General features: G+C 64.6%; 25 protein-coding genes and 1 pseudogene. 14 read left to right on the top strand and 12 right to left on the bottom strand.

What is annotated here, in order from left to right; all coding sequences use genetic code 11:
* Positions 1–68: 68 nt before the first annotated feature.
* Positions 69–10,577, top strand: a complete 10,509-nt coding sequence (locus Q0Y42_RS07655; RefSeq protein ID WP_297801945.1) for an autotransporter outer membrane beta-barrel domain-containing protein — start codon at positions 69–71, stop codon at positions 10,575–10,577.
* A gap of 80 nt (positions 10,578–10,657) precedes the next feature.
* Here the strand turns inward: Q0Y42_RS07655 and Q0Y42_RS07650 are convergent, their stop codons facing one another.
* From Q0Y42_RS07650 to Q0Y42_RS07635, 4 genes are all read right to left on the bottom strand, one after another.
* Complete coding sequence (locus tag Q0Y42_RS07650; RefSeq protein WP_297801943.1) at positions 10,658–11,731, bottom strand: serine hydrolase domain-containing protein; 1,074 nt, start codon at positions 11,729–11,731, stop codon at positions 10,658–10,660.
* Positions 11,728–12,207 carry a nuclear transport factor 2 family protein gene (locus tag Q0Y42_RS07645; protein WP_297801941.1) on the bottom strand — a complete coding sequence of 160 codons (480 nt, stop codon included), beginning with the start codon at positions 12,205–12,207 and terminating at the stop codon, positions 11,728–11,730. Before Q0Y42_RS07645 ends, Q0Y42_RS07650 begins: the two co-directional genes overlap by 4 nt.
* A complete protein-coding gene (locus tag Q0Y42_RS07640; protein WP_297801939.1) occupies positions 12,207–13,094 on the bottom strand; it encodes a GNAT family N-acetyltransferase in 888 nt (295 codons plus the stop codon). The genes Q0Y42_RS07645 and Q0Y42_RS07640 overlap by 1 nt, the downstream gene beginning before the upstream one ends.
* Before the next feature lie 300 nt (positions 13,095–13,394).
* The gene (locus Q0Y42_RS07635; RefSeq protein ID WP_297801937.1) at positions 13,395–14,249 is read right to left on the bottom strand and encodes a LysR family transcriptional regulator; all 855 of its coding nucleotides are present in this window, start codon (positions 14,247–14,249) and stop codon (positions 13,395–13,397) included.
* 108 nt (positions 14,250–14,357) lie between these two features.
* Between Q0Y42_RS07635 and Q0Y42_RS07630 the strand changes: the two genes are divergently transcribed.
* The 7 genes from Q0Y42_RS07630 to Q0Y42_RS07600 all read left to right on the top strand — a co-directional run bounded on the left by Q0Y42_RS07630 (position 14,358) and on the right by Q0Y42_RS07600 (position 21,293).
* A complete protein-coding gene (locus Q0Y42_RS07630; protein ID WP_297801935.1) occupies positions 14,358–15,518 on the top strand; it encodes an isovaleryl-CoA dehydrogenase in 1,161 nt (386 codons plus the stop codon).
* Between the two features lie 10 nt (positions 15,519–15,528).
* Positions 15,529–17,130 carry a carboxyl transferase domain-containing protein gene (locus Q0Y42_RS07625; protein ID WP_297801933.1) on the top strand — a complete coding sequence of 534 codons (1,602 nt, stop codon included), beginning with the start codon at positions 15,529–15,531 and terminating at the stop codon, positions 17,128–17,130.
* A gap of 4 nt (positions 17,131–17,134) precedes the next feature.
* A complete protein-coding gene (locus Q0Y42_RS07620) occupies positions 17,135–18,991 on the top strand; it encodes an acetyl/propionyl/methylcrotonyl-CoA carboxylase subunit alpha (protein WP_297801931.1) in 1,857 nt (618 codons plus the stop codon).
* A gap of 208 nt (positions 18,992–19,199) precedes the next feature.
* The gene (locus Q0Y42_RS07615) at positions 19,200–19,709 is read left to right on the top strand and encodes a protein activator of alkane oxidation PraB (RefSeq protein WP_297801929.1); all 510 of its coding nucleotides are present in this window, start codon (positions 19,200–19,202) and stop codon (positions 19,707–19,709) included.
* Between the two features lie 41 nt (positions 19,710–19,750).
* Positions 19,751–20,428, top strand: coding sequence for an ABC transporter ATP-binding protein (locus Q0Y42_RS07610; protein WP_297801927.1), 678 nt, complete (start codon positions 19,751–19,753; stop codon positions 20,426–20,428).
* Between the two features lie 44 nt (positions 20,429–20,472).
* Positions 20,473–21,030: an ABC transporter permease gene (locus Q0Y42_RS07605; RefSeq protein ID WP_297801925.1), complete on the top strand. Its 558-nt coding sequence runs from the start codon at positions 20,473–20,475 to the stop codon at positions 21,028–21,030.
* A gap of 44 nt (positions 21,031–21,074) precedes the next feature.
* Positions 21,075–21,293: a hypothetical protein gene (locus Q0Y42_RS07600; RefSeq protein ID WP_297801923.1), complete on the top strand. Its 219-nt coding sequence runs from the start codon at positions 21,075–21,077 to the stop codon at positions 21,291–21,293.
* On the opposite strand, the gene Q0Y42_RS07595 is transcribed toward Q0Y42_RS07600, so the two are convergent.
* From Q0Y42_RS07595 to Q0Y42_RS07565, 7 genes are all read right to left on the bottom strand, one after another.
* Positions 21,285–22,400 (bottom strand): P1 family peptidase, encoded by a 1,116-nt coding sequence (locus Q0Y42_RS07595; protein WP_297801921.1) that lies wholly within the window; start codon positions 22,398–22,400, stop codon positions 21,285–21,287. The genes Q0Y42_RS07600 and Q0Y42_RS07595 overlap by 9 nt on opposite strands.
* Positions 22,397–23,992, bottom strand: coding sequence for an ABC transporter ATP-binding protein (locus Q0Y42_RS07590; protein WP_297801919.1), 1,596 nt, complete (start codon positions 23,990–23,992; stop codon positions 22,397–22,399). Before Q0Y42_RS07590 ends, Q0Y42_RS07595 begins: the two co-directional genes overlap by 4 nt.
* Positions 23,993–23,994: 2 nt before the next feature.
* Positions 23,995–24,840 (bottom strand): ABC transporter permease, encoded by an 846-nt coding sequence (locus Q0Y42_RS07585; protein WP_297801917.1) that lies wholly within the window; start codon positions 24,838–24,840, stop codon positions 23,995–23,997.
* On the bottom strand, positions 24,837–27,347 hold the full coding sequence (locus Q0Y42_RS07580) for an ABC transporter substrate-binding protein (RefSeq protein ID WP_297801915.1): 2,511 nt from the start codon (positions 27,345–27,347) through the stop codon (positions 24,837–24,839). The genes Q0Y42_RS07585 and Q0Y42_RS07580 overlap by 4 nt, the downstream gene beginning before the upstream one ends.
* A 119-nt stretch (positions 27,348–27,466) precedes the next feature.
* The gene (locus Q0Y42_RS07575) at positions 27,467–28,054 is read right to left on the bottom strand and encodes a hypothetical protein (RefSeq protein WP_297801913.1); all 588 of its coding nucleotides are present in this window, start codon (positions 28,052–28,054) and stop codon (positions 27,467–27,469) included.
* A 48-nt stretch (positions 28,055–28,102) separates the two neighbouring features.
* The gene (locus Q0Y42_RS07570; RefSeq protein WP_297801911.1) at positions 28,103–30,319 is read right to left on the bottom strand and encodes a TonB-dependent receptor; all 2,217 of its coding nucleotides are present in this window, start codon (positions 30,317–30,319) and stop codon (positions 28,103–28,105) included.
* A gap of 232 nt (positions 30,320–30,551) precedes the next feature.
* Positions 30,552–31,955, bottom strand: a complete 1,404-nt coding sequence (locus Q0Y42_RS07565) for a short-chain fatty acyl-CoA regulator family protein (RefSeq protein WP_297801908.1) — start codon at positions 31,953–31,955, stop codon at positions 30,552–30,554.
* 133 nt (positions 31,956–32,088) lie between these two features.
* Here Q0Y42_RS07565 and Q0Y42_RS07560 point away from each other — a divergent pair, with 133 nt between their 5' ends.
* The 6 genes from Q0Y42_RS07560 to mce are packed head-to-tail and all read left to right on the top strand — an operon-like array spanning position 32,089 to position 40,041.
* Positions 32,089–33,624, top strand: a complete 1,536-nt coding sequence (locus tag Q0Y42_RS07560; protein WP_297801906.1) for an acyl-CoA carboxylase subunit beta — start codon at positions 32,089–32,091, stop codon at positions 33,622–33,624.
* Position 33,625: 1 nt separating this feature from the next.
* The gene (locus tag Q0Y42_RS07555; protein ID WP_297801904.1) at positions 33,626–34,102 is read left to right on the top strand and encodes a hypothetical protein; all 477 of its coding nucleotides are present in this window, start codon (positions 33,626–33,628) and stop codon (positions 34,100–34,102) included.
* A 2-nt stretch (positions 34,103–34,104) separates the two neighbouring features.
* Positions 34,105–36,081 (top strand): acetyl/propionyl/methylcrotonyl-CoA carboxylase subunit alpha, encoded by a 1,977-nt coding sequence (locus tag Q0Y42_RS07550; RefSeq protein WP_297801902.1) that lies wholly within the window; start codon positions 34,105–34,107, stop codon positions 36,079–36,081.
* A gap of 5 nt (positions 36,082–36,086) precedes the next feature.
* Positions 36,087–37,466, top strand: a complete 1,380-nt coding sequence (locus tag Q0Y42_RS07545) for a methylmalonyl-CoA mutase family protein (protein ID WP_297801900.1) — start codon at positions 36,087–36,089, stop codon at positions 37,464–37,466.
* Positions 37,463–39,616 carry a methylmalonyl-CoA mutase gene (scpA, locus tag Q0Y42_RS07540; RefSeq protein ID WP_297801898.1) on the top strand — a complete coding sequence of 718 codons (2,154 nt, stop codon included), beginning with the start codon at positions 37,463–37,465 and terminating at the stop codon, positions 39,614–39,616. Before Q0Y42_RS07545 ends, scpA begins: the two co-directional genes overlap by 4 nt.
* Positions 39,616–40,041, top strand: a complete 426-nt coding sequence (gene mce, locus Q0Y42_RS07535) for a methylmalonyl-CoA epimerase (RefSeq protein WP_297801896.1) — start codon at positions 39,616–39,618, stop codon at positions 40,039–40,041. The genes scpA and mce overlap by 1 nt, the downstream gene beginning before the upstream one ends.
* Positions 40,042–40,127: 86 nt before the next feature.
* On the opposite strand, the pseudogene Q0Y42_RS07530 reads toward mce, so the two are convergent.
* Positions 40,128–40,719, bottom strand: a pseudogene (locus Q0Y42_RS07530) (TonB-dependent receptor); the annotation flags it as partial.

The following is a 40,719-nucleotide window of genomic DNA, read 5'->3' as shown; positions in this document are numbered from 1 at the left end:
ATACCCAAGGCGACCGCTCTACGGGCGTCTTTGCCCAATCCATCGGCGGCGGCGGTAACGGCGGTGCCGTGATCAGCTCTGCTGTCATGGCGGGCATCGGCGGCGCGGTTTCGGTCACCATCGGTGGTGACGGCGGCCAAGGCGGCGCGGGCGGCACGGTCGATATCGACTATACCGGCGACATTGAAACCGCAGGCCTCGGCTCGTCCGGCGTGATCCTGCAATCGGTCGGTGGCGGCGGCGGTGCCGGTGGCTACAGCATCGGTAACTCTGTCGGTGCCATCGGCGTCGTCGGCGTCACCGTGGGTCTGGGCGGCGAGGGCGCTGTCGGCGGTGACGGTGGCATGGTTACCGGCGTCCACACCGGCAATATTCTCACCGATGGTCAACAGTCCAACGCCTATGTGGCCCAGTCCATTGGCGGCGGCGGCGGCTCGGGCGGCTTCTCTGTCGCGACCTCCATTTCGGGCGGTCTGGGAGGTTCGGCCAACTCCATCGGTATCGGTGGCGCCGGCGCGGGCGGCGGTGCGGGTGGCGACGTCTCGGCGACCGTCAACGGCAATATCGAAACCCGTCAGTCGCAATCGGCGGGCATCATCGCCCAGTCGGTCGGCGGTGGCGGCGGCTCGGGCGGCTATAACGTCTCGGGCGGCATCTCGGGCGGTCTGGGCGCGCTGTCGGTCTCGGTGGGCCTTGGCGCATCGGGCGGCGCAGGTGGTGTCGGTGGCGCGGTCGAAGCCGTCGCTAACGGCCAGATCATCACGCGCGGCAACCAATCGACGGCTGTTCTGGCCCAGTCGGTTGGCGGCGGCGGTGGCTCGGGCGGCTTTGTCGTCTCCGGCTCGATTGCGGGCGGCGTCGGAGCCGGTTCGGTCGCGGTCGGTATCGGTGGCACGGGCGGTAACGGCGGCGACGGCGGTACCGTCGACATCGACGCTACGGGCAAGATCTTTACCTATGGGGCCAACTCTTCGGGTCTGGTGGCCCAGTCCATCGGTGGCGGCGGCGGTGACGGCGGCTTTAGCGTCGCAGCCGGTATCGCGGGCGGCGTGGGTGCGGGCACCGTTAGCTTCAGCATGGGCGGCACCGGCGGACAGGGCGGCGACGGCAACACTGTCACCCTGACCAATGCCGAGCAGATCTATACCGAAGGCACCTTCTCGGCGGGCATCGTGGCCCAGTCGGTTGGCGGCGGTGGCGGCAACGGCGGCTTTAGCGTGTCGGCTGGCGGTGTCGGTGGCGTCGGGGCCGGGGCGGTCTCGGTCGGCATGGGCGGCACCGGTGGCATGGGCGGTAACGCCGGCCACGTGGATACGACCTCTGACGGCAATATCATCACCAAGGGCGACTTCTCGAACGCCTATGTGGCGCAGTCCATCGGTGGCGGCGGCGGTAACGGCGGCTTCAATGTCGCAGGCGGTATCGCGGGCGGCGTCGGTGCGGGCGCTATCAATGTGGGCCTGGGCGGTACCGGCGGCGCTGGCGGCCAAGGCAGCACCGTGGACGCGACGTCCAACGGCCTGATCTATACCTCGGGTGACTTCTCCTTCGGCATGATCGCCCAGTCGATCGGCGGCGGCGGTGGTGCCGGCGGCTTTAACGTCGCGGGCGGCATTTCGGGCGGCGTCGGCGCTGGCTCGATCTCGGTCGGCCTCGGCGGCAATGGCGGCTCGGCTGGCGACGGAGCCAAGGTGATCGCCAAGGCAGCCGGTATCCAGACGGATGGCGACTATTCCACCGCCTTTGTGGCGCAATCCATCGGTGGTGCCGGTGGTGCGGGCGGTTTCAGCGTCGCAGGTGCGATTTCCGGCGGCGTCGGTGCGGGGGCCATCTCGGTCGGCCTCGGCGGCAATGGCGCTGGCGGCGGTGATGGCGGGGAGATCGATGCCGATATCACGGGCGATATCCTGACGCAGGGCAACTATTCCGAAGCCGTGGTCGCACAGTCCATCGGCGGCGGCGGCGGTAACGGCGGCTTCAACGTCGCGTTCGACGGTGCCGGTGGCGGCGTCGGCGCGGGCGGTCTGGCCATCGGTCTGGGCGGCTCGGGCGGCTCGGGCGGTGATGCCGACTATGTCGATCTGGACATCACCGGCAATGTCGAGACGCGCGGCGACTACTCCAACGCGGTCGTGGCCCAGTCGCTGGGCGGCGGCGGCGGTGCCGGTGGCTTCAACGTCTCGGGCAGCCTTGTCGGCGCAGGGACAGGCTCCGGCGCACTCAGCTTCGGCATGGGCGGCTCGGGCGGCGGCGGCGGCGACGCTGGCAATGTCGATGTGGACATCACCGGTCTGGTCAAGGCTGGCGGCGATGAATCGCGCGGCGTGATCGCCCAGTCGCTGGGTGGCGGCGGCGGTGCCGGTGGCTTCAATGTCTCGGGCAGCATGACCATCGCAGGCACGGGGTCTGGCTCGCTGAACATCGGCCTTGGCGGCGCGGGCGGTGACGGCGGCGATGCAGGCGACGTCAATGTCATCCTGAACGGCGCCCAGCCGACCGAAGGCCTCTATGCCGTGATCACCGAGGGCGTCGGTGCCGTCGGTGTCACTGCCCAGTCGATTGGCGGCGGCGGCGGTGCCGGTGGCTTCAACGCCACGGGCGGCATGTCGGTATCCGGTTCGGGCGCCGGCAATGCGGCCATCGGTATCGGCGGCTCGGGCGGCGGCGGTGGTGACGCTGGTGACGTGCTGGCCGACATCACGGGTAATATCCAGACCAACGGTCTCGGCTCGACGGGCGTTCTGGCCCAGTCGGTCGGCGGCGGCGGTGGCTCGGGCGGCCTGAATGTGACGGGCGCGGTCTCGGCGGCCAACAGCGGCTCGGGCGGCGTTTCGGTCGGCCTCGGCGGCGCAGGCGGCGACGGCGGCGACGCCGGTGACGTCACGGTCAATGTCGAGGGCAATATCTCGACCTTCGAGGGCCAATCGCACGCTGTGCTGGCCCAGTCGGTCGGTGGCGGCGGTGGTGCCGGTGGCATCAACATCACCGGCAGCCTCAGCGCGTCTGGCAATGCCAGCGGTGGCGCGGCCATCGGTATCGGTGGTTTCGGCGGCGGCGGCGGCGATGCCGGTGACGTCGGCGGCAAGATCCGTGGCGATATCCGCACGGCCGAGGACGACAGCGCGGGCCTGATCTATCAGTCCATCGGTGGTGGCGGCGGCGCTGGCGGCATGAACGTCAGCGGCGTGGTCAGCCTGGCCTCCAACTCGTCGGGCGCTCTGGGCTTTGGCCTTGGCGGCTTTGGCGGTGACGGCGGCGATGCAGGCGACATCGATGTCGATTTTGCAGGCAGCATCTATACCCGTGGTGACGGTGCCTATGGCTCCCTGCTGCAGTCGGTCGGCGGCGGCGGCGGTGCCGGTGGCATGAACGTGACGGCGGTTGTCGCAGGCTCCAGCCAGACGGCAGGCAGCGTGGCTATCGGTCTGGGCGGCTTCGGCGGCGCGGGCGGTCAGGCGGGCGATGTCATCGGCAAGCTGGACGGCGATGTGCAGACCGACGGCGACAACGCCTGGGGCGCACTGCTGCAATCGCTTGGCGGTTCGGGCGGTGCTGGCGGCATGAACGTCAGCGGCTCGGTCGCCCTGACCAGCGGCAATACCGGTGGCTCCTTGGCGGTCGGCATCGGCGGCTTTGGCGGCGGGGGCGGTGACGCGGGCGATGTCCGCGGCACCGTGAATGGCGACTATCTGACCAAGGGCGGCAACTCGGCAGGCATTATTGCCCAGTCGATTGGCGGCGGCGGCGGTAACGGTGGCCTGAATGTCGCCGGGGCTCTGACCGTGTCCCAAGGCACCAGCGCGTCGGCTTCGCTCGGCCTCGGCGGCTTTGGCGGTGACGGCGGTCTTGCGGGTGAGGTGGTCTTCAACCGTGAAGGCGACACCATGACCGAGGGTGCCTATTCCAACGGCATCCTGCTGCAGTCGGTCGGCGGATCGGGCGGTGCAGGGGCCATCAATGTGGTTGGCGCACTGTCCTTCACCAACTCTGCGACCTCGACGGCGGTCACGCTGGGCGTGGGCGGTTTCGGCGGCGGCGGCGGTGACGCAGGGTCCGTCACGGCGACCATCGACGGCAGCGTCTGGGCCAAGGGCGTGTCCCGCGACTACACCACCGGTTTCACCACCGATGAAGGCCTGCCCTATTACGTCCGTCACCGCGAAGGCGGCTCGAACGGTGTCGTGGCCCAGTCCATCGGTGGCGGCGGTGGTGCCGGTGGCATCAACGTCTCGGCAGGTATTTCGCTGGCTCCGCCGCAATCGGCGGACACGCGCGCAGCCACCTTCGGCATCGGCGGCTTCGGCGGTTCGGGCGGTCACGCCAATACCGTGGATCTGACCGTCGGTCTGTTCGGCAAGGACCGCGTTCAGGTTCAGGCCAATGGCGACAACAGCTCGGCCATCATCGCCCAGTCGATTGGCGGCGGTGGCGGCACCGGCGGCCTGAACGTCTCGGGCAGCGTCACTCTGGACGGCCAGCTGACCATCGGTATCGGCGGCTTTGGCGGTTCGGGCGGTGACGGCGACGATGTCACGCTGAAATCAAACGCCGACGTCTTTGCGGCGGGCAACTATTCGCGCGGCCTGCTGGTCCAGTCGATTGGTGGCGGCGGCGGTGCCGGTGCTATCAACGTGGCGGGCGGCTTCTCCATCGACACCTACACCAAGGAGCCGACCGTCGTGTTCGGCCTCGGCGGCTTCGGCGGCGGTGGCGGTGCGTCGGGTGATGTGACCGTCAACCACGCAGGCAACATCCTGATCGAGGGTCTGAACTCGGTCGGTGCCATGATCCAGTCCATCGCCGGTGGCGGTGGTTCGGGCGGCCTTAACGTCTCGGCGGCAGCCAATGTCGGCGAAAAGGATGCCTTCGCCATCTCTGCAGGCATCGGCGGCAGCGGCGGCGCAGGCGATGATGCGGGCGATGTGGACTACACCAGCCTTGGCAACATCTTCGTCGGCGGCGAGTTCAAGACCATCGACGGCGAGCTGAACTTCGTCTCGCTGGCCGATGACGCGATCGGCGGTGGTGCGGGCATTATCGCCCAGTCCATCGGCGGCGGTGGCGGCACCGGCGGCATCAATGCCGCCGGCGTCTTCAGCCTCAAGGGTTCGATCATCGCCATGGGCGTGGGCGGCTCGGGCGGGACCGGCGGCCACGGCGGCGAGGTCTCGATCACGCGCGGCTATGACAGCAGCACGGGCACGGAAGTGGCCGCAGGCGGTGTCATCAACACCTTCGGCAATGGCACGACGGGCCTGATCGCCCAGTCCATCGGCGGCGGCGGCGGTAATGCCGGCTACAACTTCGTGCTGGGCGTCAAGCCGACTGGCTCGGGCAAGGAAGGCAGCGAAATCGGTGCCCAGCTTGTCGTTGGCGGTTCGGGCGCGGGCGCAGGCTCGGGCGATGCGGTGGATGTCCGCCACAACGGCACCATCCTGACCCACGGCAACAGCGCCGACGGCCTGTTGGCGCAATCCATCGGCGGTGGCGGCGGTAACGCCAGCTACAACATCGGTCTGGGTGTCTATCGCGGCGCGGCGGCGGGTGTGAACCTGACGCTGGGCGGTGGCACGGGTGCGGCCGGTCGCGGTGACACGGTTGATGTGGACCACAAGGGCGACATCGTTACCCTCGGCCATAACTCGCGCGGCATCGTGGCCCAGTCCATCGGTGGCGGTGGCGGTAACGTCGGCACCGATGTCGTCATCGGTGCGCTGGCCAACAGTTCGCTTAGCGTATCCATCGGCCGTAAGGGCGGCAGCGGTGGCGAAGGCGGCGCAGTCAACGTCAAGGCCGATGGCCGCATCTATACCTCGGGCATTCAGGCCGACGGTATTGTGGCCCAGTCCATCGGTGGTGGCGGCGGTATCTCCAGCGCCATCTCCGTAAGCGCGGGCACCAAGAACGAGCAGGAAGAGTCGGTCGGCGGCAGCCTGTCGGTCGGTATCGAGGGCGGCGTCGGTGCAACCGCTGACGTCGTGCGCGTGGCCTTCGACGGTGAACTGGTCACGGCGGGCGATGACTCGCGCGGTATTCTGGCCCAGTCCATCGGCGGCGGGGGCGGTGTTGGCGGTGCAGCCAGCAATACGCTGTTCTTCGCGGGGACCAGCGGCAATATCGCTGTCGGCGCAGCTGGCGGTCAGGGCGCAAGCTCTAGCAATGTCTATGTCGACAACCTTGGCCTGATCCAGACCTCGGGCCAAGGCTCCGACGGTATTCTGGCCCAATCCATCGGTGGAGGTGGTGGCCTCGGCGGTGCCGTGCGGACGCTCGGCATTCAGGTGCTGGGCTCCAAGGGCGGTGCCCAGAACACCGCCACCATGGGCATTGGCGGCAGTGGCGGTGAGGGCGCGACGGCTGCGGCTGTTTTGGCTACCAATGCCGGTCGCATCCTGACCTCGGGCGACAATGCCTTCGGTATCCGCGCCCAGTCCATCGGCGGCGGCGGCGGTATCGGCGGTGCGGCCTATGCTGTGACGATCCAAGGTCCGGCAGACAACAACGCGCTGGAAATCAACGTCGGCGGTTCGGGCGGCACCGGCGGTGCGGCTGATCTGGTCAGCGTGACCAACACCGGCCTGATCTACACCAAGGGCGACAACGCCTCGGGTATCAGTGCCAACAGCATCGGCGGCGGCGGCGGTGACGCCGGCACGGTGCTGAGCCTGCTGATCAATGCCACGGGCGGTTCGACCTCGAACCGTCTGGTCACCAACGTCGGTGGCATGGGCGGCGAGGGCGGCACCGGCGGCAATGTCCGTGTGAAGAACCTTGCCGTCGATGGCGAGGAATATTCGGGCGTCATCCTGACCGAAGGCGACAACAGCCACGGCATCCTCGCCCAGTCTCTGGGCGGCGGCGGCGGCAATGGCTCGTCGGTGGTCAATCTGCAGGTCGGCGTTGTGGGGGGCAACTCTGTCGTCGGCGGCCTGTCTGTCGGCGGTATGGGCGGCACCGGCAATGTCGCCGGTACGGTCGATGTCGAGAACACCGGCACCATCTATACGCAAGGTGCCGGCTCGCACGGTATTCTGGCGCAATCGATCGGCGGCGGGGGCGGCAACGGCGGCCTGGCTGTCACCGGCAATCTACGTTTCGACACTTCTACAGCGGCTCCGGCAGCCAGCCTCGGCGGCTTTGGCGGTGACGGCGGCAATGGTGCCAAGGTTCACGTCATCAACAGCGGCTCCATCCTGACCACGGGTGCCAATGCCCACGGTATCGTGGCCCAGTCCATCGGTGGCGGTGGCGGTAATGCCAATGTCGGCCTCGCGGCGGGCAACGGATATGCGTCCGCGATCACCTCGACCGCGCTCAGCTTCGCCTTGGGCAATATTGGCGGCGGTGTCGGCGGGATCGGCGGCGAAGTGATCGTCGACCATACCGGCGACATCACTGTAACCGGCGAAGGCTCGGTGGGTATCAAGGCCGAGAGCATCAACGGCGGTGGCGGCACTCTGGTGCTGGACATCACCAACCTCGTCGGCCTGACGGGCATGCCTTATGTCGACAAGGTCGGGATTACCCATCCGGGTGAACCGATGATCATCGCCCGTCTGGGTGCCGAGAGCGCCACGACGATGAACACCGGCAAGGTGACGGTTAACACCACCGGCACCATCAATGCTGGCGGCGAGCGCTCGGTCCTCGATCTGGCCCAGTCCATCGCCGGTGGCGGTGGTACGTTGGACCTCAAGACCGTCGTGGCCAGCCATGCGGGCATGATCGACGCACAGGACACCGGCTTCAACCTGATGCTGGGTGGTGTGTCGGGTCTCAACAATGCTGCGGCGGATATCGAGGCCGAGCATACCGGTGCCATGCTGTCGCTGGGTGATCTGTCAACCGGTATCCTGGCGCAGGCCATCGGTGGCGGCGGTGGCCGCGCGGTTGTCGACTTCACGGCGGCCAGCGGTGCCAATATCGCGGCCAGCCAGATCGTCCTGGGCGCGATCGACACCACGGGCGAGGCCGGCGGTGCCGTCGACCGTCAACAGGACGGCGCGGTGGTGACCGACGGAGATTTCTCGACCGCATCGCTGCTGCAATCCATCGGCGGCGGCGGCGGCTCGTTCGTCGCCAACCTGACGGGCAGTAACGACGGCGTCTCGGCCCTTCTGGGGGCCAATGGCGGCTCGGGCGCGCATGGCCGCAACATCATGGCCAGCTATTCCGGCGGCACCCAGACCTTCGGTGACTACGCCTCGGGTCTGGTCCTGCAGTCCATCGGCGCGGGCGGTGGTGAACTGCGACTGGGTGGCCAGTCGTCGGCGGACATCACCCTTGGCGGCGCTGGCGGTGTCAGCGGCGATGCGGGCAATATCTCGCTGGATCACAACGGCGCGATCTTCACCAGCGGCATCAATGCCCACGGTATGGTCCTGCAATCCATCGGTGGTGGCGGTGGTGCCGCCTTCGGCGATCTGGCCGATGCCAATGTCGATCTGTCGTCGGACAACAGCGGTAACGCTGGCTCGGTCTTCATGCGTCAGGCCGATGCCATCTATGTGACCGGCAACGGGGCCTATGGTGCCATTGTCCAGTCGCTGGGCGGCGGCGGCGGCTGGGTCGACGGAGCCTTTGCCGGTTCCGCCAATGGTGCCGGTGCCGGTGCCGGCATCAACCTCGGCTTCGCACAGGGCGTCTTTGCTCTGGGTGCCAATGGCGTGGGTATCTTTGCCCAGAGCCAAGGTGTGGACGGCGCAGGCGATATCGCCATTCAGGCCGATGGTGCCGTGCGCGGTGGCTCGGCCAATGGTGCGGGCATTGTCATTGACGGCGGTGCAACCAACCTGATCACCTCCAATGTCTCGCTGTCGGCCATCTCGGGATGGGCGATGCGTGCCAGCGGCGGCAACGACGATGTCGTCAATAACGGCATGGTTGCGGGCAATATCGATCTGGGTGGCGGCGACAACCGCTTCCTGAACAGCGAAGGTGCATCCTTCCTCGCCTTCAACACGATCAACCTGCGCGAGCCTGTCGGGCCGCAAACCCTGCGCGGTATCGCACCGGCCGCGGTGGCCATCACCCCGACCGGCGATGCTGGTACCTTCACCAATGCGGGCCTGTTCCGCGTGGGTCTGGAAGGCACCGACTGGCCGATCGATCTGGATGCGGGCGAAGAGTTCGGCAATCTGGATGCCATCGCGCCAGTTGCGGACAACATCTATTACGGCGCACGCGTCATCACGACCGTCGACGTCAATGGTGACTTCGTCCAGACCGGGACGGGCCGCACCCTGTTCGACGTGGCCGCTGGCCGCTTCGACTCCGATCTGGTCAATGTCTCGGGCGATGCCGTGATCAACGGCTCGCTGGGCATCAACCTGATCTGGCTGGAGGACATTCGTCCGATCACCCTGTTCGCCACCGGCGGATCGGGCACGGTGGGCGATGTGGATCTGGGCGGCACGCTGGCCCTGAACTTCTCGCTCAAGGGTGACGACAACGGCGTCCACCTGCTGATCGATCCGAACTTCGGCCAGCCGTTCCTGCGTCCGAACGAAGTGCGTCTGGGCGGTCACATGGACTCGGCTCTGGAAGTCGGCGGTGCCACCGGCATTGGCCGTCTGATGACGGCGCTGGGCAATATGGTGGCCGGTCAGGAAGAGCTTTACGAAGCCATCTTCTCGGAGCTGAACCCCGAGGGTCACGTCGCCTCGATGCAGACCCAGTATTACGGGGCCACCAGCTTCGCCAGCCAGATGTTCGGCTGTGACGAACAGACGGCAGACGCCGACCGCTGCATCTGGGGCAAGGCATCGACCTCGGCCTTCGATCAGGAAGCCACGGGCGAGTACTGGGGGGCGACCAGCCGCATCTTCAATGCCCGCTTCGGCATCCAGCAGCGTCTGAACGCCCAGTGGGCCGTGGCCCTGTCGGGTGGCTATAACAGCCTCGCCCGCCAGCAGCTCAGCAATGGCCGCATGAACACCCAGGGCGACGGCTTCGACCTCGGTGTCGGCCTGCTGCGCAACTGGACCTCGGGCACCGACCTGCGCCTGACGGCAACGGGCGGTTGGCAATGGCTGGAAAGCCAGCGCTATGGCTATGTCTTCAAGGACATGGCGGGCCTGTCCAAGGGCGAGAACGGCTATCTGCAACTGGGCGGCGAAGTCGGCCACCTGGTGCAGGCGGGCCAGTTCTACCTGCGTCCGGCGCTGAACCTGCAGGCCACGTGGCTGCACAACGGTTCCTATGAGGAAACCGGCTGGGATGGTCTGGGCGCACGGATTGTGGGTGACGATCAATGGATCGTCGCGGCCGAGCCCAAGGTCACCACGGGCTGGTCGTTCGAACCGGCACGCGGCGTCAAGGCGGGCCTCGCGCTCACGGCGGGCCGCGTCCACCGTTCGGAGGACGCGATCTCGCTGCCCATCCAGCTGATCGGTTCGTCGAATGCGTCCGATCCGGCCATGATCAGCACGCCGCTGGACCGCAGCGCATGGCGTCTGGGCTTTGAGGCCAAGGTCGTCACCGATACGGGCGTCAGCTTCCAAGCGGGCTATGACGGCCAGTTGGGCGATAAGGCCGACGTCCACACCGGCTCGGTCAGCGTCCGCTGGACGTTCTGATCCCGATAACTGGGTAATAAAAGAAGGGCGGCATCCGCGAGGGTGCCGCCCTTTTCAGTTCCGCTTGTGGGATCGGGGGATCACCACTCGCAGGGGATTTTGGCGATAAGGTCCTGAACCATGGTGTTCAGCTCGGCATAGGCTGCCTGATCCGAGGTCACGGCGGCGACGGTCAGCCGCTTGGCCGGAATGTAATAGACCACCGTCCCCCAGAAGCCGGAGTGCCAGAAGCCCTGACTGCGCCAGTCGCCTTGGGGCGTGTGCGCCATAATGCCGAGGCGATAGCGGTCGCCGCCCTCGTGCGGCATGGGGCGGGTCATCTCGCTCAGGGTGCGCGGGTGGTCAAAGATGCGGTCCTCGAACATGGCTTGGAAGAAGGTCGCCATATCGCGGGCCGACATGATCAGTCCGCCGCCGCCGTAGACATCCAGCGAGCCGTGCAGATGGTCGGTCGGCTGGCCGCGCAGGGATTGCGGTGCCTTGCCTTCCACGCCGCGCGGCGGCTTTTCAACCACCTCCCACCACGTTTCGTGAAGGTCCAGTTGGTCGAACTTCAACTGCTCGCGCACGGCCTCGTGCAGGGGGCGGTTGGTGACGTTCTCGATGATGTCACCCAGAATGATGTAGCCCGTATCGGCATAGGCGAAACGGGTGCCAGCCGGATGCAGGGGGCCGCTCCAGCGGGCGGACAGGGCAATCTGCTCGGCGCGGGTCCATTGGTGGTCCGGCTGGTCGAACCACATCTGCTGATAGCGGGCATCCGACGCATGGTCATAAAGGCCCGAGGTGTGGTTCAGCAGGTGCCGCACGGTGATGCGGTCAAAGTCGTAACCCGCAGCCGTCAGGGGATCGAGCAAACCTGAGGACGTCAGGCCCGAAACTGGTTCATCCAGATCCAGCACGCCCTGTTCCCACAGCCGCAGGATGGTGGCGGCGGTAAAGGTCTTGGTCACGCTGGCGATACGCAGGGGGCTGCGCTCGTCCACGAGGGCGGGCTTGTTAGATGCGACGGTCAGCGGTTGGGCGAGACAGGCCCCCGACAGATAGACAGCTGCCGGAGCGGGCAGGGCATCCAGCCCCGCCTGTACAGACGCCACATCGATCGGAGCCGAGGCCGCAACAATGGCAGAGGTCACAGCAAAAACCGGATTCATGCGCTGTTCCTTCGGGTGTCGGGGGTAAGCTGTTCCAGCATCAGTCGCCACTGGCCCTGGCGTCGGCCAAAGATCAGCACGCCCTGACCGCCGCCTTCCATGCGGCGGCCCTCGGTGGTCTTGCCGCTATAGTGGTAGCGCAGGGTGCAGGCGGCATGCTCGTCGCAGCTGAACAGCCACACCACATCGGACATGGAATAGACCTCGTCCGGCAGGATGGACCACGTGCGCTCGAAATTGCTGCGTATGGCGGCGATGCCCTCGTGCCTCAGGTTGGAGAACACGAAGACAGCGTCATGGGCGATGACCTGTTGTTCCAGCAGGTCGAAATCGTGGCGGTTGATCAGGCGGCGATAGGCCTGAAGCACCTCTGACGCTCCGTCACCGGAATAGGGCGTGTGCGCGCTGGCCGCATTGGCCAGTGCGGCCGAAGCCGTAGCGGCTCCAGCCCCCAGCAGGACCCTGCGGTCAATCATTACGCCGCCGCCCGATGGGTGGAGCGATAGGTGCCGGTCGAGGCTTGGCCTGCCATGCGGACCATCTCCATACGGATGGTGCGCGGGCTGGCCCCAAAGCGTTTGAAGGCCTTGGCGATGGGCGAGTTTGCAGGCTCGTCGCCCAGGCTGATGCGACGGCCACGGCTGCGGGCGGCCAGAGAGGCGACGAGGCCCTCGGCAGAGGCCTGACATTCGGCAACCGCGTCCACCAGATGGGTCAGACCCGCACGGTTCTGTTCGACGGCATAGGCGCTGATGCCGTCGATGCCGCGCCAGCCGACGATGTCCAGCTGGTCGCGCTCCACCGCGCGCATGACGCTTTCCAGTTCACGCTGCCACGGGGCCGCGCTGGCTCCGGTGTGCAGACGACGATGCAGGGCCGGCAGGTCGTCCAGCGACAGGGTGACCAGCGGATCGGCGGAGGTGCCAACAGCGGGGCTGTTGAAGCTGAACAGACGGCGGCGATCCACGAAACCGGCATGGGCGTAGAGTTTACGCGCACGGTTGGTGGCGATGACTTCCAGACGGGTGCCGCGTACGCCTGCGTCATCGATCACGCGGGTCTGGGCGCGCATCATGGCCAGACCGATACCGGTACGGCGGTGGGCCGGAACCACGCCAAAGCCGCCGATCCAAGCCTGATCCTCATGCTTTCCGGCAAAGGACAGGCCGACGGGCTGGCCGTCGATCAGGGCGATCTGGGACAGTTCCAGACACAGGCCGGACATGCGGATGAAGCGTGTCAGCTCGTCTTCGGTGAACGGGAGCGGCACCGGATAGTTCGAGTACACCTCGCGCCATAGCAGTGTCAGTTGGCCCATGGTCAGGCTGACTGCAGGTTCAAAAGCTAGGACGGGGCTTCTCACGGCGTTCTCCGTTCAGTTGGGCAATGTGGCGTTTCCTTCTGTCGCTGTGACTGTCCCGTCCGGTGTCCCGCTGACCTGACCCATAGGGTGAAGCTGTGGGTGGCAAGCGAGGCGGGGCTGTCTTTGGCGACCGTGGTTATATCCTAGTTGCAAATAGAACTAGCAAAAGTGAAATCGCCGTAACGGCTCTGCCGCAATTCAATCATTACGGCGCATCAACCTTTGCCGTAAAAGCTGGAAAATTCAGCGAGATTAACGGCTTGGCTCTTTTACGGTGAAGATTTCGCCACCTTCTTGCCCTTATCTGGACAGGGCTTCGACCAAGCGTTGCAGAAGTTGATTCCACCGATCCGGCTGTGGCGCATGGGGCGAGGCGACCCATCCGATGGTGCGCTCGAAGTCGTATCCGCTGATACCGATCACGCCCATGTCCTCCGTCTTGAGAGAGAGGGGGGCGGTGGTAATGCCGAGCCCGCTTTCGACCATGGCAAGACACAGGGCGTCGTTGTCCGAACGCAGGGCAAAGCGGGGGCGTACGCCGCTGTGGGTGAAGAAACGGCTGGTGTCCTGAAGCCGCTCGCAGGCGCGGCGGGCGATCATCACCTCGCTGGCTAAATCCTCGGGGGGGACATCGGACTGGCCCGCCAGCCGGTGGTTACTCGGGGCCAGCATGACATAGGGTTCGGTCAACAAAGCCCACTGTGGCGGGTCTTCGGGCCGAAGCAGGGTCAGGGCCGCATCAATCCGTCCGGCAGCCAGCGCCGTCCGCAAATCATGGGCCGATCCTTCGACCAGTTCCGGCTCGACCTCTGATCTCAAGGTCTCGACCACGGACTGGGTCATGTGGGGCGCGAGGGTTCGCAATATGCCCAGCCGCAGTTGCGGCCATGCCTGGCGCGTGGGCGCATTGATCCCCTCGGCGGCGCGGAAGCCCTGTTCCAGCTGGCGGGCGATGGGCAGCAGGCGCGCGCCCGCTTCGGTCAGGCGAACGTGTTTGCGGTCGCGGATGAAGAGCTTGGCCCCGACCGTCTTTTCCATTTCGGCGATACCCACCGACAGGGTCGGCTGGGTGATGCGGACGCGGGCGGCGGCGGCGGTGAAACTGCCGCTGTCGACGACGGCGAGGAACTGGCGAACGTGTGAGCGCTTCAACATAGATAAAATCTATCCGAAACTTCACGAACTTTCCATTTATCGAAAGCTGAACCGCGCAGTACCTTTTCGGCAACGAGGAAACGCATCCCAGAACAAGGACAAAGTCCCATGCGCGCGACACCCGATTTCGATTTCGGCCTGACTGAATCCGCCCAGATGATCCGCGACAGCGCCTCGCGCTTTGCGGATGAGCAGATCGCCCCGCTGGCCGCCAAGGTCGATGCCGAGGACTGGTTCCCGCGCGAGCTGTGGCAGCCGATGGGCGAGCTGGGCCTGCACGGCATCACGGTCGAGGAAGAATGGGGTGGCCTTGGCCTCGGCTATCTCGACCATGTGATCGCGGTCGAGGAAGTCAGCCGCGCCTCGGCCTCCATCGGCCTTTCCTATGGTGCCCACTCCAACCTGTGCGTGAACCAGATCCGCCGCTGGGGCACGCAGGAGCAAAAAGACAAATACCTGCCCAAGCTGGTGTCGGGCGAGCACGTCGGCTCTCTGGCCATGTCGGAAGTCAACGCCGGTTCCGACGTCGTCAGCATGAAGCTGCGCGCCGACAAGGTGGACGGTGGCTATCGCCTGAACGGCACGAAATTCTGGATCACCAACTCCGCCTATGCCGACACCCTGGTGGTCTATGCCAAGACCGACATGGAGGCAGGCAGCCGCGGCATCACCGCCTTCCTGATCGAGAAGGAATTCGCTGGTTTTTCCATCGGCCAGAAGATCGACAAGATGGGCATGCGAGGCTCTCCGACGGCCGAGTTGGTGTTTGAGGACTGCTTCGTGCCGGAAGAGAACGTCATGGGGCCGCTGAACGGCGGCGTTGGCGTCCTGATGTCGGGATTGGACTATGAGCGCGTGGTGCTGTCGGGCGTGCAGCTAGGCATCATGCAGGCCTGCCTCGACACCGTCATTCCCTACGTCCGCGAGCGCAAGCAGTTCGGCAAGGCCATCGGCACCTTCCAGCTGATGCAGGCCAAGGTGGCGGACATGTATGTCGCCCTGCAATCGGCGCGTGCCTATGCCTATGCCGTGGCCAAGGCTTGCGATGCGGGCCAGACCACCCGTTTCGATGCGGCAGGCTGTGTGTTGCTGGCGTCGGAAAATGCCTTCCGCACGGCGGCTGAGTCCGTTCAGGCGCTGGGCGGTGCCGGTTACACCAAGGACTGGCCGGTCGAACGCTATCTGCGCGATGCCAAGCTGATGGATATCGGCGCGGGTACCAATGAAATCCGCCGCATGCTGATCGGCCGCGAACTGGTCGGGGCCTGAGGACAACGCCATGACCGCACCTGTCCTGACGACATCCCTCAACCCCGACAGCGCCGAGGCCAAGGCCCGCGCCGCCCATAACCGCGCCCTTGCCGAGGAGCTTCGCGAAAAGGTGGCCAAGGCGGCGCTGGGCGGTGACGAGAAGTCCCGCCAGCGCCACGTCGCCCGCGAAAAATTGCTGCCGCGCGAGCGGGTCGAGCGTCTGCTTGATCCCGGCTCGCCCTTCCTCGAGATCGGCCAGCTGGCGGCCCACGGCCTCTATAACGACGAGGTGCCGGGCGCGGGCATGATCTGCGGCATTGGCCGAGTTTCGGGCCGTCAGGTCATGATCGTGTGCAACGACGCCACGGTTAAGGGCGGCACCTACTTCCCGATGACGGTGAAGAAGCACCTGCGGGCGCAGGAGATCGCGCTGGAGAACCATCTGCCGTGCGTCTATCTGGTCGATAGCGGCGGGGCCAACCTGCCCAATCAGGCCGAGGTCTTTCCTGACCGTGACCACTTCGGCCGCATCTTCTTCAATCAGGCCCAGATGTCCGCCAAGGGCATCGCCCAGATCGCCTGTGTGATGGGCAGCTGCACCGCTGGCGGTGCCTATGTTCCGGCTATGTCGGACGAGACGGTGATCGTGCGCGGCAAGGGCACCATCTTCCTTGCCGGCCCGCCGCTGGTTCAGGCCGCGACGGGGGAGGTCATCAGCGCCGAGGACCTTGGCGGAGCCGAGGTCCACGGGCGCAAGTCCGGCGTGGTCGATCACGTGGCCGACAATGACGAACACGCCCTGACCATCGTGCGCGACATCGTCGCCACCCTGCCGCCGCCGGTGTTCGCCAATGTGAACATTCAGGAGCCGGTTGAGCCGAAGTTCTCGCCTGAGGAACTCTATTCCATCATCCCCGAGGACGTGCGTGCACCCTATGAGGTACGCGAGGTGATCGCCCGTCTGGTCGATGGTTCGGAGTTCCACGAGTTCAAGGCGCTTTACGGCACCACTCTGGTCTGCGGCTTTGCCCATATCCACGGCATGCCGGTGGCCATTCTGGCCAACAACGGCGTGCTGTTCAGCGAGAGCGCGCAAAAGGGCGCGCACTTCATCGAACTGGCCTGTCAGCGCAAGATCCCGCTGCTGTTCCTGCAGAACATCTCGGGCTTCATGGTCGGCGGCAAGTATGAGGCCGAGGGCATCGCCAAGCACGGTGCCAAGCTGGTGACGGCGGTCGCCACGGCCAATGTGCCCAAGATTACCGTCCTGATCGGCGGCAGCTTCGGCGCGGGCAACTATGGCATGTGCGGTCGCGCCTATAGCCCGCGTTTCCTGTTCACATGGCCCAACAGCCGCATCAGCGTGATGGGCGGCGAACAGGCCGCCAGCGTTCTGGCCACCGTCCACCGCGACGCCGCCAAATGGACGCCGGAAGAGGCGGAAAGCTTCAAGGCACCTGTGCGCCAGAAATACGAGGACGAGGGCAACCCCTATTACGCCACCGCCCGCCTGTGGGACGACGGGGTGATCGACCCTGTCCAGACCCGCGATGTGCTGGGTTTGGCGCTGGAGGCCGCACTTCAGGCCCCGATTGCCGATCGTCCGTCCTTCGGCGTGTTCAGGATGTAATGCGATGATGAAGTCTGTTCTGATCGCCAACCGTGGCGAAATCGCCTGTCGCGTCATCAAGACGGCCCGCCGTATGGGCATCCGCACCGTCGCCGTCTATTCGGACGCAGATGCCGACGCGCTGCACGTCCGCATGGCCGACGAGGCTGTGCGTATCGGCCCTGCACCCACGCGCGAATCCTATCTGGTCGGCGAGAAAATTATCGCTGCCGCCAAGCAGACGGGGGCCGAGGCCATCCACCCCGGCTATGGCTTCCTGTCCGAGAATGCCGGGTTCGCTCAGGCCGTTATGGATGCGGGCCTGATCTGGGTCGGTCCGCTGCCGAAATCCATCATGGCCATGGGTCTGAAGGACGCCGCCAAGAAACTGATGGCCGAGGCCGGTGTTCCGGTCACGCCCGGCTATATGGGCGAAAATCAGGACCCCGCCTTCCTCAAGGCCGAGGCCGACAAGATCGGCTATCCGGTGCTGATCAAGGCCGTGGCAGGTGGTGGCGGCAAGGGCATGCGTCTCGTCGAAAAGGCCGATGACTTCCTCGACGGCCTGACCTCGTGCCAGCGCGAGGCGGCGGCTTCGTTCGGCAACGACCATGTGCTGATCGAGAAATATATCCTGTCGCCTCGTCACATAGAGGTGCAGGTCTTTGGCGACAGCCACGGCAATGTCGTGCACCTGTTCGAACGCGATTGCTCGCTACAGCGCCGTCACCAGAAGGTGGTCGAGGAGGCTCCGGCCCCCGGCATGGATGAGGCCACGCGTGCCGAACTGTGCGCCGCCGCCGTCCGCGCCGCCAAGGCTGTGGACTATCGCGGGGCGGGCACCATCGAGTTCATCGCCGACGGGTCGGAAGGCCTGCGTGCCGACCGCATCTGGTTCATGGAAATGAACACCCGCCTTCAGGTCGAGCACCCCGTGACCGAAGAGATTACGGGCGTTGATCTGGTGGAATGGCAGTTGCGCGTCGCCTCGGGCGAGCCGCTGCCGAAACGTCAGGACGAGCTGTCGATCACGGGCTGGGCCATGGAGGTCCGCCTCTATGCCGAGGACCCGACGAAGGGCTTCCTACCGTCCATCGGAAAACTGGATGTGTTCGACTATCCCGACCATCTGGTGCGCGTGGATACGGGCGTGGAAGAGGGCGCGGAAATCAGCCCCCACTATGACCCGATGATCGCCAAGCTGATCGTCCATGCCGATACGCGCGAGGAGGCCATTGCCGACCTGCGCTATGCGCTGGACGATGGTGAATGCGGGCCGCTGATTACCAATGCGGGCTTCCTGCATCGTCTGTTGGGCGACGAACAGTTCGCGGCGGGCACGGTCGATACCGGCCTAATCGGTCGCAAGCTGGACGAACTGACCGCGCGCCCCGACCCTTCGATCGAGGGCCTGCAGGCCGCTGCCGCGACCCTGATCGGTCGGGGCGGGCAGGGACCGTGGGCGGCTGCCGGTGGTCTGCGCCTGAACGCGGGCCCGCGCCGGACCATGCGCCTCAGCGACCAGCACGGCCGCGACTATCAGGTTGAACTGGCGGGTCTTTCCAACACTGCGCCCCAGCGTCAGGCCGTCCTGAACGAAGGCGGCGAGCGTTTCGTTCTGCGCCCGTGGCGAGCCGTGGGTGGTGCTGACGGCGGTGTCGGTTCCGGCTCCATCCTCGCCCCCATGCCGGGTAAGGTGATCGCGGTCGAAGTGGCCGCAGGCGACACCGTCACCAAGGGCCAGAAGCTGCTGACACTGGAAGCCATGAAGATGGAACACACCCTTACCGCGCCCTTCGACGGTGTGGTCGAAGAGGTGAACTGCACCGCAGGCGATCAGGTGCAGGTCGAGGCCCTTCTGGCCAAAATCGCCAGCGAGTAACCGACCCGCTGTTTACGACTAAAGGCCCCCGCTGAAGCACGGCCGGGGCCTTTCTTTTAGCTCGCGATTCAACCAAAAAGTGTATTGATTGTGCGCTGCAGCAAACCAAGTGTCTGAAAAATCGTTGAATCATCGCTGTTGACTCAACTGTAGATTGTGGAATCCTTCAATCGATCTCAACCTGAGATTGAAACGGGAGGAACATCCTATGAAACGCATCATCGCTACCGCCGCCGCCGCTGCGACCCTGCTGGCTGCTGCTGCTCCGGCTATGGCTGGCACCTCGGTCACGCCCGCCCCGAGCACCTTCACCCTCAGCGGCACCGTCACCGTGTCTCAGTCGGTTACGCTCAACTGTAACCTCAGCCTCAATGTGTCGGTGGACAGCGCGGGCAATGCCAAGATCACCGGCGGTGGCCTGTCGGCTGGCGACACTCTGTGCCCGTCTGTTGTGCTGAGCAACTTTGACTGGCCGATCTCGGCAACCGCGCCGGCAACCCCCGGCCCGGCAACCCAGCTGACCATCGCCAACTTCCGCGCCACCGCCCTGAGCGGCCGTTGCGCTGGCAATCTGGTCGTCTCGTGGAACAACACCACCAAGGTTGCCACCATTGCCACCACGGTTCCGGGTACGAACCTGATCGGTCAGTCCAAGCCGTGCTCGATCACCGGCACCCTGCGTCCGAGCAACAACTCGGTCTCGATCAACGTCACCTGATGACAGCACCGGTGGCTGCCACCACCGGACAGGGTTCGTTTATGATCAGAGTTGAAGACATCTGTCATGCGTACGGTCCCGCCCGGTCCAGAACGATGGTTCTGGACCGGGTTCATCTGGCTGTGCCCACGGGGGCGATGTGGGCTCTGACGGGGGCTTCGGGCTCGGGCAAGAGCACATTGCTGAACCTGATAGGGCTGTTGGATCGGCCTCAAGGCGGGCAGATTGAACTGGCCGGACAGGCAGTGAGCGGACTGGATGCAACAGAGGCCGCCCACGTTCGTCACCGACTGATCGGTTTTATCTTCCAGTCGTTTCATCTCCTGCCGCGCCTGACGGCATGGGAGAATGTGGCCTTGCCGTTGGTGCATCGGGGTGTTGGCCGAGAGGCGCGGAAAGCGGCGGCCATGGCCGAGCTCGAAGCGGTGGGCCTGGCAGAGCGGGCATATCATCGGCCCGATGAAATGTCGGGTGGACAGCGCCAGCGGGTCGCGATCGCACGGGCACTCGTCACGCGCCCACGCTTGCTTCTGGCGGACGAGCCGACAGGCAATCTGGATTCAGAAAGTGGAGAACGGGTGATCGCGCTATTGCAGCAGATCAATCGCGAAACGGGTCTGACCGTGCTGATGGTCACCCATGACGAAGCCCTCGCAGGCCGCTGTGACCACCGTGTGCTGATGCGCGACGGGCGTATCGTATCCGGACAGGGGGCTTAAATCCCATGCGCGGGGTGTGGCGGGAACTGGCTTTGGAAGCCTTCGTGAGCTTGAAGCTGCAGGGCCGTCGCTCACTCTTGGCCCTGTTGGGGGTGATGATCGGCTCGGCGTCCATCGTCGCCCTCTTGAGCTTTTCCCATATCGCCCGCGCGGAAGTCATGCGCCGGTTCGAGGCGCTGGGGGCCGATACGGTTCAGCTGGTCAGCGACCCCACTGGCCAGCAGTGGATGGATCACCGCCTCTTTTCGCGGCAGTTCAGTGAAGAACAGGATATCCGAGTGGCCGTCCCTTTGTCCGTTACACGCGACAGTGTGGGCGCAAATGGGCAGGCCGAAAGCGCCTCCATAGTCGCGACGACGCAGGACGGCTTCGAATGGCTTTCGCCGGGGATGGCGGCAGGTCGTGGGCTGGCCAGCGGCGACGGCTGTAATGGTGCGGCCGTACTCGGATCGGCCTTGGCGAAAACACTGGGGGCAGGGGTGGGCGATGTCGTCTTTATCGGCGGCTATGGCTATCGCGCTGTTGGATTGCTGGCCCCTGCCGATCCCATGGGGGTCTTGCCGGTCAGTCCCGACGAAGCGGTTCTGATCGGCTTGGGCTGAGTCGGGCGGGTGATGCCGCGCTCGGGGACAAGCTGCGCATCGGCATGACGGCCAATGTGAGCCTGATCCTTTATGACGCGGAACGTGCGCTCACAGTGCCAGTCCCTGCGCTCATGGATGGGGGTACGCAGGTGCGCATTCGCAAACCTGACGGAACCATCGAGATCAGGCCGATCGAAACGGGACGGATCGGGCCGGATCGGGCGGAAGTGCTGTCGGGGTTGAAGGCGGGCGAGACGGTGGTGTGGAGCCCGTCAGCCTAGGGCCTTCCATGTGCCCGCCGTGGTGCCGTCATAGGCGGTGGCCTCGAACACGCCGCGGGCGATGGCGCGGGCAAGGGTGTCGGCGGCGACGTTGCCAAGGCGGGAAACGGCAATGTTGCGCTGGGCCGGATCGTCGATCCTGATCTTTCCCGTGGACAGGACGAACACCGTATCCCCGTCGAACGGGGCGTGGGCCGGACGGATGGCGCGTGACAGGCCGTCCTGCGCCATGATGGCGAGGCGCTGGCATTCGACGCGGCTGAGCGCGACGTCGGTAGCGACCACGGCGATGGTTGTGTTCTCGCGCGGGCGCGGATTGAATTTGGCGCTGCCCCAATCCTCATGGGCGGCGGACAGATCGGCGGAGCCAAGGCCGCCGAACTCGCCGTTGATTTCGAACGGGGCGGCCCAGAACTGGCGGCTATCCGGCGCGATGACCGAGCCGACGCTGTTGACGGCGGCGATGGCCCCGACGGTCCAGCCCTCGGCGGTCACAGACGACGCCGAGCCGATACCGCCTTTCAGACCGCCCGCCTGTGCGCCATAGCCAGCGCCTGCGGTGCCAAGGGCGAAGGTGTCACCCGCGCCTTCCAGAGCCTCGACCGCCAAGCGGCGATAGGGCGTGTCCATGCCCCACTGTTTGTCGCCGCCATTGGCGAGATCATAGAGGCAGGCGCTAGGCACGATGGGCGAGGGCGGAACACCTGCGCCGCCGCCCATGCCATAGCCGCGCCCGCGCATGCCCATCCATGCGGCGATGCCGTCGGCGGCAGCGAGGCCATAGACCGACCCGCCTGACAGGACGATGGCGTCCACCTCCTGCACCAGATTTTCAGCCTTCAACACATCGGTTTCGCGGCCAGCGGGGCCACCGCCGCGTACATCGACGGCAGCGACGGCGGGCGTTTCGCCAAGGATGACGGTTACGCCCGTGCGGGCTTTGGCGTCGTGCGCCTGACCGATCTTGAGGCCCGCCACATCGGTGATCAGGTTGCGCGGTCCGGTCTGTCCCTTGGGCTTGGTCACGCGGGTCTCCTGTGCGGCGGCACCTGTTGCAGCGGCGGCGGCACCAATGATGGCTCCGCTGAGAACGGTACGACGGTTCATGATGCAGGCTCCGCTGGCGGCTTCAGTTGCGGCGTGGCCGCGACCAGCCTTTGTGTCGCCGGATGGGTGGGGTTCGCAAGCACTGTTTGGGTGGCACCCTGTTCCACGATACGGCCCGCCTCCATCACCAGCAGGCGGTCGGTCAGGCGGCGCACGACTTCCAAATCGTGACTGACGAATAGCAAAGCGATGCCGTGTTCGCGCGTCAGGTTGGATAGCAGGTCGAGGATGCGGGCGCGCACTGTCACATCCAGCGCCGAGACGGCTTCATCCAGTACGATCAGATCCGGCTTGGTCATCAGGGCGCGGGCGAGCGCCACCCGCTGGCGCTGGCCGCCCGACATCTGGTGCGGCAGGCGGTTGAGGAAGGTGGCGTCGAGGCCTACCTGTTCCAAGGTTTGGGTGGCAAGGCGCTCAGGCTCCGCTGGCGGGATGTCGAGCAGATGCAGCGGTTCGCACAGCGAGCGGTAAATGCTCCAGCGCGGATCGAGGCTTGCCCCCGGATCCTGAAAAACGGGCTGAATGCGTTGGCGCATCTGGCGCTCTTGGCCTTTGTCGGTCCAATCGTGGCCGTTGATCAGGACGTGCCCGCTCTGAACCGGCTCCAAACCCGCCAAGGCCCGCAGAAGGGTGGACTTGCCACAGCCGCTTTCGCCGATCAGGCCGACGCTCTCGCCGCGTTTGATCGACAGGCTGATGCCATCCACGGCGCGGATTTCCGGTCCCTTGCCGAAGAGTTTTCGCGAACCGGCATAGGTGCGGACCACATCCACAGCTTGCGCCACCACAGGCGCGTCGGTTGCGGGGGGAATACGCGGCGGCGGCGTGTGCAGGGCATCGCGCAGCAGGGTTTGGCCATAGTCGCTGGTCAGACCCTCACGGCTCAAGGCCTCGGCGGGGGCGGTCTCGACGATGCGGCCTTGGCGGATCACGACCACACGGTCGGCCCGTTCTCGCGCCACGGCCAGATCGTGCAGGATCAGCAAGAGGCCCGCACCGCCTTCCTTGGCCCGCGCACACAACAGGTCCAGCACGAGCGCCTGATTGACGGGATCAAGGGCGCTGGTGGCCTCGTCGGCGATCAGCAGGCGCGGTTTTAGGGCGGTGGCCATGGCGATGGCCACGCGCTGGCGCTGTCCGCCGGAAAGCTGGTGCGGATAGAGGTCGAGGGTAAAGCGCGGTGCCGCCAAACCTGCATCGTCCAGTGCCTTGCGGGCGGCGGCGCGGCCCTCGGTTCGGGAGCAGCGGGTATGCAGGCGCACCACCTCGGCCACCTGATCGCCGATGGTCATGACGGGGTTCAGCGCCGTCAGAGGTTCCTGAAACACCATGCCGATGTCGCGGCCACGGATGGCCTGTAGCGCACGGTCATCGAGTGCGGTCAGGGATTGGCCGTCGAGTGCGATGTCACCCGTGAGTTTGGCCTGATCAGGGGCGAGGCCCAGTACGGACAGGGCCGTCAGGGACTTGCCCGAGCCGCTTTCACCGACGAGGGCGACGATCTCTCCCGCCGCGACGGACAGGTTGATGCTTGATAGCAGGGGGCGGCCATCGAGCGTTAGCGACAGGTTGCGGATCTCCAGAAGGCTCATGCTCAAACCTCCCGCCGCAGGCGCGGGTCGAGACGGTCGCGCAAACCATCGCCCAGCAGGCTGAGCGCCAGCACGGTCACGAAGATGGCAAGGCCGGGGAAGATGGCCAGCCACGGGGCCGTCCCGATCAGGGTCTGGCTCTCGGCCAGCATCCGGCCCCAGCTGGGGGCGGGCGGCTGTGCACCGAGGCCGAGGTAGGACAGGCCCGCTTCGGCGGCCACGCCCACGGCGAACTGCACGGCGGCCTGAACGCTGAGCAGGCCCAGAACGTGGGGCAGGATGTGCTGGACGGAAATGGACAGGTTGGAGCGACCCGCCGCACGGGCGGCGGTAACATAGTCCCTTTGCCACAGGCCCCGTCCGGCCCCGCGTACGACGCGCAGGAAGACGGGGATGTTGAACACACCCAGCGCGATGGCGGCATTGAACGCGCTCGGCCCTGTGGCGGCGGCCAGCATGACGGCGGTTAACAGCGACGGGAAGGCAAACACAAGGTCACCGCCGCGCATGATGATGTCATCGGCAAATCCCATGCGCGAGGCGGCCCATAGGCCCAGCGGCACGCCGAAGATCAGGCCGATCAGAACGCCTGCGCCCGCGACGCCCAGACTGTTGGCGGCCCCCGCCATCACCAACGACAGCACATCGCGGCCCAGCGCATCGGTGCCGAACAGGTGGCTGGCCGAGGGGGCCATCAGGCGGCTGGCGGTGTCCTGCGCCAACGGGTCTTGCGGCGTCCACACCATGGCCAGCACGGTCGTCGCCACCACGGCAACAGCCAGCGCCAGACCGATCTTGAGCGACAGCGGACGAATGGCGCGGAGGCGGTCGAAGCTTGCGAAAATCATCGGCCGCTCCTGTCGCTGTCACGCTGGCGCGGGTCGGCCACGGCATAGGCGATGTCCACCAACAGGCTGACGACCACGACCACGGCGACCAGCACCATGACCACGCCCTGTACCACGATCAGGTCGCGCTGGCTGACGGCCTGGAAGGCCAGACGGCCAAGGCCGGGCAGGGAAAAGACGTTCTCGATCACCACGCCGCCCGCCAAGAGGAAGGGCGCTTGCAGGCCCAACACCGTCAGCACCGGAATCCACGCATTGGGCAGGGCGTGACGGATCAGGGCCGCATTGCGCGACAGGCCCTTGGCGCGGGCAGTGCGGACGTAATCTTCGCTCAGGGTATCCAGCAGGGCGGTTCTCAGCACACGGGCCAGAATGGCGGCTTGCGGGGCGGCAAGGGCGATGGCGGGCAGCACAAGCGAGGTCCAGCCGCTGTACCCACCCGCCGGAAACCAGCCGAGCGTGACGGAAAACAGCAGGATTAGCAGCAGACCCAGCCAGAAGTTTGGAATGGCAATGCCCGCCTGCATCAGGGCAATCAGGCCGCCGTCTGCCGCCTTGCCGTGGTGACGTGCGGCAAGGACCCCGACGGGCAGGGCAATGACAATCGATAGCACCAAGGCCGACAGGGCCAGCGGCAGGGAGACGGCCAGCCGCTCTCCGATCAGGGCCGTGACGGGCGTTTGATAGGTATAGCTGGTACCGAAATCACCTCCCAGCAGCCCGCCCGTCCATGCCAGATACCGTTCGATCAGACCGCCGTTTAGGCCCATCTGTTCGCGCAAGGTGGCGATGGCCTCGGGGCTGGCGTTCAGGCCCATCATATAGGCGGCGGGGTCCCCCGGCAGGACCTGCAACAGGCCAAAGATCACCACCGATGCGGCGAGCAGGGTCAGGCCGTGGCCGAGCAACCGCTTGGCCGTCCACACCGCGCCCAGTTTCCAGACGCTGAAGGCGAGGGCGGCGATCAGGCCCGCCGCGATGATCCAGCTCCATGACAGGGGGGAGGCCGCGCGCGAGGATGCCACCGTGCCTGAACCCTCGCTGTGGACACCCGTCATATCATTGGCGGCGATGGGAGCGTTTATCCACAGGCCGTCGATGCCTTGGCGCGACACGCCGATGCGCGAGGACTGGAACAGGAAAACATTGACCGCGTCATCAGTGATCAGGCGCTGGACGTCGCCCAGAAGCTTGAGCCGCGTGGCCTCGTCCGGTGCGGTATTCACCTGCGCCAACAGGGCGTCAAACGCCGCGCTGTCATAGCCGAAATAGTAGTCCTTGCGGCCATAGATGTCATAATCCATCGGCTCGACATGCTCGACGATGGTCAGGTCGAACTGTTTGCGGCCAAACACCTGATCCAGCCATTGCGCCCATTCCAGCGTCTCGATCTTTACGCGGACACCAGCTTGCGCCAGTTGCGACACCAGCACCTCGGAACTGCGGCGGGCATAGGGACGTGGCGGGATACGCAGGGTCACGTCCAGCCCGTTCGGATAGCCTGCCTCGGCCAGCAGTTGGCGAGCCTTTTCCACATCGTGTGGATAACGGCCCGTCAGATCGACATAGCCCTCGGCCTGACGCGAGTAATGGCTGCCGATCGGCTGGCCGAAGCCGAACATGGCCCCGTCGATGATGGCCTTGCGGTCGATGGCGAAGGACAGGGCGCGGCGCACGCGGATATCGTTGAACGGGGCGCGGGCATTGTTCATCGCCATGATGACCTTGCCCTCGGATAGGCCTTGGGTCACCCGAAGGGCCGGATTGCGGCGTAGCTCGCCCACTGTCTCCGGTGCCGGATAGTTGGGGAAGGCGTCCACATCGCCCGCACGAACGGCGGCGAAGGCGGCGGCGGGGTCACCGATAAAGCGGAACACCACGCGGTCGATCTGCGGGGCGCGGCCCCAGTAATCCTCGCGGCGGACCAGTTCCAGCTCGCCCCCGCGCTGCCAGCGGGCAAGGCGATAGGGGCCGGTGCCTACCGGTTGGGTCGCATTGGTCGCTGCACTGGCGGGCGACACCATGGCCGCATCCCCCCACGCCAACAGATAGGGCAGGTTGGCCATGGGGCGCGACAGGCGGATAGTGACGGTGTGGGCGTCGATCACATCCACCGCACGGATGGGCGCGAACAGGGCCTTTTGCGCATTGGTCGAGCCCTCGGCCACGATACGCATCAAGGCATAGCGGACGGTGTTGCCGTCAAAGGCCGAGCCGTCGCTGAAAGTCACGCCGCGCTTGAGGTGGAAGGTCCACGACAGGCCGTCGGGTGACGCGCTCCAGCTTTCGGCCAGTTGCGGCGCGACCGTGCCATTGGGTGTCAGCCGCGTCAGACCTTCAAAGATGTTGGCATAGGTGATCTCGTCCACCGCCGCCGCCGCGCCCGTCGTGGGGTCCAGATGCGGTGGCTCCAGCGGCACGCCGACGACGATCCGGCTCTGCGGCGCGTCGGCTGAGGCCACAGGCGCGACCATCAAGGCCAGCGCTGCCGCCAACGCCTTTGCCATGCGCACCACGCCAGATTTTGCCGCTGAAAATGCCAAACAGACCGACCAGAAGTATACGAATGCGCTCGAGCTGAACGCGGCGCGGGCAAACTACTGGCTATAGTTCAAACGGACCAGCTTTATGCGTTTTGCAGGCGCTTCAGGTTGCTTCGCAGTTCTATAAGGGTTTCTTCCTCTGCATGTCGGAAGGCCCAGTTAGCTTGGATTGCTTCCTCGATCAGACGTGCTGCCAGTGCGCCCAGTGGTGTCATGCCACTCAGTTCAAGTGACCATGCCATAGGTTCGAAATGAGTGAACTGATTGCGAATGTCATCATGGAAACGCGTGAGCCATTTCCGCTCCATTTCGGAGATTTGAAGCCGCGGATAGCTAGCACCACCTCCACACTGACCATCCTTGCGGGCCTTCTTCAATAAGTCTGGGAAGGCTAGGAGTTTGGTTTGAGGAACTGGGCCACCCTGGTTGTAATGAAGTAGCCACGCAGCAGCGCATTTATCGCTCACAGCGCCAACCGGAATAGCGGTTGTGGTCAGATGTGCAACTAAAGTTCCCTGAAGGGCCGAATGTATCGCCAGTGCGAACCACTTCCATTCATGCTTGTCTGTTGACGCACTATCCCTGCATCTCAAAGCGTGTCGGACGGATGCGGCGATGTCTTCGATTTCGTCTGTGTGAAGCCAGTCTGAATGCGGTTCGGGTGCAGGCATACTTCCCCTCTAAGCTGTTTGCTTAGAGAGGAAGATCTAATGCAACGCTTAAAACTCCATGCTCAACCTGACGCCCACGGTGCGGCCCTGACGGGGGCTGGTGGTGGGGCGCGACGAGGAGTTGAAGCCGTTGCGGGTCTCTTCGTAATAGGTGTCGAACAGGTTGCGCGACCACAGCGAGACGCGCCAGTTGGCGTCTGACGGGCCTGCGGTCAGGCTGGCGTTGAACAGCCAGTAGTCGTCGATGATCGAGGCGGCAGTGACCGAATAGGTTTCGTCGCGGTAGTTGTAGTTGGTCTCGGCGCGCAGGTCCCATCCCTTGAACATCCAGTCATAGGCGACCTGACCGCCATAGTTCAGCTTGGGGAAGGCCAGACGCTCGCCCGAGCGGTCATTGGTGATGATGATGTCCCACGGGCCGTCCACCGGATTGGCGGCGTCGGTCGCCTTGCCGTCAACGGCGAAATATTCTTCATATTTGCCAGACTTGTAGCCAAGGTTCTGGCTGATCGTCAGGCCATCGAGCGGAACCCACGTCAGTTCGACTTCACCGCCGAAGATACGCGATTTCGGGGCATTGGTGATCTTGCCCAGCTGCCCACGCTCACGGCTGTATTCCAGCCCCTGAACCTGCTGGTTCTCATAGTCGTAGTAGAAGACAGCCCCGTTCAGGCGCAGCCGGTTGTCGAACAGATCCGACTTGATGCCAGCCTCATAGGCGATGACGATTTCCGGCTTGAAGGGCGTGGCGGAGGTGGCGTTATAGGTGGTGAAACCGCCCGACTTCACACCCCGCGCAATGCTGGCATAGAGCATGGCATTGTCGGTCAGATCATATTCCAGACCGATGCGGCCCGAGACTTCCGACATGTCGTTGTCATAGCGCTTCGCCGGAGCGGGAAGTGCGGGCGCGGTAAAGGTGCCCGGCGTCAGCAGCGAGCGCGTTTCCTTTTCCCAGCGTAGGCCGAGGATCAGGTTCAGGCGGTCGGTCGCCTGCCAGCTGTTGTGGCTGAAGATGCCATAGGCTTCGACATCCTGCTCATAGCTGGTGTTGATCAGGCCATTGATGCCGCGGAAACGGGTGTAGTAGCCGCCGTCATTGGTTTCGGTGGCATAGTGCGCCCCCACCATCCACTGCAGCGGGCCGTCGCTCTTGGAGGACAGGCGCAGTTCCTGGGCGAGGACTTCAATCTCGTTGTAGAAATAGACGTCGCTCTCGGCAAAGCGGGTGCTGTCCCAGTCGTTGTACTCGCTGCGCTCGAAGGTCTGATAGGCGCTGATGGAGCTGAGCTCTGCAAAGCCGAGGTCGGACTTGATACGCAGAGACAGGTCGAAGCCCTCGTTGTCGCGGCCGGGCTTGGCGTCGAGCGGCAGGCCCGCCGCGGCGGCCATGTCCGGTGCGATCTGCCAGCCGGTAATCCGCCACGCCGTGTCGGTCGGGTAGGTGATTGAACCGTCAGCCACGCGGTACGGGCCAAGCAGGCGGAAGCCGAGGCCTTCGGACTTGTCCTGTTGCCATGTGGCCGAGAGATTGGCGGTGGTGCGGTCCGACACATCCCATGTCAAACGCCCGCGGATGGCCGTCTTGTCGGTGTCGCCGAGGCTTTCGCCTGTATCGCGGTGGTATTGCCATGCACCGCCCTGTTCGGTGGTGGCGGACAGACGGCCCAGCAGCTTGTCGGTGATCGGGCCCGAGACAAAGCCCTCGATCTTGTAACGGTCATAGCTGCCGTATTCAGCGGTCAGGCCGCCTGAACGATAGGCGGTCGGGGCATTGGTGATGATGTTGACGGCGCCGCCGGTGGTGTTGCGGCCATAAAGCGTACCTTGCGGGCCGCGCAGAACCTCCATTCGAGCCACGTCGAACAGCGCGCCTTGTGTCGTCACCGTATAGGGGTGGGCCACTTCATCCACATAGACGCCGACGGTCGAGGCATTATTGGCCGAGAACTCGCGGGCACCGATGCCGCGGATGCGGAACTGGGGCTGGCCGCTGCCGAACTGGCTGTCGACCTCCATATTGGGGACGGCGTTCTCAAGGTCGTTGACGACACTGATCGCGCGCTCGTCCAGCGTCTGGCCGCCGATGATGCTGAGGGCGACGCCCACGTCCTGGCTGGCCTGTTCGCGGCGCTGGGCGGTGACGACGATGTCGCCGACGCGGGTGGTCTGGGCATCGTCGGCAGCCTGAACCTGTGCATGGGCCACGCCGCTTACGGCGAAAGCGAGCAGGCTTGCAGTCGAGGCGAGGAAGGCCTTGGTCATTTACGTCTCACAACAGGAATACGGGCAGTGAAAGGCCTGCCTGCGGGTCATCGCAGTTTGGGCCGTCAACGGCGAATGTTCGGTGGAGCCAGTGGCGTCGATCGGACGGATGGACCGCGCTCGATCCATCATTAACATCGTTGTCAGTATTCGCAATGCACAACCGCACCTTGCAGTGCAAGATGACGTGGCGTCAATGCAGAAATGCTGAGCCTGTTTTTAGACGGGGTCGTTAGCCCAGCGCATAGGGGATGACGCCGCGCTCGTTGGGGCGGACATGCAGTGTGCGGTCAATCGGCGGGAAGGCCCGCTGTTGGCAGTCCGTCCGTTCGCAGATGCGGCACGATACACCCATGCGGATTGGCGGGCCGTTCAGGTCCAGTCCCGCCGCATAGACCAGTTGGTCCGCATGCTCGATCTCGCAGCCGAGACCCAAGGCATAGCGGCGGTCTGGCTCAAGGTACGACCCGCCCGGTTTGGACACGCTCTTGGCGATGCAGATGTAGCGGCTGCCGTCCGGCATTTCCGACAGGTTCACAAGGATACGGTCGGGCGAGCTGAAGGCTTCGTGCACGTTCCACAGCGGACAGGCCCCGCCGAAACGGGCGAACTGGAAGCGGGTGGCACTGTGGCGTTTGGTGATGTTTCCGGCCATGTCCACGCGCGCGAAATAGAACGGCACGCCGCGCCAACCGGGGCGCTGCAAGGTGGACAGGCGCTGGCACACCTGTTCGAAACTGGTGTGGAAGCGTTGGCGCATCAGATCGACGTCGTGGCGCAGATCGCGAGCGCTGTCGAGGAAGCGGCGATAGGGCATCAGGATCGCCCCCGCCGCATAGTTGGCCAGCCCCACGCGGCACACATCGGTTGCCGCTTGGGTGTCGAAATTGGCGCGGACCAACTCGTCCTCGATTGCGTCGGCAAAGACCAAGAGGCCCAGCTGGTGCGCCATCTGGAAGCTGCGTGTCGCGGCGGGAAGAGCAGGGTCGATGTAGAGGATGCGGGCCTGTGGATCATAGCGCCGCATCAGTCCCTCACCATAGGCCACCCGTACGCCGCACAGGTCGCCAAGCGCCTGTTCCAACAGGCGTTCGGGGTGGTTGGCGGCCCCGATGGACAGGCGCTCGGCCAGCTGTTCGGCTGCTTGGTCCAGCACGTCGATATAGTTGTCGCGATAGTGGAAGAAGTCGCGCACCGCCTCATAGGGCAGGACGGGGGCGGATACTTGTTTCTCGTCGCGGCCCAGCGTCTCGTTCAGGGTCTTTAGCCTGTCATCCAGACGGCGATAGTTCTGGTGCAGGGTCAGGAACTGCCTCGCCAGACGCGGCGCATTGGTGACGGCGTGCTTCAGTTCGGCGGGCGAGGGGATTTCGCCCGATCCGGCCACGTCGGTCACCGCCTCGCGCAGGTCCGCGATCAGGCGGGCGTCGCCCTCTAGATCGAAGATGCTGGCGTCCACGTCAAAGGCGCGGGTGAGCGAGATCAGGACCCGCGCGGTGGCCGGTCGCTGGTTGGTTTCGATCTGCGAAAGATAGGACGGCGACAACGCCAGACGGCTCGCGCACTGGTCCAGGGTCCAGCCCTTGGCCTCACGCAATTTGCGAACCTTGTTACCTAAGAATAGCTTCTCGCCCATTTTGCAACTTTGCAAACGCCCCCGAAAACCTTGGCAAGCTCACACACTTCCGCACGATTTGCAAAGTTGCGATTGCCTTTTTGCAAGGACCGCTGTTCTTTCCAGAAACATTTCGTGAGGGAGTCGGATTTCCATGACACAGGCCATCCTCGAGGAACTCGAGCGCCGTCGCCTTGCTGCCCGTATGGGCGGGGGCGAAAAGCGCATCGCGGCCCAGCATGCCAAGGGCAAGCTGACCGCGCGCGAGCGCATCGACGTGCTGCTTGACGAGGGCAGCTTCGAAGAGACGGACATGTTCGTGGAGCACCGCAGCCACGAGTTCGGCATGGAAAAGCAGCGCATTCCGGGTGACGGCGTCGTCGCCGGTCGCGGCACCATCAATGGCCGTCTGGTCTTTGTGTTCTCCAAGGACTTCACCGTTTTTGGCGGCTCTCTGTCGGGCGCGCATGCGGCCAAGATCGTCAAGCTGCAGAAGATGGCGCTAACGGCGGGTGCGCCGATCATCGGCCTGTTCGATGCGGGCGGTGCGCGTATTCAGGAAGGCGTGGAATCGCTGGCCGGTTACGCCGACATCTTCCTTCAGAACACGCTGGCTTCAGGCGTCATCCCGCAGATCTCGGTCATCATGGGGCCGTGCGCGGGCGGCGATGTTTACTCGCCCGCCATCACCGACTTCATCTTCATGGTGAAGGACACGTCCTACATGTACGTGACCGGCCCCGACGTGGTAAAGACCGTCACCAACGAGGTGGTCAGCCACGAGGATCTCGGCGGCGCGCGCGTTCACGCGGGCAAGTCGGGCGTGGCCGATGGCGCGTTCGAGAACGACCTTGAGGCTCTGGCCGAGGTTCGCCGCCTGATCGGCTTCCTGCCGCTGTCGAACCGCGAAAAGCCTCCGGTTCGCGAAACCTATGACGAGGCCGACCGCGAGGAAGCCTCGCTGGACACCCTCGTTCCGGCCAATCCGAACCAGCCCTATGACATGAAGGAACTGATCCTGAAGGTCGTCGACGAGGCTGACTTCTTCGAGATCGGTGCCGACTTCGCCAAGAACATCATCTGCGGCTTCGGCCGTCTGGATGGCCAGACCGTCGGCATTGTCGGCAACCAGCCGCAGACGCTGGCGGGCGTTCTGGATATCGACTCGAGCCGCAAGGCTTCGCGCTTTGTGCGTTTCTGCGATGCCTTCAACATCCCGCTGGTCACCTTTGTGGACGTTCCGGGCTTCATGCCGGGCACCAAGCAGGAATACGGCGCCCTGATCAAACACGGTGCCAAGCTGCTGTTTGCCTATGCCGAGGCCACCGTGCCGAAGCTGACCGTCATCACCCGCAAGGCCTATGGCGGTGCATACGACGTGATGTCGTCCAAGCACCTGCGCGGCGACGTCAACTATGCATGGCCGACCGCCGAGATCGCCGTCATGGGGGCCAAGGGCGCCGTGGAAATCATCTTCCGCAAGGAAGCGGGCGATCCCGAAGCTCTGGCCGCGCGTGAAGCCGAATACAAGGAACGCTTCGCCAACCCGTTCGTGGCGGCTGGCCTCGGCTATATCGACGACGTCATCATGCCGCACGGCACCCGTCGTCGCCTGATCAAGGCCCTCGGCACGCTGAAGAACAAGGTCCAGGAAAACCCTTGGAAGAAGCACGACAACATCCCGCTGTAGTATGAAAGTTCCCCTGACATTCGCAAAAATGGCGGCGACAGTGGCGCTCACAATCACGGTGGGTGCTTGCATCCGCACGAACGAGCACAGGACGTTGCCGCCAATAACTGCCAGCATTGACGAGGTACGTGTCTATGCGGAGGGGCATTGCGAAGATCAGGTTGATCGAAGTGCAGGACTCTGCAAATCCATTGTCGACCCGCAAACGATCTCTAAACTTGTGGTGTTCGTGAATGCGCGCCCTGATGGATGGGCAACGCCTTGGGCTGGTAATCCCATCCATAAGATCAAGGTTGAGTTTCTCTCAGCTGGACGTGTCGACAGCTACCTAGGCTTTGATCAGGGATCTCTGGAGCGCGGCCATTTTTTAAGCCGCAGTGCATCCAATGCTGAGATCGCTGAGCTTATCAAACTAACTCAAATCGATCCTTCTGTTCTTGATCGCCCAGCGAAACAGAATTCAAGAAAAGCGAACTGATCATGTTCAATAAAATCCTCATTGCCAACCGCGGCGAGATTGCTGTTCGCGTCATCAAGACCTGCCGCAAGATGGGCATCAAGACGGTGGTGGTTTACTCCGACGCCGATGCCGGTTCGCTTGCGGTCGAGATGGCGGATGAAACCGTTCACATCGGTCCGTCGCCGGCCAACCAGTCCTATCTGATCCAGGACAAGATCGTGGACGCCGTGAAGCAGACGGGCGCACAGGCTGTGCATCCCGGCTTTGGCTTCCTGTCGGAAAACGCCAGCTTTGCGCGTCGTCTGAAGGAAGAGGGCATCGCCTTCATCGGTCCGAACCCCGAGGCGATTGACGCCATGGGCGACAAGATCACCTCCAAGAAGTTCGCAGCCGAAGCGGGCGTTTCGACCGTTCCGGGTCACATGGGCCTGATCGAAACGACCGAAGAGGCCGTGAAGATCGCTGGCGAGATCGGCTATCCGGTCATGATCAAGGCCTCGGCTGGTGGCGGCGGCAAGGGTATCCGCGTTGCCCATTCCGACGAGGACATGGCCGAGGGCTTTGCTGCCGTTAAGGCCGAGGCGATCAACGCCTTTGGTGACGACCGCGTGTTCCTTGAAAAGTTCATCGTCGATCCGCGCCACATCGAGATTCAGGTGCTGGGCGACAAGCACGGCAACGTCATCCACCTGTTCGAGCGTGAATGCTCGATCCAGCGCCGTAACCAGAAGGTCATCGAAGAGGCCCCGTCACCGCTGCTGGACGAAGAAACCCGTGCCGCCATGGGCGCGCAGGCTGTCGCTCTGGCCAAGGCCGTGAACTATGACTCGGCGGGCACCGTCGAGTTCGTCGCCGGTCAGGACAAGTCCTTCTACTTCCTCGAGATGAACACCCGCCTTCAGGTCGAGCATCCGGTGACCGAACTGATCACCGGCGTCGATCTGGTGGAACAAATGATCCGCTCGGCATGGGGCGAGCATCTGAACCTCAAGCAGGAAGATCTGAAGATCAACGGCTGGGCCATCGAGAGCCGCATCTATGCCGAGGACCCCTATCGTGGCTTCCTGCCGTCGATTGGTCGTCTGGTGCGCTATGAGCAGCCGACCGAGGGCCAGCAGGACGGTTACGTCGTGCGTAATGATAGCGGCGTCCGCGAGGGCGACGAGATCAGCATGTTCTACGACCCGATGATCGCCAAGCTGTGCGCATGGGGCGAAACCCGCGATGCCGCGATCAAGGGCATGGCCCGCGCTCTGGAAGACACCCACCTTGCGGGCCTTGGCCACAACGTGCCCTTCCTCGCCGCCGTGATGGATCAGGAACGCTTCCAGTCGGGCAAGCTGACCACCAACTACATCAAGGACGAGTTCCCCGAAGGCTTCAACGGCGTGGCACCGACCGCCCTTCAGGTGAAGCAGATGATCGCCTCTGCCGTCGCCATGAACGAAGTCATTGCCGAGCAGGACGGTGATCCGTCCGAGCGTTCGGAATGGACGGTTCTGGTCGGCAAGGACGCCTATGAGGTCGAGGTCGGTTACGACGAGGCAGAGGACCTGAACGTCATCATCAATGACGAGGTGGTGGTGCTGTCGGAAATCGACTGGCGTCCGGGCCTGTCCCTGTTCCGCGCCGTGCTGGACGACGAAGCCTTTACGCTGGAAGTGAAGCGCGCCGCCGATGGGTTCGACATCCGTTCGCGTGCCGCCAAGGCTCGCGTGCGTATCGTGCGCCCCGAAGTGGCCGCCCTTTACGAAATGCTGCCCGAGAAACAGGCCGCTGATACCTCCAAGCTGACGCTGTCGCCGATGCCGGGCCTTGTCGTCGACATCCCCGTCGTCGAAGGTCAGGAAGTGAAGTCGGGCGAAACCGTTGCCATCATCGAAGCCATGAAGATGCAGAACATCCTCAAGGCCGAGCGTGACGGCAAGGTGAAGTCCGTAAAGGCCAAGGCCGGCGACCCTGTCGCCGCCGACGACGTTCTGGTGGAGTTCGAGTAAGACCCATGAGCCAATTCCCCGTCCCCTCGCCACTGGAATGGCGCGATGCCGCCATCAAGGCGCTGAAGGATCGCCCGCTGGAAAGCCTCGTCCATCTGGATGCGGACCAGCTGGCGACCCGCCCGCTGTATGGCACGGCCAATGCCTCGGGCGCGGTGTTCGCGCCGCGTCCCAGCGACAGCGAAGGTCGCGCGTGGGACCTGCGCACGATCAACGAGGGCGGGGATGCCGCCGCCATGAACAAGGCGGTGCTGACCGATCTGGAGAACGGGGCCGCGTCGGTCCTGTTGTCGGGTCCGGTGGTGAAGGACGCCGCCGCACTGGCCACCGCGCTGGAAGGCGTGGCGTTGGAGCTGGCTCCGGTCGCGCTGGATGCCGGATTTGACGGGGTGAAGGCGGGCGAGGCGCTGGACGCCGTGGCCAAGGCCTCGCCGCGTGCCAAGCTGTCTTTCCACCTCGACCCGATCTCGGCCTATGCCCGCTCGGGCGGTGCGCCGGAGGACTTTGCCAAGATCGTCAGCGAAGCGGCGCAGAAGGCCGCGGGCTGGTCGAACACCTATCCGGAAGCACGTCTGTTCCTTGCATCGGGACAGGTGGCCCATGAGGCGGGCGCGTCGATCGGTCAGGAACTGGCCTTTGCCCTGTCGTCGGCGGTGCTTTACGTCAAGACGCTGGTGACGGCGGGTGTTTCTGTCGAAAAGGCACTGGCCTCGGTGACGCTGGGCGTCGCAGTGGACCAGCAGTATTTCGACAGCCTGTCCAAGATCCGCGCCCTGCGTATCCTGTGGTCGAACGTGTCCAAGGCTTTCGGCCATGAGGTTCAGGCCCAGATCGAGGCCCGTTCGTCGCGCCGCATGCTGGCCTCGCGCGATCCGTGGCCGAACATGCTGCGCCTGACCGCTGCAGGTTTCGCGGGCAGTGTCGGCGGGGCCGATATCGTGGTGCTGGACGGCTTTACCCGTGCGGCGGGCCTGCCCGATGACTTTGCCCGCCGTCAGGCGCGCAATACCCAGCTGATCCTGATGGAAGAGAGCAATCTGGGCCGCGTCGATGATCCGGCTTCGGGTAGCTGGTATCTGGATGCCCGCACCCGCGAACTGGCCGAGGCGGCTTGGACCGAGTTCCAAGCATATGAGGCCGAGGGTGGCATCGTCGCCTTCCTTGAGGGCGGTCTGGTGCAACAGCGCATCGCCCGTGCCCGCGAGTTCGCCGAAAAAGCCTATCAGAACGGCGTGGCACAGATCGTCGGCGTCACCAAATTCGTGGACCCCGATGTGCGCGGCGTGATCGTCAGCCAGGCCGACGACGAAGTGCCGACCTATGGCGCGTTCGAGCCGCTGAAACCCGTCCGTATTGCCGCCGCGTTCGAGGAGGCAGGCCAATGAGCTTCCCTGATTTCTCCAAGCTGAAACTGGAACTGGGCACCACGGGCCAAGGCCCCGCCCGCGAGGCATGGACCACGCCCGAGGGCATCACCGTCCAGCCTTCCTATGACGCCTCCGCCATCGAGGGCCTCGACTTCCTCGAGGGTCTGCCCGGTTTCGCACCCTTCGTGCGTGGCCCGTATCCGACCATGTATGCCGGTGCGCCGTGGACCATCCGCCAGTATGCGGGCTTCTCGACCGCTGAAGAGTCCAACGCCTTCTATCGCCGCAACCTCGCGGCGGGCCAAAAGGGCCTGTCGGTCGCCTTCGACCTCGCCACCCACCGTGGCTATGACAGCGACCATCCGCGCGTGAAGGGCGATGTCGGCATGGCCGGTGTGGCCATCGACAGCATCCTCGACATGCGCACCCTGTTCGACGGCATCCCGCTGGACAAGATGTCGGTGTCGATGACCATGAACGGCGCGGTTCTGCCGATCCTCGCCCTTTATGTCGTGGCGGGTGAAGAGCAGGGCGTCGAGCACGCCCAACTGACCGGAACCATTCAGAATGACATTCTGAAGGAGTTCATGGTCCGCAACACCTACATCTATCCGCCGTCGCCCTCGATGCGGATTATTTCGGACATCTTCGAGTGGACCTCGAAGGAGACGCCGAAGTTCAACTCGATCTCCATTTCCGGCTACCACATGCAGGAAGCGGGGGCGTCTGCGGATATTGAGCTGGCCTATACGCTTTCGGACGGCATCGAATACCTGCGCGCCGGCAAGGCTGCGGGCATGGCGGTCGATACCTTCGCGCCGCGCCTGAGCTTCTTCTGGGCCATCGGCATGAACTACTTCATGGAAGTGGCCAAGATGCGCGCCGGTCGCCTTCTGTGGGCCGAGGCCGTGAAGAAGGAAGGCGGCGTCAATCCCAAGTCGCTGTCCTTGCGTACCCACTGCCAGACCTCGGGCTGGTCGCTGGCCGCGCAGGATGTGTTTAACAACGTCTCGCGCACCATGATCGAGTGCATGGCTGCCGCCGGTGGCCAGACGCAGTCGCTGCACACCAATGCTCTGGACGAGGCACTGGCCCTGCCGACCGACTTCTCGGCCCGCATCGCCCGCAACACGCAGATTCTCGCCCAGCAGGAAACCGGCCTGACCCGCGTGATCGACCCGTGGGGCGGCTCGCACTATGTCGAGCGCCTGACCCACGAAATCGCCACCAAGGCCCGCGCCCTGATGGCCGAGGTCGAGGAATACGGCGGCATGGCTAAGGCCATCGAAGCCGGCATTCCGAAGCTGCGTATCGAAGAGTCGGCAGCCCGCACTCAGGCCCGTATCGATACGGGCCAGCAGACCGTGGTCGGCGTGAACAAGTACCTGAACCCTGTCGTTGACGACATTCCGATGCTGAAGGTCGACAATGCCGAGGTCCGCGCCCGCCAGATCGAGAAGCTGCAACGCCTGCGTGCCGAGCGTGACGAGGCTGCCGTGCAAGCGGCCCTGACCGAACTGACCAACGGCGCACGCGGCAATGCCAACCTGATGGAACTGTCGGTGCGTGCCGCCCGTGCCAAGGCCACCGTGGGCGAAATCTCCGACGCGCTGGAGGCTGCCTTCGGTCGCCACGTCGCCGAGGTGAAGACCGTCTCGGGCGTCTATGCCAAGGAAGCGGGCAACGATCCCAAGGTCGTCCGCGCCAAGGAAATGGTCGCCGCCTTCGTTGAAAACGACGGTGGTCCGCCGCGCATCCTGATCGCCAAACTGGGGCAGGACGGTCACGACCGTGGCCAGAAGGTCGTGGCGACCGGCTATGGCGACATCGGCTTTGATGTGACGGCGGGGGCTCTGTTCCAGACGCCTGCCGAAGCCGCCCGCGATGCCGTTGAAAAGAACGTCCATGCGGTCGGTGCCTCGTCGCTGGCGGCAGGTCACCTGACGCTGGTGCCGGAACTGAAGGCCGAACTGGCCAAGCTGGGCCGCGAGGACATCATGATCGTGGTCGGCGGCGTGATCCCGCCGTCGGACGTGCAGCCTCTGCTGGATATGGGCGCGGCTGCCGTCTATCCGCCCGGCTCCGTGATTGCCGACACGGCGGCGGACCTGATCGAAAAACTGAACGAGCGTCTGGGCTATGCTCAACCGAAAGCGGACAAGAAGTGATGATCGGTAATCTGAATCACGTTGGCGTTGCCACGCCGTCGATCGAAGAGTCGATCAAACTGTACCGCGACATCCTCGGTGCCACCAAGATCGGCAAACCGTTCGATCTTCCGGCGCAGGGCGTGAAGGTCTGCTTCGTCGATACGCCGACCGCGCAGATCGAGCTGATCGAGCCGTTTGACGAAAACAGCCCGATCGTCGGCTTCCTCGCCAAGAACCCCAAGGGCGGCCAGCACCATGTCTGCTTTGAGGTCGAGGACATCCACGCCGCCGTGGCCGAGATGCGTGCCAAGGGCGTGACCATCCTCGGCACCGGCGAGCCGCGTATCGGTGCGCATGGCACGCCTGTCGTCTTCCTTCATCCGAAGGAGATGGGCGGCGTCCTGATCGAACTGATGGAAAGCCCCAAGGGCGACCACCACTAAGACAACGAGAGGCCCGCAGGTGACTGCGGGCCTTTTTCGTTTCGCGCATACAATAAGGCCCGCCGTTTCCGGCGGGCCTTTCGTTTTTAGAAGATGATCTTGCGGAAGTTGATCCGGAAGGTGCGGCCCATCGGGTCCATATAGTCGGGCTGATAGGACAGGGGCGTTTCGCCGAGGGCGTTCGTGACCTTGATCTTCTCGTCGAAGATATTCTCGATGCCGATCGAAACGCGCGAGCCTTCCAGCCACGGGAATTTCTCGACCCAGCGGGTGCGCTGGCCGAGGTCCGCGAACATGTTCAGGTTCACGGTCGCCAGATCCGAGAAGTTCAGGTCGCCCGAATTGCCACCCGAGACGCGTGTGCCCTCGGCCCAGTTGGCGTTCAGGAAGGCACCCATGCCGCTCTTGAACACACCGGCCTGAAGCTGGACCTCGTTGCGCGACTGGCCGCCGCGCGAGCCCGTGGCACCGCCGTCCAGCATGTCGATGACCGGCAGACCGTCACGGATCGTCAGTTCATCGGTCATGCGATAGGTGTGGTACAGGCTGACGTTGAAGCGGCCTTGGCCCGGCAGCATCTGGCCACCGCGTCCACCGCGACCGCCGCCGCCGCCCATGCGCGGGCCGCCGCCGCCAGGGCCACCAGCACCCATGCGTGGACCGCCAGCCGGAGCGCCA

Source organism: uncultured Brevundimonas sp. (assembly GCF_947305955.1).
Taxonomy (GTDB): Bacteria; Pseudomonadota; Alphaproteobacteria; order Caulobacterales; family Caulobacteraceae; genus Brevundimonas.
Note: the sequence above shows the minus strand (reverse complement) of the source record. Positions and strands in the feature narration are given on the sequence as shown.

Coding starts and splice junctions, on each gene's coding strand:
- Q0Y42_RS07555 (WP_297801904.1), top strand. CDS start 33,626: ATGAAAGTTCCCCTGACATTCGCAAAAATGGCGGCGACAGTGGCGCTC.
- Q0Y42_RS07590 (WP_297801919.1), bottom strand. CDS start 23,992: ATGAGCCTTCTGGAGATCCGCAACCTGTCGCTAACGCTCGATGGCCGC.
- Q0Y42_RS07560 (WP_297801906.1), top strand. CDS start 32,089: ATGACACAGGCCATCCTCGAGGAACTCGAGCGCCGTCGCCTTGCTGCC.
- Q0Y42_RS07650 (WP_297801943.1), bottom strand. CDS start 11,731: ATGAATCCGGTTTTTGCTGTGACCTCTGCCATTGTTGCGGCCTCGGCT.
- Q0Y42_RS07595 (WP_297801921.1), bottom strand. CDS start 22,400: ATGAACCGTCGTACCGTTCTCAGCGGAGCCATCATTGGTGCCGCCGCC.
- scpA (WP_297801898.1), top strand. CDS start 37,463: ATGAGCTTCCCTGATTTCTCCAAGCTGAAACTGGAACTGGGCACCACG.
- Q0Y42_RS07570 (WP_297801911.1), bottom strand. CDS start 30,319: ATGACCAAGGCCTTCCTCGCCTCGACTGCAAGCCTGCTCGCTTTCGCC.
- Q0Y42_RS07575 (WP_297801913.1), bottom strand. CDS start 28,054: ATGCCTGCACCCGAACCGCATTCAGACTGGCTTCACACAGACGAAATC.
- Q0Y42_RS07600 (WP_297801923.1), top strand. CDS start 21,075: ATGACGGCCAATGTGAGCCTGATCCTTTATGACGCGGAACGTGCGCTC.
- Q0Y42_RS07620 (WP_297801931.1), top strand. CDS start 17,135: ATGATGAAGTCTGTTCTGATCGCCAACCGTGGCGAAATCGCCTGTCGC.
- Q0Y42_RS07545 (WP_297801900.1), top strand. CDS start 36,087: ATGAGCCAATTCCCCGTCCCCTCGCCACTGGAATGGCGCGATGCCGCC.
- Q0Y42_RS07645 (WP_297801941.1), bottom strand. CDS start 12,207: ATGATTGACCGCAGGGTCCTGCTGGGGGCTGGAGCCGCTACGGCTTCG.
- Q0Y42_RS07615 (WP_297801929.1), top strand. CDS start 19,200: ATGAAACGCATCATCGCTACCGCCGCCGCCGCTGCGACCCTGCTGGCT.
- Q0Y42_RS07565 (WP_297801908.1), bottom strand. CDS start 31,955: ATGGGCGAGAAGCTATTCTTAGGTAACAAGGTTCGCAAATTGCGTGAG.
- Q0Y42_RS07580 (WP_297801915.1), bottom strand. CDS start 27,347: ATGGCAAAGGCGTTGGCGGCAGCGCTGGCCTTGATGGTCGCGCCTGTG.
- Q0Y42_RS07625 (WP_297801933.1), top strand. CDS start 15,529: ATGACCGCACCTGTCCTGACGACATCCCTCAACCCCGACAGCGCCGAG.
- Q0Y42_RS07610 (WP_297801927.1), top strand. CDS start 19,751: ATGATCAGAGTTGAAGACATCTGTCATGCGTACGGTCCCGCCCGGTCC.
- Q0Y42_RS07585 (WP_297801917.1), bottom strand. CDS start 24,840: ATGATTTTCGCAAGCTTCGACCGCCTCCGCGCCATTCGTCCGCTGTCG.
- Q0Y42_RS07630 (WP_297801935.1), top strand. CDS start 14,358: ATGCGCGCGACACCCGATTTCGATTTCGGCCTGACTGAATCCGCCCAG.
- Q0Y42_RS07635 (WP_297801937.1), bottom strand. CDS start 14,249: ATGTTGAAGCGCTCACACGTTCGCCAGTTCCTCGCCGTCGTCGACAGC.
- mce (WP_297801896.1), top strand. CDS start 39,616: ATGATCGGTAATCTGAATCACGTTGGCGTTGCCACGCCGTCGATCGAA.
- Q0Y42_RS07550 (WP_297801902.1), top strand. CDS start 34,105: ATGTTCAATAAAATCCTCATTGCCAACCGCGGCGAGATTGCTGTTCGC.